Source organism: Streptomyces fragilis (genome assembly GCF_003112515.1).
GTDB lineage: Bacteria > Actinomycetota > Actinomycetes > Streptomycetales > Streptomycetaceae > Streptomyces > Streptomyces fragilis.
In genome coordinates this window covers 742,138-798,659 of record NZ_BEVZ01000004.1, presented here as the reverse complement: position 1 = coordinate 798,659, position 56,522 = coordinate 742,138, and the positions used below count along the sequence as shown (strand labels likewise).

Sequence of the window (56,522 nt, the reverse complement as noted above, 5' to 3'; positions counted from 1 at the left end):
ATCATCGACGCGAAGGTCACCGTCAAGACCTCCTGACCCCAGGGATGCCGTGCGCTGCGCCCCTCGCCCCCGGTGAGGGGCGCAGCGCTGTCACCCGCGTCGGGGCCGGGCCGGTCTCCGGGCCGGTCGACTTCCGGAAGGTGCTCCATCGCACCCCCCGGACCGTTTCTCCGACACATCTACGCGCGTTACTCTGGCGCGCGACATCAAACGCGGTAAGCCTCCCCTGCAGTACGGGTTCGGGAGGCATGGCCAAAAGAGCGCTGCAATGGCAGCGTGACAGCGTGACAGCCGCGGAACGGACAGGCGGGCAGCCATCGGCCCCCGGCTCCGGGCCGTGGCCACCCGGAACGGCAGGGGCGCCGGGCGCAGCTCGCGGCGGACGCCCTTCTCCCCCAGGTTTTTCTTAGAGGAGTGTGCGCCATCGACGCGTCCAGCAGCCCTCCGCAGACCGAGCGGGCCACCGCGGTCGAGCTGGCGGGCATCACCAAGCGGTTCCCCGGCGTCGTCGCCAACCACGACATCCGGCTCCGCGTCCACGAGGGCACCGTCCACGCCCTCGTCGGTGAGAACGGGGCCGGCAAGTCGACCCTGATGAAGATCCTCTACGGCATGCAGAAGCCGGACGAGGGGACCATCACGGTCGGCGGCGAGCAGGTGAGCTTCTCCTCGCCGGCCGACGCCATCGCCCGCGGCATCGGCATGGTGCACCAGCACTTCATGCTGGCCGACAACCTCACCGTGCTCGAGAACGTCGTGCTGGGCAGCGAGAAGCTGCACGGCATCGGCGGCGCGGCCCGTCGCCGCATCGTGGAGATCTCCGAGCGCTACGGCCTGGGCGTGCGCCCCGACGCGCTGGTGGAGGACCTCGGCGTCGCGGACCGTCAGCGCGTGGAGATCCTCAAGGTCCTCTACCGCGGCGCGCGCATCCTCATCCTCGACGAGCCGACCGCCGTGCTGGTCCCGCAGGAGGTCGACGCGCTGTTCGACAACCTGCGCGAGCTCACCTCCGAGGGCCTGTCGGTCATCTTCATCTCGCACAAGCTGGGCGAGGTCCTCTCGGTCGCCGACGACATCACGGTGATCCGCCGCGGCACCACGGTCGGCACCGCCGACCCGAAGTCGACCACGCCGCGCAAGCTCGCCGAGATGATGGTCGGCAGCGAGCTGCCCACCCCGGAGACCGCCGAGTCCACCGTCACGGACCGCCCGGTCCTGACCGTCGACAGCCTCCGGCTGGAGGCCGAGGGCGGCCGCGCCGTCCTGGACGACATCAGCTTCACCATCCACGCGGGCGAGGTCCTCGGCATCGCCGGCGTCGAGGGCAACGGCCAGACCGAGCTGATCGAGGCCCTGATCGGCCTCGCGCACGCCGACTCCGGCACGATCACCCTGGACGGCGAGGAGATCACCTCCTGGGCCACCCGCCGCCGCCGCGAGTCCGGCATCGGCTACATCCCCGAGGACCGCCACCGCCACGGCCTGCTGCTGGACGCCCCGCTGTGGGAGAACCGCATCCTGGGCCACGTCACCGAGAAGCCCAACGCCAACGGCTTCCGGCTGGACCCCAAGGGCGCGCAGGCCGACACCCGGCGCATCGTCGAGCAGTACGACGTGCGCACCCCCGGCATCGACGTCACCGCCGGCTCGCTCTCCGGCGGCAACCAGCAGAAGCTGATCGTCGGCCGCGAGATGAGCCACGCCCCGCGCTTCCTGATCGCCGCCCACCCCACCCGCGGTGTGGACGTCGGCGCGCAGGCCGCGATCTGGGACGTCATCCGCGAGGCGCGCCGCGAGGGCCTGGCGGTGCTGCTGATCTCCGCCGACCTGGACGAGCTGATCGGCCTGTCCGACACCCTGCGCGTGATCTACAACGGCCGTCTGGTCGCCGACGCCGACCCCGCCTCCGTCACCCCGGAGGAGCTGGGCTCCGCGATGACCGGCGCGGCCTCGGGCCACCTGGAACACACGGAGCCCGCGGAATCCGCCGCCCCCGCCGCCCCCGCCGCCCCCGCCGCCCCCAAGGACGAGGCACGATGAAGAAGTTCGACAAGGAGCGGGTGCTCCTGGCCGTGGCGGGGCCGGTCATGGCCCTGGTCGCGGCGATCCTGCTGACCTCGGTGGTGCTGCTGGTCTCCGGCCGCAACCCCATCGAGCCGTACGTCATCATGGCCGAGCAGATCGGCTTCTCCGACGTCCAGGTGCTGATCGTCAACCAGGCGTCGCTGTACTACATCGCCGCCCTGGCCGTCGCCCTCGGCTTCCGGATGAACCTGTTCAACATCGGCGTCGACGGCCAGTACCGCCTCGCCGCCATGGTGACCGCCGTGGTCGGCGCCCACGTGGCGCTGCCGGCGGCCCTGCAGGTCCCCCTGCTGCTGCTGGTCGCGGTGTGCACCGGCGCCTTCTGGGCCGGCATCGCGGGCCTGCTGAAGGTGACCCGCGGCGTCAGCGAGGTCGTCGCGACGATCATGCTGAACTCGATCGCCACCGCGCTGATCCTGTACCTGACCCAGAAGGACACCTGGGGCGTGCAGTCCGGCAACAACATGACGACCGGCGAGATGCACCCCTCCGGCTGGATCCCGGGCATCAGCCTGGGCGCCGACACCGGCGAGCTCTACGGCCTGATCTTCCTCGCCGTGCTCCTGGGCGTCCTGTACTGGCTGGTCCTCAACCGCACCCGCTTCGGCTTCGACCTGCGCGCCTCGGGCGCGTCCCCGGAGGCCGCCGCGGCCTCCGGCGTCGACGCCAAGCGGATGACGCTCACCGCCATGCTGATCTCCGGCGGCGTGGCCGGCCTCTCCGGCCTGCCGCTGCTGCTCGGCGACGCGCACACCTACGGCCTCAGCTTCCCGGCCGGTCTCGGCTTCACCGCGATCGGCATCGCCCTGCTGGGCCGCAACCACCCCGGCGGCATCGCGTTCGCGGCGCTGCTGTGGGCCTTCCTCGACAAGGCGTCCCAGGAGCTCGACTTCTACGACTACGAGAAGGAGATCGCCACGATCATGCAGGGCCTGATCGTGTTCGCGGTCGTCATCTCCTACGAGGTCGTCCGCGTCTGGGGTCTGCGCCGCCAGCAGAAGCGCGTCGGCGAGGAGCTCGCCGCTGCCGCGGCGTCCGCCGCCGGCAAGTCCGTCAAGGGTGACAAGACCGAGAAGGAGGTGGCGGCCCGATGAGTACCGCGACCGTCGCCAAGTCCCGGCCCGCGCAGGCCGCGAAGCCCGGCCGCCGCCGGATGTCGCTGCCCGTGGTGCTGCTGCTGATCGCCGGGGCCCTCGTCCTGGTCTCCGTCGTCCGCCTGATCACCGGCGCGAACGGCATCACGTCCACCGGCCAGATGTCCACCGCGCTGCGCCTGGCCGTGCCGATCGGCCTGGCCGGACTCGGCGGCCTGTGGGCCGAGCGGGCCGGCGTGGTCAACATCGGCCTCGAGGGCATGATGATCCTCGGCACCTGGTTCGGCGCCTGGGCCGGCTACCAGTGGGGCCCGTGGGTCGGTGTGGCCTTCGGCATCCTCGGCGGCTGCATCGGCGGCGTGCTGCACGCCATCGCCACCGTCACCTTCAACGTCAACCACATCGTCTCCGGTGTGGCGCTGAACATCCTGGCGCTGGGCCTGGCCCGGTACCTGTCGAAGTACACCTTCGAGGGCGTGCCGCAGGGCTCCTCCAAGCAGTCCCCGCCGATCGAGTCGCTGGGAACCTTCGACGTCCCGGGGCTGTCCGACCTGCTGGTCACGCTCAACCAGAAGCACTGGTTCGTGATCTCCGACGTGGCGGGTCTGCTCGGCGGCGCCATCACCAACCTGTCGCCGCTGACCGTGGTCGCGGTGGCGCTGGTCCCGCTGAGCTGGTTCGTGCTGTGGCGCACCGCCTTCGGCCTGCGGCTGCGCTCGTGCGGCGAGAACCCGGTGGCCGCCGAGTCGCTGGGCGTGAACGTCTACAAGTACAAGTACATCGCCGTGATCATCTCGGGCGGCTTCGCCGGCATGGGCGGCGCCTTCCTGTCGATCGTGGCGTCCAACGTCTACCTCGACGGGCAGACGGCCGGCCGCGGTTACATCGGTCTGGCCGCGATGATCTTCGGCAACTGGATGCCGGGCGGGCTGGCCCTCGGCGCGGGCCTGTTCGGCTACACCGACAGCCTCAACCTGCGCGGCGGCACCAGCAACGTGCACGCGCTGCTGCTCCTGGTGGCGCTCCTGCTGCTGGCCGGCGCGCTCTACCTGGCCTGGCGCAGGCGCTACCTGCCGGCCCTGATCACCGCGGTGGTCGCCGCGGCGACCTACCTCTGGTACGCGAACACCTCCGAGGTGCCGTCCCAGCTGGTGACCGCCAGCCCGTACATCGTCACCCTCCTGGTGCTCTCGCTGTCCGCGCAGCACCTGAGGATGCCGAAGGCGGACGGCCTGCCGTACCGCAAGGGCCAGGGCGGATGACGGGCACGACGGCCGCGGCGGGCGGCGCGTTCGACTGGGACGCCCTGCGGGCGGTGGCACACGAGGCGATGACCCGCGCCTACGCCCCGTACTCGGGCTACCCGGTCGGCGTCGCCGCCCGCGTGGACGACGGCCGGGTGGTCTCCGGCTGCAACGTGGAGAACGCCTCCTACGGCATCGGCCTGTGCGCGGAGTGCGGGCTGGTGTCGGAGCTGCAGCGCACCGGAGGCGGGCGGCTGACCCACTTCACGTGCGTCGACGGCGAGGGCGCCGTGCTCGTCCCGTGCGGACGGTGCCGGCAGCTCCTCTTCGAGTTCGGCGGCGCCGAGCTCCTGCTGGAGACCCCCGAGGGCGTCCTGCCGCTGTCCGCCATGCTCCCCCAGGCCTTCGGCCCGGGCCACCTCCACCAGGGCCCCGGGGCCTGACCCCCCTCGTCGCCGGGGGCGCGGATCCCCTCCGCGCCCCGGCGACGGGCGGCCGGCCCGCCGGCAAGATCACCGCAACGAAGCGAAGAAGGGGCCGTCCCATGGACGCCATCACCGTCATCCGAGCCAAGCGCGACCGCGCGGAGCTGACCGACGAGCAGATCGACTGGGTCGTCGACGCCTACACCCGCGGCGAGGTCGCCGACTACCAGATGGCCGCCCTCAACATGGCGATCCTCCTCAACGGCATGAACCGCCGCGAGATCGCCCGCTGGACCGCCGCCATGATCGCCTCCGGCGAGCGGATGGACTTCTCCTCCCTCTCCCGCCCCACCGCCGACAAGCACTCCACCGGCGGTGTCGGCGACAAGATCACCCTCCCGCTCGCGCCGCTGGTCGCCGCCTGCGGCGCGGCCGTCCCGCAGCTCTCCGGCCGCGGCCTCGGCCACACCGGCGGCACCCTCGACAAGCTGGAGTCGATTCCCGGCTGGCGAGCCTCGCTGTCCAACGAGGAGATGCTCGCCGTCCTCGACGACGTCGGCGCCGTGATCTGCGCCGCCGGCGAGGGCCTCGCCCCGGCCGACCGCAAGCTCTACGCGCTGCGCGACGTCACCGGCACCGTGGAGGCCATCCCGCTGATCGCCTCCTCGATCATGTCCAAGAAGATCGCCGAGGGAACCGGCGCCCTGGTCCTGGACGTCAAGGTCGGCTCCGGCGCGTTCATGAAGACCCTGGACGACGCCCGTGAGCTGGCCACCACCATGGTCGGCCTGGGCCGCGACCACGGCGTGAACACGGTCGCGCTGCTCACCGACATGTCCACCCCGCTCGGCCTCACCGCCGGCAACGCGCTCGAGGTCCGCGAGTCCGTCGAGGTGCTGGCCGGCGGCGGTCCCTCCGACGTCGTAGAGCTGACCCTCGCCCTGGCCCGCGAGATGCTCGCCGCGGCCGGACTCCCCGACGCCGACCCGGCCAAGGCGCTCGCCGACGGCTCCGCGATGGACGCCTGGCGCCGCATGATCCGCGCCCAGGGCGGCGACCCGGACGCCGCGCTGCCCACCTCCCGCGAGCAGCACGTCGTCACCGCCCCGTCCTCCGGTGTGCTGACCCGCCTGGACGCCTACGCCGTCGGCATCGCCGCCTGGCGCCTGGGCGCGGGCCGCGCCCGCAAGGAGGACCCGGTGCAGGCCGCCGCCGGCGTCGAGCTGCACGCGAAGCCGGGCGACACCGTCACCGCGGGCGCCCCGCTGATGACGCTGCACACCGACACCCCGGAGCGCTTCCCGTACGCCCTGGAGTCCCTGCGGGACGCGTACGACGTCGCCGCCGCGGGCACGGACTTCACCGCCCCGCCGGTGGTCCTGGAGCGCATCGGCTGACGAGGCCGCCGGTGCGGCCCCGCCCGCCTCAACCCGACGAGGCGGGCCGGGGCCGCCACTCCACCATCAGGATGGTGGCGTCGTCGGTCAGCCTGTTGCTGTGGTGGTCGAGGATGTCGTGGATGAGCAGCCGCAGGGTCTCCGCGGGCTGCTGACCGCCGGCCGCGGACCGGATGATGAAGTCGGCGAACCGCTCGAGCCCGAACTCGTCGCCGCCCCGGCGGGCCTCGACGACGCCGTCGGTGTACAGCAGCACCCGGTCGCCGGGCCGCAGGACCGTTTCGTTCACCGTGCGGGTGGTGGCGGGGCCGAGCAGCCCGTGCAGGCCCATGGGCGGCTCCGGCGGGCAGCCCAGCGCCCTGGGGAGCACGCGCTGGCCGCGGATCAGCAGGGGGGCGGGGTGACCGCAGTTGACCCAGCGCAGCACCCCGGTCTCGGCGTCCAGCTGGCACACGACGCCGGTGCAGAACTGGTCGGGGAGCCACCGGGCGAGGGCCTGGTCGACGGATTCCACCATCTCGGGCAGGTCCGCGGGGAACGGCGGGCGTTGCGGCAGCACGCCAGCGCCACCGCCGTGGTCAGGCCGGACGCCAGGTCGTGGCCCATGGAGTCGAAGATGCCCGCGTGCAGGATGTTGCGGGTCAGCGAGTGGTCGAAGGCGTCCCCGCCCAGGTCGTAGGCCGGCTCCAGCACCCCGGTGGAGATCACCGAGGTGGTGCCGATGCTGCGGGGCGGCAGGAAGGCGCGCAGCATCTCGGTGTGCGCGTGCATGGTGCGGGTGCGGGTACGGGCCACGAACCAGTCGCTGTAGGTCCGCTTGGTGGTGACCACCATGGACAGCGTGTGGGCCAGCAGGCGGCACCGGCGCAGCCGCACCGCGTCCATCGTCGACGCCCGCACCCCCAGCACGCCGAGCCGTTCGGCCCCGTCGACCAGGGGCACCCAGACCATCAGGTCGCCGTTGTCGTCCTCGAGCCGCAGCGAGACCGTGCGGTAGGCCCAGCCGGCCTTGCTGTCGTCCACCGGCAGCGGGGCGTCCTGCTCGTCGAGCGGCACCAGGACGCGCTGCTGCAGGTCGACCAGGTAGACGGCCGCTCCGCTCAGGCCCATCGCCCGGGCGCAGCGCTCCACCAGCCCGGGCAGCTGGTAGGGGATGATCGCGTGGACGTCCGCGAGCATCGTCTCCAGCAACCGCTCGTCCAAACCCTGGGCCGCCGGCTGGTCGGGAACGTCCGTCACGACATCGTCTCCCTCCGTCGCCCCCACCCTCACACCCCGCGGGCCACGGCCCCACCGGCCGGGACGCAGACGGAGCAACGGTTCCCCCGGGAGCGGGGCGCCCCGCGCCGATGAGTCCGGCGCCCGCCTCCGGTCTACCCGGACATGAGGGACCCGGAAGTGGTGGTGCTCGTGCCGGACGGGCCTGTCGGAAGGGACGGGGCCGCGCGGCTGTGCGACGCCGCGCGGGAGGGACTGGCCGCGGGCGCGGCCGTGGTGGCCTGCGACGTCCGCGGGGTGCGGCGCCCCTCGCTCGGCACCGTCGACCTGATCGCCCGCCTGATGCTCACCGCCCGGCGGGCCGGGGGCCGCGTGCTGCTGCGCGGCCCCGACCCGGCGCTACTCGCCCTGCTCGGCCTCGTCGGGCTGACCGTCGGCGTCGAGGCGCCCGGCGAGACCGAACAGCGGGAAGAAGCGCTGCGTGTCGAGGAAACAGTGCATCGCGGCGATCCGCCCCTCTGACACCTCCAGCACCTGCACCGCCCACGGGGTGTACCCGCCGCGCTCCGGGTCGGGCTTGTAGTGGGCGTACCCCGGCAGGCCGTTGACCTCCACCGGGAGCAGCTTCGAGCCCGCGCAGCCCGCGCCGGCCGTGGTCATGAATCCGGTCATGTCCGAGGGACCCAGCAGCCACAGGTCGAACGGCGGCATGGTCATGATGGCGTCCTCGTGGAGCAGCGCCGTCAGCGCGGCCATGTCGTAGCCCTCGAAGGCGGCGACGTAGCGCTCCAGGAGCTTCTGCTGCTCCTCGTCCAGCGGGTCGGACACCTCGCCCTGCCGTTCCCCGCCGCGCTCGGCGAGGGTGGCCCGGGCCCGCTGCAGGGCGCTGTTGACCGACGCCACCGAGGTGTCCAGCAGCTCGGCGACCTCGCTCGCCCGCCAGGCCAGCACCTCGCGCAGGATCAGCACCACGCGCTGCTTGGGCGGCAGGTCCTGCAGCGCCGCCATGAAGGCGAGCCGCACCGACTCCTTGGCGACGGCCTGCTCGGCGGGGTCGGTGAGGTCCGGCAGCACCCGGGAGTCCGGGGCCGGCTCCAGCCAGGTGTGGTCGGGGCGCGGGGTCAGCGCGGCCTGCGCCAGCGGCGTGGCGGCGGACAGGTCGACCGGCCTGGCCCGCTTGTTGCCGGCCGACAGCATGTCCAGGCAGACGTTGGTGGCGATCCGGTAGAGCCAGGAGCGGAGGCTGGAGCGCCCCTCGAACTTCTCCCGGCTGCGCCAGGCGCGGATCATCGTGTCCTGCACCGCGTCCTCGGCCTCGAAGGACGAGCCGAGCATGCGGTAGCAGTAGCCGGTGAGCTCCCTGCGGTAGCTCTCCATGGCCGCCTCTGACGCGGCCGCCCCGGTCGCTGTGGATACGTCGGTCATGGCAACCCGCCCCTCGGTACGCCTGTCGCGTGCAGCACTTCGGAAGCTACCGCAGCCCACCGACAACGTCCTGCGGGACCGGGGAAGTCGCAGGTGGGGCGCCCGTGCGGGGGCGAGGCGGCGTCAGGCCGCCGGGGCCGGCCGGCGGGCCGCCAGGGTGCCCAGCAGGGTGATCGCCGCGACACCGGCCACGGCCAGCAGCCCCACGGCCACCGTGCCGCCCCAGCCCGCCGCGTGGAAGGCCACCGCGCCCAGGGTCGAGCCCACGCTGGAGCCGATGTAGTACGCGGACTGGTACAGCGCCGCCGCCTGGGCGCGGCCGTGCTGCGCGGCCTGGCTGACCGCGGAGGAGGCCGCCGAGTGGCCGGCGAAGAACCCGCCGGTCACCAGCACCAGGCCCAGCAGGATCAGGGGCAGCCGGTCGGCGAGCGAGACCAGCAGGCCCCCCGCCGTCAGCGCGCCGGACAGGTACAGCGTGCCCCGGCGGCCGAACCGGGCGACCAGCCGCCCGGAGGCGGACGCGGACACCGTCCCGACCAGGTAGACCAGGAAGACGGAGCCGACCACGCCCTGCGGCAGGGAGAACGGCTCCTCGGTCAGCCGGTAGCCGATCACCGTGTACACGCCGCCGAACACCGTCATGAACAGCGCGCCGATCGCGTACAGCCGCCGCAGCAGCGGGTTCGCCAGGTGGTCGCGCACCGTGCGGGCGACCACGCCGGGCCGCAGCGAGCCGCGGGTGAAGTGCTTCGGCTCCGGCAGCAGCAGGCGGAACGCCACCGCGCAGGCCACCGCCAGCACGCCCAGCACCGCCAGGGCCACCCGCCAGCCCCACTCCTGCGCGACCCAGCCGCTCAGCACCCGGCCGCTCATGCCGCCGACGCTGTTGCCGGCCACGTACAGCCCGACCGCGGTGATCAGTGCCCGCGGCCGCACCTCCTCCGCCAGGTACGCGGTCGCCGAGGCGGGCAGCCCCGCCAGGGCCGCGCCCTGCACCGCGCGCAGCGCCACCAGCACCCCGAGCGAGGGCGCGAAGGGCACCAGCAGTCCGACGCCGACCGCCACGGCGACCGCTCCGGTCATCGTGGCGCGGCGCCCGAACCGTTCGGAGAGCGCGCTCATCGGGATGACGAACAGCGCGAGGCCGCCGGTCGCGGCGGCCACCGTCCAGGACACGTCGCTGACGGTGGAGCCGTAGTCGGCGGAGATCAGGGGGAGGAGTGCCTGCGTGGAGTAGAGGAGGGCGAAGGTCGCGACCCCGGCGAGGAAGAGCGCCAGGCTCATCCGGCGGTAGGCGGGGGTGCCGACGTCGACCCGGGTGTCCGGGGAGGCGGTGGCGGCGGGCGGAGCGGGGACGGGGGTCGCGGCGCCCACGCGGGTGGACGCCCCGGTACTGGCAGCAGGCATGGTTCGACCGTACGAACCGCCCCGCTCATCCGTCCAATGCACGGACTGGCCATAATCGTTCCCGTGGTGCATCAGCAGAGCTCACAGGAGTGGCTGTCACGGACCGGTGACGTGGAAGACATCGTCACGAACCTCGTACCGCGCCTCGCGTACTTCGCGGGCGTGGCCCGCAACGAGCACGTCACGCGGGCCGCGCAGGAGATGCGGGTGCCGCAGTCGACGCTCTCCCGGGCCGTCGCCCGGCTGGAGGAGGACCTCGGGGTCGACCTCTTCGCCCGGCGCGGCCGCACGGTGGCCCTCACACCTGCGGGACGCACCTTCCTGGCCTCCGTGGAGCGGGCGCTGGCCGACCTGGAGCGGGCCGCCGAGGAGGTCCGCGCGGACGCCGACGCGGCGGTCGGCAAGGTCGCCTTCGGGTTCCTGCACACCATGGGCGCGGAGACGGTGCCCGGGCTGATCCACGCCTTCCGCGCCGATCACCCGGGGATCCGGTTCAGCCTCGTGCAGAACTACGGCGAGGCGATGCTGGAGGGCCTGCGCCGCGGGGAGCTCGACCTGTGCCTGACCTCGCCGGTGCCGGACGCCCCCGACCTGGTGGCCCGCCGCCTCGACGAGCAGAAGCTGCGGCTGGTGGTGCCCGCCGACCACCGGCTGGCCTCCCGGCGGCGGATCCGGCTGTCGGAGGCGGCGGAGGAGACCTTCGTGACGCTGGAGACCGGCTACGGGCTGCGGCGCATCACCGACGACCTGTGCGCGCAGGCCGGGTTCCGGCCGCGCGTCGCCTTCGAGGGCGAGGAGGCCGAGACGCTGCGCGGGCTGGTCGCGGCCGGGCTGGGCGTCGCGCTGCTGCCGCCGCCGGCCTTTCCGCGGCCCGGGGTCGCGGAGCTCGCCGTCACCGCGCCGCGGGCGGTCCGCGAGATCGGCGTCGCCTGGCTCGACGGCCACCCCGACACCCCGCCGGTGGCCGCCTTCAAGAAGTTCCTGCTCTCCCGCCGCGGCCACCTGCTGCCCACCTGAGCCCCGGTGGTCACCCCTCGCGCAGGCGGCCGAAGCCGGAGGCGAGGGGCATGCGCAGGCCCAGGGGCGGGGGCGCCGCGAGGGCGTCCCGGACGGCCCGCGGGAGGGGCGACCCGAAGAGCGTGCCGAGCGCGAAGTCGGCGGTGAGCGTGTGGACCTCCCACCGGTAGGCCCGCAGCGCGTGCCCGTCGGTGTGCACCTCGAACCGGCACACCTCCCGGTTCGTCTTCTTGATCCGCTCGGCCAGCCGGAACGACCGCTCCGGCGCACAGCGCGCGTCGTCCGTGCCGTGCACGACCAGCACCTGACGGGACGCCAGCTGCTTGACCGGCTCGGGCCCGGCCGCCGCCCCGTGCCCGCCGTCCGGCGGCAGCCAGGGGGCCAGCGCGACCACCGACCTGACGGCCGGGTGCCCGGCGGCCCGCAGCGCCGCCCGGCCGCCCATGTCCACCCCGACCAGGCACACCGGCACGTCGCCGTACCGCCGCACCGCCTCGTCGGCGGCGAGCCCCGCGTCCTCGGCGAGCGTCGCGTCCTCGCCGTTCCAGCCGCCCAGCCGGTAGCGCACCAGGTGCACCGCCAGCCCGTGCCGCTCCCCGGCGCGGGCGAGCCGCCTCCCCAGGGAGCGCATCGAGAGGTACCCGGCCGCGGGGGACGGCGCGCGGTCGGACTCCTCCTTGCCGCGGGGCAGCAGCAGCACCACCCCGGCGACCGTGCGGGAACCGTCCGGCCGCCGCAGGGGCCGCGCGGCGAACGGCTTGCCGAGCCGGTCCGGTCCGTCCGGGCGGTCCGGGCGGTCCGGTCGGTCCGGGCTGCGGGTGCCTTGGTGTGCCATGCGCCCACACTGGCAGAACACCGCGCCCACGCCACCCTTTCGCGCGGGATCTACGCGCGTAGGGAATTGCGCGTTATGGTTCAGCGATGAAGAGCCAGACCATCCACGCCCCGACCGCGGAGCAGATCCGCCGGGCCCCGAAGGTCGTGCTGCACGACCACCTCGACGGCGGCCTGCGCCCCGGCACGGTCGTCGAACTCGCCCGTGAGAACGGCTACGGGTCGCTGCCGTACGACGACACCGACAAGCTCGGCTCCTGGTTCCGCGAGGCCGCCGACTCCGGTTCCCTGGAGCGGTACCTGGAGACCTTCGCCCACACCGTCGGCGTGATGCAGACCGAGAACGCCCTGCGCCGGGTGGCCGCCGAGTGCGCCGAGGACCTCGCCGCCGACGGCGTGGTCTACGCCGAGGTGCGATACGCACCCGAACAGCACCTGGAGGGCGGGCTGACGCTGGAGCAGGTCGTCGAGGCCGTCAACGCCGGGTTCCGGGAAGGGGAGCGGCGCGCGCGGGAGAACGGCCACCGCATCCGCGTCGGCGCCCTGCTCACCGCCATGCGGCACGCCGCCCGTTCGCTGGAGATCGCCGAACTCGCCAACCGGTACCGGGACTCCGGCGTGGTCGGCTTCGACATCGCGGGCGCCGAGGCCGGGTACCCGCCCACCCGCCACCTGGACGCCTTCGAGTTCCTGAAGCGGGAGAACAACCACTTCACCATCCACGCCGGCGAGGCCTTCGGGCTGCCGTCGATCTGGCAGGCCCTGCAGTGGTGCGGCGCCGACCGGCTCGGTCACGGCGTGCGGATCATCGACGACATCCAGGTCGCCGAGGACGGCTCGGTGGAGCTCGGCCGGCTCGCCGCCTACGTCCGCGACAAGCGGATCCCGCTGGAGCTCTGCCCGACCTCCAACCTGCAGACCGGTGCGGTGGACTCCTACGCGAACCATCCGATCGGCCTGCTGAGGCGGCTGCACTTCCGGGTCACCGTCAACACCGACAACCGCCTGATGTCCGGTACCACCATGAGCCGTGAATTCGAGCACCTTGTCGAGACTTTCGATTATGCACTCGACGACCTGCAGTGGTTCACCGTCAATGCGATGAAATCAGCATTCATTCCTTTCGATGAAAGGGTGGCGATGATCGATGACGTGATCAAGCCGGGCTACGCCACGCTGAAGGCGGAGTGGCTGTTCCGCTGATACGCGTCTGAGCTGCGGTGACGTCGAGATCAGGAGGGCCGGGCGGATCATCCGCCCGGCCCTCCTGTGGTGGAACCGGCGCATTTCGGTGTTTGCGGACCGTGCCGGTCGGTGTTTACGGTCGTGGACCGCTCGGTCCCCCGTCATCGCAATCCAAGGACGCATTCACTATGAAGCAGTCTGCTGCCAAGACCCTCGGTGTCGCCGCCCTCGGCGCCGCCTTCGCGGCGGTCGGCGCGGGTGCCGCCACGGCTGCCCCGGCCCTCCCGGACGCCGGCCCCGCGCTGAGCGGCATGACCGGCGCGGTGCCCGCGGACGGCATCGGGGACGCCCTCCAGGGCCCCCTGGTCCAGGGCCTGCAGGGCGCCGGCGACCAGCTCGGCGGCATCGGCGACGAGCTCGGCGGCATGGGGATGGACGCCGCCATGGGCAGCGCGGAGAAGGTGTCCGGCGCGGCCCAGGACCGCGACGCCGGCGCCCGCGCCAACGGGGGCGAGGAGGCGGCCTCCCCGCTCGGCAAGGTGACGCCGCTGCTCGGCGGCCTCGGCCTCGGCGAGATGAACATGGGCTCCGGCAGCAACCTCAACGGCCTGCCCCTCGGCTGACCCCGCCGCCCCCGCATGCCCGAAGGGGCGCGACCGGTCTCCCGGTCGCGCCCCTTCCGGTCTGCCCGCGCGCTCCCCCTGCCGTTCCGTGCCGCTCCGTGCCGCGGTGTCAGACGACGGTGGAGCGGCGCGCCGCCCGCCTCTCGTCCGGCAGCAGGATCCACAGCGCGACGTACAGCAGGAACTGCGGCCCCGGCAGCAGGCAGGAGACCAGGAAGATCACCCGCATGGTGGTCGCGGAGACGCCGAAGCGCTTGGCCAGCGCGGCGCAGACTCCGGCGATCATGCGGCCGTGGGTGGGGCGAACGAGGCTGCTCATGGCTGCTCCTCCGTAGAGCGTCATCAGAGTGTCGTCTCTGCCGGGAGGCGACCCCCGCGGCCGCCCCCTACGCCATCCACGCTACGTCGGCAAAAGGGGCAAGGCATCGCTCTACGGGGCGATCGGGACCCTGGGAAACCTCGGGGGCAGACCCTGAGCCGCCTCCTGGTCGACACCCTCCGGGGCCGGCCGCGCACGGCGGCCGAGCCGTCGCCGCAGGGCGGCCCGGCCGGCCGGGACCACGGCCAGGTGCGTCACCGTGACGCCGGCGGTGTTCAGGATCAGCGAGTCGACGTCGACCACCTGACCGGGGACGCCGGTCTGCAGCAGTTCGATGCCCAGCGAGATGAGCACCCCGGCCGCGACCGTGCGGGCCAGCGAGAGGAGCGTCGCCGCCCGCAGCCGGCCGTCGGCCAGCGGCAGCAGCACCCCCAGCGGCGCCAGCAGCGCCAGGTCCTCGACGATGCGCCGGGTGGCCGGCCACCAGCCGAGGGCCAGGTCCGCGCGTATCCCCGCCATCGGCCGGACGTTCGCCGGGGTGATCCAGGGGACGTCCAGCGGCCTGAGCGTCAGCCATCCGACGACGGCGAGGTGTGCGGCGAGGAGGAGGACACCTGCCGTGCGAAATCCGGTGGCGACGTTGCCGTCGCCCGAGCGTTGACGCTGCACGTGCCTCTAGACGCCGCCCCGTGCCCCGCGGTTCCGGGACCGCCGCACCCGTGCCGTTGCCCGGCCGCACGTGTGGCCGCGGCCGTCACTGCGCCGGGGCGGCGGTGGCGGAGGGGACCGGAGTGGCGGTCGGATGGTTCCGTACGTCCGGCGGGCACTCGTAGCGGGTCAGGTCGCCCTTCGGGCCGCCGAGGATGACCGAGCCCGCTCCCTGGGTGGCGGCCGACTCGGCGAAGGTGCAGACGATCTGGGCCAGCGCCCCGTCGCGCAGCCGGTCCGGCCGCACGTTCAGACGGAAGGCCTCCGCCGGGTCGCCGCGCCGGTGGCCCTGCACACCGGTGCCGAACGGGACGAGCGTCCGGTAGCCGTCCGCCGCTTCCCCCGGCAGGGGAGGCCGGGCCAGCTCGTCGAGCAGGCCCTGCGCCACCAGCGTCCGCCGCGAGGCCCCCTCGGTGTTCCCCGGCAGCCCCACCGTGCGCTCCACCAACGTCAGCTGGCCCGCGCACAGCAGGTACACCCGCACCGGCACCCGGGCGTCGTTCGACGGCACCGGTGAGGGATCCGAGACGGGGCACGGCTTGCGCGACGGGGCCGGGCCGGAGTCCACCGGGACCTCCGTCGCCCGGATCCCGCACCCGGCGATCAACGCCGCCGGTATCACGCCCAGCAGCAGAGCCCTCGCCGCCCTTCGCCTCACCGACCGCTCCTCTGCCTCTGCCGGGCGGCCGCCTGCTGCTCCACCGCGGCCTGCTCCGCCGCCGCGGACGCGTCCAACGGCAGGCGCAGGGTGAACACCGCGCCGCCCTCGGGGGAGTTGGCGGCGGCGATCTCACCGCCGTGGATGTGCGCGTTCTCCAGCGCGATGGAGAGCCCCAGACCCGAGCCCTCGGAACGCGGGCGGGAGGCGCTCGCCTTGTAGAACCGGTCGAAGACGTGCGGCAGCACCTCCTCGGGGATGCCCGGACCGTGGTCGCGGACCTCGATCACCAGCACCTTGCCCGCCGCCTCCGAGGAGTCCTCCGCGCCCTCGGCGCCGGCGTCCGCGTCCGCGACCTGCTCGGCCCGCTCGCCCACGTCGTGCGCGGAGTGCCCGACGTGAGGGGTGAGCGGCGCGAGCTGGGCGAGGGGCGCCGCAGGGGCGTCCTCCACCCGCACCGACACCCGCACCGGGGAGCCGCCGTGCTTGAGCGCGTTGCCGATCAGGTTGGCGAGCACGACGTCCAGCCGCCGCGGGTCCAGCCGCGCCATGACGCCGCGCTCCGCGTCGAGCTCCACCGCGTCCAGCCAGGCCCGGGCGTCGACGCAGGCGGTGATCTGGTCGGCGATGTCGACGTCGTCGAGGACCAGGCGGGCGGTGCCCGCGTCGAAGCGGGTGACCTCCATCAGGTTCTCCACCAGGTCGCCCAGGCGCCGGGTCTCGCTGACCACCAGCCGCACGGCCGGCTCGATCATCGGGTCGATGCCGCCGGTCTCCGCGTCGAGCTCCTCCTCCAGCACCTCCGTCACCGCGGTGATCGCGGTCAGCGGGGTGCGCAGCTCGTGCGACATGTCGGCGACGAAGCGGCGGGACGCCTCGTCGCGGGCGGTCATCTCCGCCACCCGGTGCTCCAACGCGGCGGCGGTGCGGTTGAACGTCCGTGACAGTTCGGCGAGTTCGTCGGTGCCGGAGACCTGGAGGCGGGTGTCCAGCTTGCCCTCGCCCAGCCGGCGGGCGGCGATGCCCAGCCGGTGCACCGGCCGCAGCACGGTGGTGGCGGCCGCCTGCGCCAGCAGCGCGGAGCCGACCAGCGCCAGCGCGGTGGCGATGCCCAGGGACCAGGCCAGCGAGTTGAGGTCCTTCGCCTCCGGCTCGAGGGACTTCAGCATGTAGCCGGTCGGGCCGTCGGCGATCCGCGCCCCGGCCACCAGGCAGGGGGTGTCGTTCTCGTCCACCGTCCGCTGCCAGTACACGTGGTACGGCGAAGGGTTGGCGGCGGTCAGCTTCTGCTCGCGGTTCACCGCCTCGCGCAGCGAGAGCGGCACGTCCGCCAGGGTGAACTGGTCCAGCTCCGCCGAAGGGGCGGTGATCGGCTGCCCGTCGGGCGAGGTGGACATCAGCAGCACGCTGAAGTTCTGGCTGCTCCGGGACATCTGCTCGGCCGCCTGGCGCAGTTCCTCCCGGCTCGCGTCCGCCGGCAGCACGCCGGCGCGGTCCTCCAGTTCGTCCTTGAAGTCGTGCAGCACCGCGTCCTGGGCGCGGGTCAGCACGGCCTCACGGTTGAGCCAGTACGCGATGCCGGACGCCGTCACCGCCGCGGTCAGCGCGACCAGGCCGAAGACCAGCACCAGCCGCAGCCGCAGGCTGGTGAAGCGCATCGAGCGGGTTCTCGGGGGAGGGGCGTCGCCGCCCCGCGCGGCGGACGGCTCCGGGCCCGGGGACGTGTCCGGGGAGTGCGGCTCGGTCACTGCGGCTGGTCCAGGCGGTAACCGACGCCCCGCACCGTGCGGATCAGCGTCGGGGAGGACGGCACGTCCTCCACCTTGGCGCGCAGCCGCTGCACACAGGCGTCCACCAGGCGCGAGTCGCCCAGGTAGTCGTGCTCCCACACCAGCCGCAGCAACTGCTGGCGGGACAGCGCCTGCCCGGGGCGGCGGCTGAGCTCCAGCAGCAGCCGCAGCTCGGTCGGGGTGAGCTGCAGCTCCTCCCCGTTCTTGGTCACCGTCATCGCGGAGCGGTCGATGACCAGCGAGCCGAACGCCGCCGAGTCGCTCGACTCGCGCTCCCCGCGGCGCAGCACCGCGCGGATCCGGGCGTCCAGGACCCTGCCCTGCACCGGCTTGACCACGTAGTCGTCGGCGCCGGACTCCAGCCCGACCACCACGTCGATGTCGTCGCTGCGCGCGGTCAGCAGGATGATCGGCAGCTGGTCGGTCCGGCGGATGCGCCGGCAGACCTCGAAACCGTCGATTCCGGGAAGCATGACGTCGAGCACGATCAGATCCGGCCGCTGCTCGCGCAGCAACTGGAGACCGTCCTCACCGCTCGCAGCGGTCGCCACGCGGTGCCCCTGGCGGGTCAGGGAGAGCTCCAGGGCCGTACGGATGGCGTCGTCGTCCTCGATCAGCAACAGGGAAGGCACGGGCTCATTCTGGCCCATGGCCCTCACGGAGGGAATTCCGGTTGCCGGAACACCTGTTCGCCCCAGCTCACGGCCGGGACGCCCCGGACGGCGGTCACCGTGCGGGGAGCCTGTGACAGGTCTGTGACAGTCGGCGGACACCGTCATGAAGTGTCCTCGGCAACATCTTTCTCACGGACAGGCACATGACGGGGAGGCGCGGGATGAGCACTCTGCTCAGCAATGGCACTGGTGCAGTGGCCACGCGTCTGCACGACGTGGTGATCCGGGGGGAGCGGTCCGGCGTCGTGGGGGCGCGGGGCTGCGTGCGGGGAACCGGCGGCCGGCACGGCGTTCCGGCGCAGCCGGCGCCGGGCCCCGCGGCGAACGTGCCCGTGACGCCTTCCGTGACGTCCTCCGTGACGCCTTCCGTGCCGGCGCAGCGTACGGCCGCCGATCCGGTCCGGGGGGACCAGGGCGGCCCGCGCGCCACCGGGGGCGGGCTGTCGGAGGCCGAGTTCACCGCCTACGTGCGGGAACGGCGGGCCTCGCTGTACGCCACCGCGTACCACCTGACCGGCGACCGCTTCGAGGCGGAGGACCTGCTGCAGAGCGCGCTGTTCTCCACCTACCGGGCGTGGGACCGGATCAGCGACAAGGCGGCGGTGGGCGGTTACCTGCGGCGCACCATGACCAACCTGCACATCAGTGCCTGGCGCCGCCGCAAGCTCAACGAATACCCGACCGAGGAGCTGCCGGAGACGGCCGGCGACCTGGACTCCATGCGCGGCACCGAGCTGCGCACCGTCCTGTGGCAGGCGCTCTCCCGGCTCCCCGAGCCGCAGCGGACCATGCTGGTCCTGCGGTACTACGAGGGCCGCACCGATCCGGAGATCGCGGACATCCTCGACATCAGCGTCGGCACGGTCAAGTCCAGCATCTGGCGGTCGCTGCGGCGGCTGCGGGAGGACCAGGTCCTGGCACTCGGCCGTGACGAGGAGGAAGCCTTCGGCGAACTGGTCGCCTGAAGGTCAGGAGGGCTCACGGGGGATCGGAGCCCTTGGGGGGACGGGGGAAACACGGGGGAACGGGTCCGGGCGGTTCCGGGGGGAGCCGGCCGGACCGGGGGAGCCTAAGGGGACCCCACGGGGGAGACGAGGGTCTCCGCGGGGGAGCACGGGGGAAAGCGGGGGGCACGGGGGAGAGGGCGGGACCGGAAGCGGGGGCTTTCCGGTCCCGCCCTCTTTCGTGCGGTGCGCTGGGAACAGGGGGCGTGCCGTCGCGCCCGGTGCGGGTCCGCGTTCGCCCGCGGGGCCGCCTCGGCTCAGCCGGCGGTCGCCCGGCTCCCGCCGGCCCGCGCCGTCGCCGCGTTGACCACGGCCGCGACCCGCGCTTCGGCCTCCGGCCGGTCGCAGGGGTACGCCCCCAGCGACGTCTGCCGCGCCACGATGGTCCGTTCCGACCGCATCAGCCGCCAGCCCCGCCGCAGCAGGAACGGCACCGACTTGCGCCCCTCGCGCAGGTCCCGCAGGAACCGCCGCCGGAACGTGGTCACCGACCCCCGGGTCAGGCACAGGGCGTCGCCCAGCAGCCCCAGCTCGCGGCAGCGGGAGACGATCTCCGCGGCGAAGATCCCCTCCGCGACGAACACCGGCGCGCCGGCGATGTCCAGCTCCGTCCGCCCGGTGCGGGCGCTGAGCGAGATGTCGTACACCGGCACCTCGGTCCGCCCCGTCCGGCACAGCGACGCGATCGCGGCCACCGCCGCCTCCGTGTCCCAGGACAGCGGGTGGTCCCAGTCGATGTCCTCGCTCCCGGCCAGCAGAGGCAGCGAGGGGTCGCTGTGCTCCTTGTAGAAGTCGTCGAGCCGCAGCACCGGCAGCCCGGTGGCGGCGGCGAGCAACGACTTCCCGGACCCGGAGGGGCCGCAGAGGAGAACGACACGTGTCGGCGAGGAGAACTGGGTGGTCACGAGGTACCAGTCTGCGCCATCGAACGTGCTTCGAACGAGTCGGCGGCGTCACTTTGGCGCGGACGTCACATCGAGGACCGCGTCCGCGCGCCGAGCACCGACCCGCCCGGCTGTGACGCCCTGTGTGTCTCCTGCGACGTCCGCCCTGCGACGTTTCTCCTGCGACGGCATGCTCCCCTCTTCGTTACCCTTCGGCGACGGACAATGACAGACCGGAGGGGGCGGTTCGATGGATCCGGAGTTGGCCGCGATAGCGGGGACAGCAGGCACGGCTCTGGTCACCTTGATGGCGACCGACGCCTGGGAGCGGGTCAGGGACGGCATTGCCGCGCTGTGGCGCCGCGCCGATCCCGAGCGGGCGGAGGTGATCGACGCCGAACTCGACCTGACGCGAAGGGACCTGCTGGCGGCGGAGGCCGACGGCGACCCCGAGTCCCCCGCTGAGCTGAGCGCGGAGTGGCAGGGCCGCCTCCGGCGTTTCCTGGTGGCCCACCCGGAAGAGGCCGAACCGCTGCGGGCGCTGCTCGCCGAGCTCCGAGCGCCCGCACCGGCCGTGCCGACGGTGACGCAGCACGCCACCGCCTCCGGACAGGCTCGCGTCTACCAGGCCGGACGCGACCAGAGGTTCGGCCGATGACGAACGGCGGCAACGAGGCACGGGCCCTCGGGCAGGGGCGCGTCTACCAGGCCTCGGGCGATCAGCACATCATCGAGCACCATCACCACGGCGCCGAGTGGTCGGGACCCGATTCGGTGCGCCACCCGGCCGTGGGCCGTCCTCCCGTGGTGCTCCGTGACCGCGTCGGGGAGATGGACCGGCTGCGGGCCGCCGTCGAACCGGGCGTCGGCAACCGCGTCTACGTCCTGCACGGGCTGGGCGGCTCGGGAAAGACCGCTGTCGCGTACACCCTGTTCCGTCACGCCACCGAGCAGGCCGGCCGCGTCGGGCTGTGGGTCAACGCCTCCGACCCGGCGTCCCTGAGAGCCGGAATGCTCGCCGTCGCCGCCGACCGCGGCGCCTCCGACGCGGAACTCACCGGGGCGCGTGCGGGACTGCGCCCCGCCGCCGACCTGGTGTGGCAGTACCTCGACCGCTCCGACCAGCCATGGCTGCTCGTCCTCGACAACGCCGACACGCCCGCGATCGTGCGTGACGGCGGCTGGCTGCGCACCAGCCCCGCGGGCACGGTCCTCGTGACCACCCGCAGGTCCGCCGCCCGGTGGTGGCCGGGCGCCGAGCTGCTGCAGTTCGGCGTCCTTCCCCGTGAGGACGCCGCCCGGGTCCTCCAGGACCTCGCGCCGGACGCAGGTGACGCCGAGGAGGCAGCGGAGGTCGCCGACCGCCTCGGGCACCTCCCCCTGGCGCTCACCCTCGCCGGCGGCTTCCTCGCCCACCAGGTCATCGACCCGTGGACGCTCACCGACTACCGCAGCAGACTCGAGGACGACCCGGACCTCCACGCCATCGAACTGCTGGACCAGGGTGCCGACGACAGCTCGGACTCCCGCCACCTGGTCAGCCGCACCTGGCAGCTCTCCCTCGACGCGCTCAGCGCCCAGGGCCTGCCCGAGGCGACGTCCCTGATGCGGCTGCTCGCCTGCTGGGCCGGTGACCCGCTGCCCCTCAAGACCCTGGCGGGCGCCCCGATCGCCCCGCTCCTGAGCCCGTCCCGCGTCGAATCGGCCCTCCGAGGGCTGCTCGACCACTCCCTCACCGAAGTGGTGACGGGAGAGGTGCGGGGCCTGCGGACACACGGCATCATCCTCGACAGCGTCGCCCGGGCCGTTCCGGCCGACCAACGGCAGGGCCTCGCGGAGACGGCGGTCCGGCTGCTCCTGGCGGTCCTGCCGGAGGTGCCCGAACGCGGTCCGCTCGATCCTGTGGTGCTCCAGCTGTCCCCGCACGTTGTCGCGTTGCTGCGGAGGGTGGCGGGCTGGCGGGCGGAGGCGTCCGTCGTCGAGGCGGCGCTCGACTGCGTCCTCCGCGTCGCCGTCGCCGTCCACCGGTCGGGCGACTACGCGTCGGCGTTCTCCCTGGCGGACGAGGCCGTGACCGTCGCCGAGCCGCTCCTGGGCGCCGACAACCTGCGCGTGCTCAGGCTGCGCCGGAGAGCCGGGCGCTCGCTCTTCCGGCTGGGACGTTTCGCGGAAGCCGAGGCCGCTCTCCGTCAGGTCCTGGCGGATTGCGAACGGGTGCTCGGCCCCGACCATCCCGACACGCTGGAGGCGGCCCTGCGGCTGTCGGGCCCCCTCCACAACCTCGAACAGGTGGCGGACGCCTTCTCGCTGGTGCGGCGGGCCGCGGAGGGAAGGGAAAGGCACTTCGGACGCCTCCATCCGCTGACGCTCATCGCGCGTTCCATCTTGTTGGAGGAGGCCGCGGCTCCGCAGGCTGCCGGAGCAGCCGCGAGAAGCGAGGTGATCGCCGGGGGTCCCGCTCTCGTCGCCGACTGCCGGGCCGTGAGCGGGCCGGACCACCAGATGACCCTCGGGTCCGAACTGAACTACGCACTGGCCCTTTTCCGGGCGGACAGACCCGAGGAAGCCCTCCCGTACATCCGTCACGCGGTCGCCGGCTTCGAGCGCATGCACCCCCAGGGGCACCCCTCGACGTTCGCCGCGCGTCAGACCTACAGCAGGGTCCTCGACGCCCTCGGACACCACGACGAAGCGGTCGAACAGTGCGAGGCCGTGGTGGAGGGAAGGAGACGGCTGCTGGGCCCGGCGCACCCCTGGACGCGGACCGCCGAGGACCTGCTCGCCCAGTACCGGAGCCGCACCTCGCCGGAGGGGGAGCGATGACTGCCGTCCCCACGGCCTCCTCGGCGCCGGGGCGCGTACGGAAGACCGTCAACGTGCTGCTGTGCCTGGCCGCCGTCGCGGGCAGCGTCTGGAGCGGCACCGTGATCTGGGAGGTCCTGGCCAATCGCCACCGGATCGACCAGGGCTGCGACGGTCTGGTCCCCGCCGGGAGCGTCCTCGAACTGTCCCCGGCGGGCGGCGACATCACCCACCGGCTGGCCGAGGAGGGCACCGTCGACCTGTCGCAGGGGCTGCCCCAGGACTGCGAGCTGTTCAGCACGGAGGCCGGTGAGGCGATCGGCTCGCGCACCGGGTCGAGGTGGTTCTTCACCGGAGCGGTCGGCGCGCTGGACCGGGCGGAGCAGTCGCCCGAGACACCCGGCAGTTCGGTGCTCAACGACGGCAACCCGTACAAGTCCACCACCCACGCCGACCAGCCCCTCGGCGGAGACGTCGTCGGGCTGGTCACCGACGCGGGCGTCACCGTCTTCCTCTCCTGCCCCGGGGGAGATGTCGACGGTCGGCCCGCCGAGGAGCTGTGGGCGAGGGCGAGCCTCATGACCGGGCGCCCGTTCACCGCCGCAGACCAGCAGATCACCGGGGCCGACCGGGACGTCCTCGCGGAGACGGCCGTGCTCACCGCCAACAACCTGGCCGAGCGGGCCGGCTGCCGGGACCGCCTCCCCGACGCGCCCGAGCACATACCGACCCTGCCCGAGGGAACGAGCCCCGCCTCACGGGCGGAGGGCACCTGCGCCTGGTACGGCGAGGGCGGCCTCGCCCGGCGACCCGGTCTCCCCGACGGGGTCCTCGAGAGCGGCGTCGACGACCGGCTCCACGACGAGCGCTGCGTGCTGTTCCTGAGCCGGCCCCGGGCGACCGAGGCCACCGAGGCCACCGAGCGGGGCGGACGGACGGACGGGCTCGACCGCGACTTCCGCAGGGACGACTGGTTCGTCTCGTTCCACACCTATCAGGGCGGGAGCGCCGAGAACGTCTCCCTCCGCTCCTCGGGCATCTCGGGGGCGGGCGTCCCCGCCGAGCCCGGTACGGCGGGCCGTACCCCTGACGACCCGATGTGGTGGGCGTCCTCCGTCTGCGCCGCAGGCCGCCCCCAGGTCCACACCATGACGTCGTCCCACGCGTACGGACGGGTGGCTCCGCCCCGGGACCTGGAACGGCTCTTCCGGGCCTACGTCGGGGAGGTCGCCTCCCGCCGCGACTGCGCCTCCGTCGAGTTCCCGCCGTCCACGGACTTCGCTCCGCCGGACGGGGAGGACTGACCCTCACCCCGGCGCCGGGCCAACCCCCGCCGCCGGGCGAACCGAGCGGACATCGAACACCCAGCGGGCCACTTTGGCGGCACGCGGCCGCTCCACTACGCTTCGTGGTCCCCCGGTCACCGAAGAGAACAGGGCCAGAGCACCATGGGACGTCACGCCGCACCGAAGCACCCCCAGCACCGCAAGCACCCCCACGCCGGCGCCGCCCGCGCGGCGGTGGTCCTGGCGGGCGCCGGGCTGGCCCTCGGCGGAGGGGCCGCGGCGGCCTCCGCGGCGCCGGTGCCGGCGGTGCCGAACGCCGACCAGGTGGAACCCAAGGTGGCGCTGAGCGTGATCGACCTGAAGACCGGGATGGAGACGCTGAAGAACACCGTCGGGTACACGGTCGGGCCGGTCGGGGCGCTGAAGCCCAACCCGCTGGCCGGGACCGGGGTGGACCCCACGGACAACGGGGTGGGCACCCAGGTCGCGGACTTCCAGCCGGTCACGACGAAGACGCTGACCGCCCCGCTCACGCAGGCCGAGACGATCAACGCCCTGCCCGCGGTGGGTCAGGTCACCGGGATGCTCGGAGGCCTCGCTCCCGCCCCGGCGGCCTGAGCGGCCCGGTCGGTGAGGACCGGGGACGGCCGGGGCGGAAGGGGCGATGCCGGATGCGGGGTGTGGGGGAGTCGCCCCGCACCCGGTGTGCGGCTGTGCCCCCTCCCCTCCTCCGGGGGGCGCGCCGCGGTCGGTGACCCGAGCGCGACGCCGGTCAGTAGGACGAGCCGGAGGCGCCCAGCGAACCGGTGGTGTGCCACACGGTCTTGGTCTCCAGGAAGGCCGTCAGGCGGTCGGTGCCCGGCGTCGCCGCGAAGTCCTCGCCGGTGCGCGGACGCAGCACCCGCTTGAGGTTGTCCGCGGCCGCGACCTCCAGCCCGGTCGCGAGCTCCGCGTCCGCGCCGGTCAGGTCGAGGGCGTTGACGTCCATGTGGGAGGCCAGCGTCGGGGCGATCTCCGCCGTGCGGCCGGAGAGGACGTTGACCACGCCGCCGGGGACGTCGGAGGTGGCCAGCACCTCGCCGAAGGAGAGGGCGGGCAGCGGGGACCGCTCGCTCGCGACCACGACCGCCGTGTTGCCGGTGGCGATCACGGGCGCGACCACGGACACCAGGCCGAGGAGCGAGGACTCCTGCGGGGCCAGCACCGCGACCACGCCGGTGGGCTCCGGGGTGGAGAGGTTGAAGAAGGGGCCCGCGACCGGGTTGGCGCCGCCGGCGATCTGGGCGATCTTGTCGGTCCAGCCCGCGTACCAGACCAGACGGTCCACGCTCAGGTCGACCAGCGCGGCCGCCTTGGCCTTGGACAGGCCCTCCGCCTCGGCCACCTCACGGGTGAACTGGCTGCGGCGGCCCTCCAGCATCTCCGCGACGCGATAGAGGACCTGGCCCCGGTTGTACGCCGTGGCGCCCGCCCAGCCGCCGAACGCCTTGCGCGCGGCGACCACCGCGTCGCGGGCGTCCTTGCGGGACGAGAGCGGGGCGTTGGCCAGCCAGTTACCGTCCTTGGAGCCCGTCACCTCGTACACCCGGCCGCTCTCGGAACGCGGGAACCTGCCCCCCACGTACAGCTTGTAGGTCTTGAAAACGCTCAGACGCTCGGACATCGGACGATCAGACATCGAGGTAGGCCTCCAGCCCGTGGCGACCGCCCTCGCGGCCGTAACCCGACTCCTTGTAGCCGCCGAACGGCGAGGTGGGGTCGAACTTGTTGAACGTGTTGGACCAGACGACGCCCGCGCGCAGCTTGTTCGCCACGGCGAGGATGCGGGAGCCCTTGTCGGTCCAGATGCCCGCGGAGAGGCCGTAGGCGGTGTTGTTGGCCTTGGCGACGGCCTCGTCCGGGGTGCGGAAGGTGAGCACCGACAGGACCGGGCCGAAGATCTCGTCGCGGGCGACGGTGTGCGCCTGGGTGACGCCGCTGAAGACGGTCGGCGCGAACCAGTAACCCGCGGACGGGATCTCGCACGGGGCGGTCCAGCGCTCGGCGCCCTCCGCCTCGCCCTGGTCGGCGAGGGAGGAGATCCGGGCGAGCTGCTCGGCGGAGTTGATCGCGCCGATGTCGGTGTTCTTGTCCAGCGGGTCGCCGAGGCGGAGGGTGGAGATGCGCCGCTTGAGGGCGTCCAGCACCTCGTCGTGCACCGACTCCTGCACCAGCAGGCGGCTGCCGGCGCAGCAGACCTGGCCCTGGTTGAAGAAGATGCCGTTGACGATGCCCTCGACCGCCTGGTCGACCGGCGCGTCGTCGAAGACGATGTTGGCGCCCTTGCCGCCGAGCTCCAGGGTGAGCTTCTTGCGGGTGCCGGCCACCGTGCGGGCGATCGCCTTGCCGACCGCGGTGGAGCCGGTGAAGGCCACCTTGTTCACGTCCGGGTGGGCGACCAGCGCGGCGCCGGTGTCGCCGTAGCCGGGGAGGATGTTGACGACGCCCTTGGGCAGCCCGGCCTGGCGGCAGATGTCCGCGAAGAACAGGGCGGAGAGCGGGGTCGTCTCGGCGGGCTTCAGCACCACCGTGTTGCCGGTGGCGAGCGCCGGGGCGATCTTCCACGCCAGCATGAGGAGGGGGAAGTTCCAGGGGATGACCTGCGCGGCCACGCCCAGCGGCTTCGGCGCGGGGCCGTAGCCCGCGTGCTCGAGCTTGTCGGCCCAGCCCGCGTAGTAGAAGAAGTGCGCGGCGACCAGCGGGAGGTCGGCGTCGCGGGTCTCCTTGATCGGCTTGCCGTTGTCCAGGGTCTCCAGGACGGCCAGCTCGCGGGAGCGCTCCTGGACGATCCGCGCGATGCGGAACAGGTACTTGGCGCGCTCGCTGCCGGGCAGCGCGGACCAGCCCTCGAAGGCGCGGCGGGCGGCCGCGACCGCGCGGTCCACGTCGGCCTCGCCGGCCCGGGCCATCTCGGAGAGGACCTCCTCGGTGGAGGGGGAGACCGTCTTGAAGACGCGGCCGTCGGCGGCCTCGGTGAACTCGCCGTCGACGAACAGCCCGTAGGACGGGGCGATGTCCACCACCGAGCGGGACTCGGGCGCCGGTGCGTACTCGAAAGTCATGGTGATCAGTCCACCGTCACGTAGTCGGGGCCGGAGTAGCGGCCGGTGGCCAGCTTCTGCCGCTGCATCAGCAGGTCGTTGAGGAGGGAGGAGGCGCCGAAGCGGAACCAGTGGTTGTCCAGCCAGTCCGGGCCCGCCGTCTCGTTGACGATGACCAGGAACTTGACCGCGTCCTTGGCGGTGCGGATGCCGCCGGCCGGCTTCACGCCGATCTGGACGCCGGTGCGGTCCCGGAACTCGCGCACGGCCTGCAGCATCAGCAGGGTGTTCGCGGGCGTCGCGTTGACCGCCACCTTGCCGGTGGAGGTCTTGATGAAGTCGGCCCCGGCGAGCATCGCGAGCCAGCTGGCGCGGCGGATGTTGTCGTACGTGGACAGCTCGCCGGTCTCGAAGATGACCTTGAGGCGGGCGGCGCCGCCGCAGGCCTCCTTCACGGCGGTGATCTCCTCGTACACCTTGAGGTAGTGCCCGGCCAGGAAGGCGCCGCGGTCGATGACCATGTCGACCTCGTCGGCGCCCGCGGCCACGGCGGCGCGCACGTCGGCCAGCTTGACCTCCAGGGGCGCCCGGCCCGCGGGGAAGGCGGTGGCGACGGAGGCGACCTTCACCGAGGAGCCGGCGACGGCCGCCTTGGCGACCTCGACCAGGTCCGGGTAGACGCAGACCGCGGCGGTGGAGGGCGCCGTGCGGTCGGTCGGGTCCGGCAGGACGGCCTTGGCGCCGAGCGCGCGGACCTTGCCGGGGGTGTCGGCGCCCTCGAGCGTGGTCAGGTCGACCATGGAGATCGCCAGGTCGAGGGCGTACGCCTTGGCCGTCGTCTTGATGGACCGGGTGCCCAGGGCCGCGGCCCGGGCCTCCAGGCCGACCGGGTCCACGCCGGGGAGCCCGTGCAGGAAGCGGCGCAGCGACGCGTCGGACGCGGCGACGTCGGTCAGTGCGTGGGTCGGGGAGGGTGTTGTCGACATGGTCACCAGGCGAGCATATCTACGCGTGTAGCGGCTGCCCAGTCCTCAAGGTCTCCATCCGGTTCCGGATCGGTCGCGGGGCGGGGGAGAACGGTCGTGGTCAGGCACAATCAACAGCATGAACACGAGCCCCACGGCCCCCACCAGTCCCGACACGGTCTACCGGTCCCCGATGGCTCTGGCCGGCGGTGTGCTGACGCTGCTCGTCGTCGGCGGACTGGCCGTCGACGCGTTCCTGCACGGCTCCGCGCGGGCCGTCTGGACGGCGGTGGGCGTGTTGCTGCTGGTGGTGCCGGTGGTCGTCGCCTTCACCTTCCGCCCCGCGGTGCTCGCCAACGAGGAGCGGCTGCGGGTGCGCAACCCGCTGCGGATGGTCACGCTGCCGTGGGGGCAGGTCGCCGGGTTCCGGTCCGGGCTCTCGCACGAGGTGCTCACCGAGGACGGGCGGAAGTTCGAGCTGTGGGCGCTGCCGGTGTCCCTGCGGGACCGGCGCAAGACGCTGCGGAAGGCGGAACGGGCCGGTGAGCGGGGCCGGAGCGCCGCGCCGGCCGGTCTCGGGTCCCCGGGCGCCGCGGGCCCCGGAGGGGTCGTCGACGAGCCGCCGCGGCGGGGGACCGACCAGATCGTGGGGGAGCTCCGCGAGCGCTGGGAGCGTCAGGTGAAGGTCTCCACCGCCCAGGGCGAGGTCACCGTGCGGTGGGCGTACGAGCTGATCGCCCCGGTGCTCGCGGGCCTGATCGTCCTGCTGGTCCTCCGGTTCACGGGCTGACCGGCCGACCGGCCGCACCGGTCGGGGCCCAGGTGGGTGTGCTGTACAGGTGAGTCCCGGACGCGCTGCTCCAGCAGCGCGTCCGGGACTCACCTGCATACGGCGCCCACCTGCCCCGGACCTGTGGGGTCAGAGGCCGGCGGCCTCGGAGAGGTCGGTGCGGAGGGCGGTCAGGGCCTCGGCGGCGCGGGCGCGGGCGGCGGGGAGACCGGCGTGGCCGGCGACCGGGACCACGACCTCCAGGTAGCACTTCAGCTTCGGCTCGGTGCCGCTGGGCCGCACGATCACCCGCGCCCCGTCGAGCGTGTAGCGCAGGCCGTCCGTCGGCGGCAGCGTCTCGGTGCCCGCGGACAGGTCCTCCGCCCGGGTGACGGCGAGCCCGGCCAGGCGGGTGGGAGGGTTCTCCCGCAGCCGCCGCATCGCGCCGGCGATGACGGACAGGTCCGCGACCCGCACCGACAGCTGGTCGGTCGCGTGCAGACCGTGCTCCACGGCGAGGTCGTCGAGCAGGTCGAGCAGGGTGCGCCCTCGCTCCTTCAGCTCGGACGCCAGCTCGGTGATCACCAGCGCGGCGGTGACGCCGTCCTTGTCCCGCACGCCGTCCGGGTCGACGCAGTAGCCGAGCGCTTCCTCGTAGCCGTAACGCAGGCCCTCCACCCGGGCGATCCACTTGAAGCCGGTGAGGGTCTCCTCGTGGCCGACGCCGGCCGCCCCGGCGATGCGGCCGAGCAGCGAGGAGGACACGATCGACTCGGCGAAGGTGCCGCGCGCGCCCCGGGACACCAGGTGCGCGGCGAGCAGCGCGCCGACCTCGTCGCCCCGCAGCATCCGCCAGTCGCCGGAGCCGTCCGGCACCGCGACCGCGCACCGGTCGGCGTCGGGGTCGTTGGCGATCACCAGGTCGGGCGCCGGGTCGGCCTTGCGCGCGGTGGCGAAGGCGAGGTCCATCGCCCCCGGCTCCTCCGGGTTGGGGAAGGCCACGGTCGGGAAGTCCGGGTCCGGCTCCGCCTGCTCGGCGACCAGCACCGGCTCGGGGAACCCGGCGCGGGCGAAGGCCGCCAGCACCACGTCCTTGCCGACGCCGTGCATGGCCGTGTACACGGTCCGCGCGCTCCGCGCGGAACCCGGCGCGAGCACCGCGTCGGTGCGGGCCAGGTAGGCGTCCAGGACGGAGTCGTCGAGGACCTCCCAGCCGGATTCCGGCTGCGGCACGTCGTCCAGCGACGCCACCGCCGCGATCTCGGCGGCGATGTCCACGTCGGCCGGCGGGACGATCTGCGAGCCGTCGCCCAGGTAGACCTTGTAGCCGTTGTCCCGCGGCGGGTTGTGGCTCGCGGTGACCTCGACGCCGGCCACGGCGCCCAGGTGGCGGATCGCGAACGCCAGCACCGGCGTCGGCAGCGGCCGCGGGAGCACGGCGGCGCGCAGGCCGGCGCCGGTCATCACGGCGGCGGTGTCCCGCGCGAAGTCGGCGGACTTGTGGCGGGCGTCGTACCCGATGACGACCAGTCCGTCGCCCTGGCCGCGGCCGCGCAGGTAGGCGGCCAGTCCGGCGGCCGCGCGGATCACCACCGAGCGGTTCATCCGCATCGGGCCCGCGCCCAGCTCGCCGCGCAGGCCGGCGGTGCCGAACTGGAGGGTGCCGGCGAAGCGCTCGGCGAGCGCGGCCTCGTCGCCCGCCTCGAGCAGGGCGCTCAGTTCCGCCCGGGTGTCCGGGTCCGGGTCCTCGGCGAGCCAGGCCTGCGCCCGGGCGATCAGGGTGTCCTGCACGGTGGGTTCATCCTCCGGTTCGGTGTTCGGTTCGCGGTTCGGCGGGTTCCCCCGCACGGGGTTCCCGTTCCTGGTCCGTGAACCCGGTCCTCCCCGGGGCGGGTCGCCTCCCGGGGGCGGACCTCCCCGGAACGGGAAGCCCGCCGGGGCGGAGCCGCACCACGTGCGGTCCCACCCCGGTGCGCGCGGGGCGCGGCAGCGGCAGAGGTCAGAGGCGCGGCAGCAGCCCGGCGAGGAGCTCGCCCATGCGGGCGGCGCTGTCGCGGCCGGACTGCAGGACCTCCTCGTGGTTGAGCGGCTCGCCCGTCATGCCGGCCGCCAGGTTGGTGACCAGGGAGACGCCCAGCACCTCGGCGCCGGCCTCGCGGGCCGCGATCGCCTCGAGGGTGGTGGACATGCCGACCAGGTCCGCGCCGATGGTGCGGGCCATCCGGATCTCGGCGGGCGTCTCGTAGTGCGGGCCGGGGAACTGCGCGTAGACGCCCTCCTCCAGGCTCGGGTCGACCTCCCGGCACAGCTCGCGCAGGCGCGCGGAGTACAGGTCGGTGAGGTCCACGAAGTTCGCGCCGACGATCGGGGAGGTGGCCGTCAGGTTGATGTGGTCGGAGATCAGCACCGGCTGGCCGGGGCGCATGCCCTCGCGCAGGCCGCCGCAGCCGTTGGTGAGGACCACCGTGCGGCAGCCCGCGGCGGCCGCGGTGCGCACGCCGTGCACCACGGAGGCGACGCCGCGGCCCTCGTAGTAGTGGGTGCGGCCGAGGAAGACCAGGACCCGGCGCTCGCCGAGCAGGTACGACCTCACGCGCCCACCGTGGCCTGCGACCGCCGGGGGCGGGAAGCCGGGGAGCTCGGTGACCTCCAGATCGGTCTCCGGAGTGCCGAGGGCGTCGACGGCCGGGGCCCAGCCCGAGCCCAGCACCAGGGCGACGTCGTGGGTCCCGGCGCCCGTGAGCTGCCGGAGGCGGTCGGCTGCCGCCGCGGCGGCCGCGTAGGGGTCGTCCCGAAGAAGAGAAGCGTTCACCCGCCCGACCCTATCCCGTCCAGCCCTACGCGCGTAGACCCGAGATGATCCGCGGCCCGATCGTTGCCGTGTCGTTTCCGTCCCCGCACAGCGGGCCCGGCACCCCCGCGAGGCGGCGTCGGCGGACCCCGGGCGGTGCGATCTTGAAGGGTGCGGGACAATGGAGCACGTGACTCGGATCGTGATCATTGGTGGCGGACCCGGCGGATACGAGGCGGCCCTGGTCGCCGCGCAGCTCGGCGCGGAGGTGACCGTCGTCGACGCGGACGGTCTGGGCGGTGCGTCGGTGCTGACCGACTGCGTGCCGTCCAAGACGCTCATCGCGACGGCCGAGGTGATGACCACCTTCGACTCGTCGTACGAGGAGCTGGGGATCATCGTCGCCGACGACACCCCCCACATCGACTCCCCCGCGCGCGTGGTGGGCGTGGACCTGGGCAAGGTGAACCGCCGCGTGAAGCGGCTGGCGCTGGCCCAGTCGCACGACATCACCGCCTCCGTCACCCGGGCCGGCGCCCGGGTGCTGCGGGGCCGCGGCCGGCTGGAGGGCCTGCAGGCCGCCGACGGCTCGCGCAAGGTGGTCGTGCGGGCGGTGGACGGCAGCGAGGAGACGCTGACCGCGGACGCCGTGCTGATCGCCACCGGCGGCCACCCCCGCGAGGTGCCGGACGCGCGGCCGGACGGCGAGCGCATCCTGAACTGGACCCAGGTGTACGACCTCGACGAGCTCCCCGAGGAGCTCATCGTGGTCGGTTCCGGCGTCACCGGCGCCGAGTTCGCCGGCGCCTACCAGGCGCTGGGTTCCCGCGTCACGCTGGTCTCCTCCCGCGACCGGGTGCTGCCGGGCGAGGACCCGGACGCCGCCGCGGTGCTGGAGGACGTCTTCCGCCGGCGCGGCATGAACGTGATGTCCCGCTCGCGCGCCGCGTCCGCCAAGCGGGTGGGCGACCGGGTGGAGGTCACCCTCTCGGACGGCCGGGTGATCAGCGGCACGCACTGCCTGATGGCGGTCGGCGCGATCCCCAACACCCACGACATGGGTCTGGAGGAGGCCGGCGTCCGGCTGAAGGACTCCGGCCACATCTGGACCGACAAGGTCTCCCGGACCACGGCGCCCGGCGTCTACGCGGCCGGCGACGTCACCGGCGTGTTCGCGCTGGCCTCGGTGGCGGCCATGCAGGGCCGGATCGCGATGTACCACTTCCTGGGCGACGCGGTGGCCCCGCTCAACCTGAAGGCCGTCTCCTCCAACGTCTTCACCGACCCGGAGATCGCCACCGTCGGCTACACCCAGGCCGACGTGGACGCCGGCAAGATCGACGCCCGGGTGGTGAAGCTGCCGCTGCTGCGCAACCCGCGCGCCAAGATGCAGGGCATCCGGGACGGCTTCGTGAAGATCTTCGCGCGGCCCGGCACCGGGATCGTGGTGGGCGGCGTGGTGGTCGCCCCGCGCGCCTCGGAACTCATCCACCCGATCTCCATCGCGGTGGACAACAACCTCACCGTGGAGCAGATCGCCAACGCGTTCACGGTGTATCCCTCGCTGTCCGGCTCCATCGCCGAGGTGGCGCGCCAGCTGCACACCCGCAAGTCCTGACGACCCCCGCACCACCGCAGGCGCCGGTCCCCAACTCGGGGCCGGCGCTTGGTGTTTCCGCCACCGGCGCGGAGCCGGCCGACTTCGCCGGTCACGGTCGGCCGCCGCCCATGCGTGTGGCATAGTCGCCCGCGCGCCGGCTTATACCACTCCGGATCCCCGAGTGCGTACATCTTCTGCAATTCGCCGCAAACTGCTGAAACCCGGCGGTCGTCGGGGTTACTGTCAGTTTCGTGTTCGCTGCAGAACGTCGCCAATTGATCCTCGAAATGGTGCGCGCCAACGGAGCGGTGTCGCTCCGTGAGCTCGCCCGCGTCGTCCAGACCTCCGAAGTGACCGTACGGCGGGACGTGCGCGCGCTGGAGGCAGAAGGACTCCTCGACCGCCGGCACGGCGGTGCGGTACTGCCCGGCGGGTTCACGCGGGAGTCGGGCTTTCCGCAGAAATCCCATCTCGCCACCGCCGAGAAGACCGCCATCGCCGACCTCGCCGCGGGTTTCGTCGAGGAGGGCGAGGCCATCGTGGTCGGGGCGGGCACCACCACGCAGGAGCTGGCCCGCCGGCTCGCGCGGGTGCCCGGTCTGACGGTGGTCACCAACTCGCTGCTGGTCGCGCAGGCGCTCGCCCACGCCAACCGGGTGGAGGTCGTGATGACCGGCGGCACCCTGCGGGGCTCCAACTACGCGCTGGTCGGCAGCGGGGCGGAGCAGTCCCTGCAGGGGCTGCGGGTCTCCAAGGCCTTCCTGTCGGGCAGCGGCCTGACCGCCGAGCGGGGCCTGTCCACCTCCAACATGCTCTCCGCCTCCGTCGACCGTGCGCTGGTGCAGGCCGCCTCCGAGGTGGTGGTCCTGGCGGACCACTCCAAGCTGGGCACCGACACGATGTTCCAGACGGTCCCGACCGAGCTGATCACCCGTCTGGTGACGGACGAGCCGCCGGGTCACGACGACCGCTCCGCCACCGAGCTGCAGGCGCTGGCCGACCAGGGGGTCCAGATCGCGGTGGCCGGGACGCCGGGGTCGGAGCGGGCCGAACCGCCCGGGAGCGGCCGTCAGCGGCGGGAGGTCCCGCTGCCGGGGCCCCGGCGCGGTCACGCTCCCGGGGGGCCGCAGCTGCGCGCCGCCTCGGTCCTCGGCGAGGGCGGCCAGCAGGAGAGGACGGCCGCGCGCGTGGCCGACATGCGCCGCCGCTGACCGGGCCACGGCTCCGCACGGGCCTCTCTCCCGCGGGGCGCCCCGGGGCACGGCCGCGAGCGGGGCGGCGGCCGGGAGAACGACGCCGCCCGCGCCGGTGAGGGCGCGGGCGGCGGGGTGGACGGGACCCGGGGGGTCAGTCCTTGATCTCGCAGATCGGGGCGCCGGAGCTGATGGAGGCGCCGATCTCGGCGGTCAGGCCCTTCACGGTGCCGGAACGGTGCGCGTTGAGGGGCTGTTCCATCTTCATGGCCTCGAGGACGACGATCAGGTCGCCCTCCTTGACCTCCTGGCCCTCCTCGACCGCGACCTTGACGATCGTGCCCTGCATGGGCGAGGCGAGGGTGTCGCCGGAGGCGGCCGGGCCCGACTTCTTCGCGGCGCGCCGCTTCGGCTTGGCGCCGGCGGCCAGCCCCGTGCGGGCCAGGGACATGCCGAGCGAGGAGGGCAGCGAGACCTCCAGCCGCTTGCCGCCGACCTCGACCACGACCGTCTCACGGTCGCCGTCGTCGTCGCCCTCGGCGTCGGCCGGGGCCGCGAACGGCGGGATCTCGTTGACGAACTCGCTCTCGATCCACCGGGTGTAGATGGTGAACGGGTCATCGGAGCCGGTGAGCTCGGGGGCGAACGCCGGGTCGCGGACCACCGCGCGGTGGAACGGGATGGCGGTGGCCATGCCCTCGACCTTGAACTCGTCCAGGGCGCGCGCGGCCCGCTGCAGGGCCTCCTTGCGGGTGCGGCCGGTGACGATCAGCTTGGCGAGCAGGGAGTCCCAGGCCGGGCCGATGACGCTGCCGGACTCGACGCCCGCGTCCAGGCGGACACCCGGGCCGGACGGCGCCTCGAAGACGGTGACGGTGCCCGGCGCGGGCAGGAAGCCCCGCCCCGGGTCCTCGCCGTTGATGCGGAACTCGAAGGAGTGACCCCGCAGCTCGGGGTCGCCGTAGCCCAGCTCCTCGCCGTCGGCGATGCGGAACATCTCGCGCACCAGGTCGATGCCGGCGACCTCCTCGGTCACCGGGTGCTCCACCTGGAGGCGGGTGTTGACCTCGAGGAAGGAGATGGTGCCGTCCGCGCCGACCAGGAACTCGACGGTGCCCGCGCCGGCGTAGCCGGCCTCCTTGAGGATGGCCTTGGACGCCGCGTACAGCTCCTCCACCTGCGCCTCGGAGAGGAACGGCGCGGGGGCCTCCTCCACCAGCTTCTGGTGGCGGCGCTGCAGGGAGCAGTCACGGGTGGAGACCACGACGACGTTGCCGTGCTTGTCGGCGAGGCACTGGGTCTCGACGTGACGCGGCTTGTCCAGGTAACGCTCGACGAAGCACTCGCCCCGGCCGAAGGCCGCGACGGCCTCGCGGACGGCGGAGTCGTAGAGCTCCGGCACCTCCTCCAGCGTGCGGGCGACCTTCAGGCCGCGGCCGCCGCCGCCGAACGCCGCCTTGATGGCGATGGGCAGGCCGTGCTCCTTGGCGAACGCCACCACCTCGTCGGCCCCGGACACCGGGTCCGGGGTGCCGGCGACCAGCGGGGCGCCCGCGCGCTGCGCGATGTGACGGGCCGCCACCTTGTCGCCGAGGTCGCGGATGGCCTGCGGCGGCGGACCGATCCAGTTCAGCCCGGCATCGATCACCGCCTGCGCGAACTCCGCGTTCTCGGACAGGAAGCCGTAGCCGGGGTGGATCGCGTCCGCGCCCGAGTCCGCGGCGGCCTTGAGCACCTTGGCGATGTCCAGGTAGCTGGTCGCCGGGGTGTCACCGCCGAGGGCGAACGCCTCGTCCGCGGCCCGCACATGCAGGGCGTCCCGGTCGGGGTCGGCATACACGGCCACGCTCGCGATACCGGCATCCCGGCATGCCCGGGCGACGCGGACTGCGATTTCGCCACGGTTGGCGATGAGCACCTTGCGCACGATTGAGGCTCCCTCCTTGAAACAAGCCGAGTTTAGGGACTGCCGACACGTCACTACGACCCGTACACAGTGGTGAGCTTGCCCACACGGAGTGTGAAACGAGGGCCTGGCGGCGGGTGCCGAAGCGTGAAATCCCTTGTAGCACCGGGCGGTGCGAGACTCCCCCGGGAAACCCTAGCCCGGCGATGTGGCCCAGGTCTCTGTAAAGCCACGCCGCCGCGGGCCGTGTTTCTTTGTGGGGTCCCTACGAACACCCCGCCGAATCTTTGCGGTGGTCGGAACTCTTGTCGCTTCTCTTACCCGTGAGTAACGTTCACGCCACCTTGGGAGATACCCCGGGTAATACGCCGGGCGGGTCATTGAGGGCCTCGCGGAGGGCGCTTCCACGCCCCGGGGAACGGCGGAGACAGCGGAAGTGGGTGGGGCCGGTGGTGCGCAGGACGGTGGGCTTCGTCCTGGCGGTGGCGATGTTCGCCGAGGCGGCCGGGGTGGCGTGGCTCAACTGGTTCTTGGCCATGATGGTGGAGAACCAGCGGATGTCGCTGGCGGGCCTCGACCCGGTCATGGTGGCGCGCTCGTCACGCGTCGGGGCGGTGCTGTTCGCCCTGTTCTTCGTGGGCTGCGGCGTGCTGGTCCTGGTCTCCGCGGTCCGCAACCGCGCGCCGGGACGGCTCGGCACGGGGCTGCTGGTGACGGTGGCCGTGGTGCACGGCGTCCTCGGCGCGGCGGCGTTCGCGCTGGTGGGGGTGAAGGCGTTCGCGGCCCTCGCGGCGGTGCTGGTGCTGATCCTGCTGTTCCTGTCCTCGCCGGGACGGCCGCGGGCCACCGGTCCCGACGGCGCCGCCGGCCCCGGGGCCGAGCAGCCGCCCGCGGCGCCGTCCGGGGCGACCCCGGCCGTCGCGGGCTGACCCCGCCGCGGGGCTGAGGCGAGGCGGGCGGCGGCGGGCCCGGGGGGCCGCGCCGCCGGTGCGCTTCGCCGCGCCGCCGCGGCTGCCGCGTCCCTGCCGCGCCGCCGCGGGGCCCGCGCGCCGGTCCGGGCCGGGCCCGCCAGGTGTCCGCGACGTGCCCGCACGTTCAAGTGGGCCGCCACTTCCGCCCGACCCGGCGTTGAGCCGGGCGAGCGCCGCTCCACCGAGGGCCTACGCGGCGTCGAGCCGCGTCGAGCGCCGTTCCACCGAGGGCGTACCCGGCGTCGAGCCGGGCGAGCGCCGCTTCACCGAGGGCCCACCTGGCGTCGAGCCGCGTCGAGCGCCGTTCCACCGAGGGCGTACCCGGCGTCGAGCCGGGCGAGCGTCGCTCCACCGAGGGCCCACCTGGCGTCGAGCCGCGTCGAGCGCCGCTCCATCGTGACTCCACCCCGGCGTCGAGCCGGGCGAGCGTCGCTCCACCGAGGGCCCACCTGGCGTCGAGCCGCGTCGAGCACCGCTCCGTCGCGGCCCCGGCCGCCGTCGAGCCGGGGTGCGGCGGGCACCGGAGCCGGCCGCCGCACCGGCGTCCCGCACCGCGCGTGGCCGGCCCCGCCGGAGCGCCTGTTCGAGCCGCACCCGACCGTGGAACGACTCACCGTCAAGCCGGAGCGCGGCGTCGAGGTCCCGCCGGGTTCGCCGCCCCCGAGCCCCCGCACCCGCGGAACCGTGGTGTGCGAGCTCGGCTCCGCCGTCACCCCAGCCGTCGTCGAGCCGGAGCGGGCCGTCGGGCGGCCGAGGTCCGGGGGACCGGCGCAGGCACTGCGGGGCCCACCGGTGACGGGTCGTGGCCTACTCGCCCGGCCAGTTCGGGCGGCGCTTCTCGTTGAACGCGGCGACCCCCTCCGCGCGGTCGCCGGAGAACGCCACCGTGCGCCACGCGTTGTCCTCGAGGTCGAGGCCGGAGGGGAGGTCCTTGCCCCAGCCGAGCCGCATCGCCCGCTTGGCGGCGCGCAGGCCCACGGGGGAGTTCGCGGCGATCCGCGAGGCGAGGGCCAGGGACTCCTCGCGGTCCGTGCCCTCCTCGACGAGCAGGTCGACCAGGCCCAGTTCACGGGCCTCGGCCGCCTCCACCCGCCGCGCGGTGAAGATGAGCTCGGCGGCCCGCGCCGCCCCCACCCGGCGCGGCAGCAGCTGCGTGCCGCCGCCACCGGGGATGACGCCCACCGACACCTCCGGCAGCCCCACCACCGCCGTGCGGTCCGCGACGATCAGGTCGCAGGAGAGCGCGATCTCGAAGCCGCCGCCCAGCGCGAACCCGTGCACCGAGGCGATCGTCGGCATCGGCAGCTCCAGCACGCCGGTGTACGCCGCCCGGTTGACGGGCCGCTGCAGCCGCAGCTGCGCGTCGCTGAAACCGTTCCGCTCCTTGAGGTCCGCGCCCACGCAGAACGCCCGCTCGTGACTGGAGGTCAGCACGACGACCCGGGCGTCCGGGTCCGCCGAGAGCGCGTCGCAGGCGGCGGTCAAGGAGCGGGCCATCTCCGTGGAGACCGCGTTCATCGCCCGCGGGCGGTCCAGCACCAGCTCGGCGACGTACCCGTGGCGGACCACCCGCACGAACTCCCCGTACCGCTCGCCGTCCTCGTGCTCCGGACGCTCCGGCTGCTCCGCGCGCTCCGCTGGTGCCTGGTGCTCGCTCATGGTGGACGACCTCCCGGTTTCGACGACTGCACTGTTGTCGCCGGGGATCATCTCAGGGCGTCAGGGACGGCCGGCCCGCCGGGTGAGCAGCCACGGCTCGACCACGCCGAGGCCACGCACCGGCCGCTGCCACATGGGCTGCAGGGCGAACCGGTACTTCTGCTCCTCGTCCTCCTTGACCTGCTCCTCGGCAGCCGGAGCGTCCTGGGTGCGGCGCAGCTCCTGGGCCAAGTCGCTGTCGACCAGGACGGCGTCCTTCGGGGCTATGGAGGTCAGGCGGGAGGCCAGGTTCACCGTCGTGCCGAAGACATCACCCATCCGGGTGGTGACGGTGCCGAAGGCCATGCCGACGCGCAGCTCGGGCATGGTCTCGTCGTGGGAGAGGGTCTCGATCAGGCGCAGCGCGATGTCGGCGGCGACACCCGCGTCGTCGGCGACGTACAGGACCTCGTCGCCGAGGGTCTTCACCAGCCGGCCGCCGTGCGCGGCGACCAGGTCGGCGGCGGTGGTCTCGAACGCCTCCACCAGCTCGCCCAGCTCCTCCTCCTCGAGGCGGCGGGTCAGCCGGGTGAAGCCGACCAGGTCGGCGAAGGCGACGCACAGGCGGCGGTCGACCATCTCCTCGTCGTCCGCCGTCTGGATGACGCGCCCGGTCGCCGCCGCGAGCTGGCGGCGCCAGACGTAGACCAGGAACTCCTGCAGCTCGGGCAGGAGCAGCTCGATGAGGGGGTAGGTCACCTCGGTGCGGGTCATGCCCGGCTCGGGGGGCTCGGTGAGGCCCTCCAGGAAGGAATCGATCTGCCATTCCGCCAGACGGGCGGTGGTCTGACCGGTCGAGCGGGCGACCTGGACCGCCATGGCCTCGCTGAGCAGGCCCGCCTCGACGAGACCGGCGAGGCGGCGCAGGGCGAGCACGTCGGCCTCGGTGAGGGCCTTGGCCTGGCCGATGTCGGCGAAGCCCATGGCACGCCAGAAACGGGAGGCCAGCTCCATGGAGACGCCCGCGCTGCGAGCGGCCTGGAAGGGGCTGTAGCGGCGCTCGGCGCCGAGGATCAGGGACTCCAGGCGCAGGGCCAGGGGGTCCTCGTCGGACGTGCCCGTGGTGTTCTGCGCGGCCGTGCGGTCGGCGGCGGTGGGCTCCTCGCCGTGGCCGGAGCCGTGGCCGGAGAACGGGCGCTCGTCGCCGGCTCTGCCGGGCCGGGTGTCGCCGTCGGAGGACCCGGCGGCGCCGTCACCCTCCGGGGCCCCGCCCGGTGCGCCGCCCTCGGAGCCGCCGACGGAGCCCTCGGAACCGGAGCCGCCCGCGGCCTCGGCGTCGGCGGGCCGGGGGCCGGGGGAGGCGTCGGCGGCGTGGCCGGGGCCGGGCCGAGGGTCGCCGTCCGGTCCGGGATGTCCGCCGGTGCCGGAGCCCGCGTCGTCGACGGTCACGCCTGTTGCCCTTCCGATCTGCCGAGGTCAGGTTTGGACCGGCCTCAACTCTACGGCAGGTGTGCCGCAGCTCACTCCCGGATCGCACCGCCGGAGTGGTGCGTTCCCGGCGCGCCGCCCCGCGGCTCTCACCACCCTGCGCGCCGCCCCCGTGTCACGCCGGGCGGAGGTGGACGATGTCGCCGGCGGAGACGGGGTGGCGGGCACCGTCGGCGGCGGTGATGACGAGGCGGCCGTCGCCGTCGAGCGCGGTGGCCTCGCCCACCAGGTCGTCGCCGCCCGGCAGCAGGGCGCGCACCTGCCGCCCGAGGGTCGCGCAGCCCGCCGCGTACGTCTCGAGGAGCCCGCTCATCTCGGGGTCACCGCCGACCACCCGCCAGCGGGTGTACCACTGCTCCAGGGAACGCAGGACGCCCCGCAGCAGCGGGTCGCGGTCGGTGACCGCGGCGCCCGCCAGGGCGAGGGAGCCCGCCGTCGGGACGGGCAGCTCGTCCGCGCGGAGCGTGACGTTGAGGCCGACTCCCACGACCACGCCCTCGGTGCCGGCGCGTTCCGCGAGGATCCCGCCGGCCTTGCGTTCCTGCCCGTCGACCGTGACCAGCAGGTCGTTGGGCCACTTCAGGGCCGTGTCGAGACCGGCCGCGCGGGCCAGTCCGGTCGCCACCGCGACGCCGGTCAGCAGCGGCAGCCATCCCCAGCGGGTCACCGGGACGTCGTTGGGGGCCAGCAGGACGGAGAAGAAGAGCCCCGAGCGGGCGGGCGCCGACCACACCCGGTCCAGCCGCCCCCGCGCCGCGGACTGCTCCTCGGCCACCAGCACCGCGCCCTCCTCGGCCCGGCCCGCGCGCGCCGCCCGGACCAGGTCGGTGTTGGTGGAGCCGGTGACCGCGACGACGTCGAGGGCGGTCCACAGGGATTCCTCCCGCACCAGCGCCCGCCGCAGCGCGGAGGCGTTCAGGGGCGGGCGGTCGAGGTCCGACCAGCGGCCGGCGGCCGGGCCCCCGTCGCCAGGGGAGGAAGGGCGTTCTGAGCGATCACGCGGCGTCATGCAACCCAGCGTAGGTGTGGGATACGCCGCACTGCCGGACGGGCGGTCCGCCATTACGCTACGGCTGAGTAACCATCCCTCCCGCCGACATTTCCCCCAACGCCGAACACCGGCGTCAACCCCACCACCAGCAGGGAGCCGCACCCCCGATGGCCGAGCCGGAAGAGCTGCAGCAGGGCGACATTCACACCACCGCGGGCAAGCTGGCGGATCTCCGGAGCCGCATCGAGCAGGCCACGCACGCCGGTTCGGGCAAGGCGGTGGAGAAGCAGCACGCCAAGGGCAAGCTGACCGCCCGTGAGCGGATCGAACTCCTCATGGACGAGGGCTCGTTCGTGGAGCTCGACGAGTTCGCCCGGCACCGTTCCACCAACTTCGGCCTGGAGCGGAACCGGCCGTACGGCGACGGCGTGGTCACCGGCTACGGCACCGTCGACGGCCGTCCGGTCGCGGTGTTCTCCCAGGACTTCACCGTCTTCGGCGGCGCCCTCGGCGAGGTCTACGGGCAGAAGATCGCCAAGGTGATGGACTTCGCGCTGAAGACCGGCTGCCCGGTCATCGGCATCAACGACTCCGGTGGCGCCCGCATCCAGGAGGGCGTGGCCTCGCTCGGCGCGTACGGCGAGATCTTCCGCCGCAACACCCACGCCTCGGGCGTGATCCCGCAGATCAGCCTGGTCGTCGGGCCCTGCGCGGGCGGCGCGGTGTACTCGCCCGCCATCACCGACTTCACCGTGATGGTCGACCGGACCTCGCACATGTTCATCACCGGCCCGGACGTCATCAAGACGGTCACCGGCGAGGACGTCGGCTTCGAGGAACTGGGCGGCGCGCACACCCACAACTCCCTCTCCGGCGTGGCCCATCACATGGCCGGCGACGAGAAGGACGCGGTCGAGTACGTCAAGCAGCTGCTGTCGTACCTGCCCTCGAACAACCTGAGCGAGCCGCCGTCCTTCCCGGAGGAGGCCGACCTCACGGTCACCGACGAGGACCTGGAGCTGGACCGGCTGATCCCGGACAGCGCCAACCAGCCGTACGACATGCACACGGTGCTCGAACGCATCCTCGACGACGGGGAGTTCTTCGAGACGCAGCCGCTGTTCGCGCCCAACATCCTCACCGGCTTCGGCCGCGTGGAGGGCCGCCCGGTGGGCGTGGTCGCCAACCAGCCGATGCAGTTCGCGGGCTGCCTGGACATCAAGGCCAGCGAGAAGGCGGCGCGGTTCGTCCGGACGTGTGACGCCTTCAACGTGCCGGTGCTGACGTTCGTGGACGTGCCCGGCTTCCTGCCGGGCGTCGGCCAGGAGCACGACGGCATCATCCGCCGGGGCGCCAAGCTGATCTACGCCTACGCGGAGGCGACCGTCCCGCTGATCACCGTGATCACGCGGAAGGCGTTCGGCGGCGCGTACGACGTGATGGGTTCCAAGCACCTGGGCGCCGACCTGAACCTGGCGTGGCCGACGGCGCAGATCGCGGTGATGGGCGCGCAGGGCGCGGTCAACATCCTGCACCGCAGGACGCTCGCCGAGGCGGAGGCCGCGGGCGAGGACCTGGAGGCGGTGCGGGCGCGGCTGATCCAGGAGTACGAGGACACGCTGCTGAACCCGTACATCGCCGCGGAGAGCGGCTACGTGGACGCGGTGGTCGCGCCGTCGCAGACCCGCTCGCAGATCGTCCGCGGGCTGCGTCATCTGCGCACCAAGCGGGAATCACTTCCGCCGAAGAAGCACGGCAACATCCCGCTCTAGGAAGGGTCCTGGCTATGACGATCAAGGTCGTGCGCGGCAACCCGACACCCGAGGAGCTGGCCGCCGCACTGGCGGTGGTCCGAGCCCGCGCCGCGGTGGCCGCCGCGGTGCCGGGGGAGGGGGCCGACGGAATCCGGGACTCCTGGTCCGACCCGGCCGCCCTGGCCACGCGCCGGCTCCCGCAGCCCGGCCCGGGCGCCTGGGCCCGCACCTACTGGCCCGCCTGACCGGCACCCCGACCCTGGTCCCCCGACCCTGGACGCGGGGGCGGCGGCACGGGCGCGACGGCGCGCAGGGGCCGGTGCAACGGCACGCAGGGCGCAACGGCACGCAGGGGCCGCGGAACGGCACGCAGGGGCCGGCGGACGACCGCCGGCCCCTGCGGGGTTCCCCGGTCCCTGTGGCGTGCCCTGGCCCTGCGGGGTTCCCCGGCCCCTGCGGCGTGCCCCGGCCCTGCGGCGTGCCCTGGCCCTCGCGGCCTTCCCCGGCGCCTCGTGGCGACGCGGCGCCCCGCGGCTGACCCGGCCCTCCGTCGTGGGCGCCCCGCGGGTGACCTGGGGGGACGTGTGAGACGGGCGACACCGGGCGCGGCCTGAGTACGCGTACTCAGGCGGCGGGCGGGACGGGGCCGCATGCTCGGTGGTGTGCTCTGGTCCGACCCCGATCCCGAGTCCGGGCCGCCCGAGGACCTGCGCAGGACGCAGGTCATGCTCCGGCGGCTCGGCGTGCTGATGGCCCTCGCGATGATCCTCGCCATGGCGGTCCTCGGCGTCGATACGCTGCCCCTATGACCGATCAGATCGACGACCAGCCCGCCGGCCCCGCCGCCGGCCGGCCCCGGCGCCGCCTCGTCCTGGCGTCCCAGTCCCCCGCCCGGCTCGGACTGCTCCGGCAGGCCGGGTTCGCCCCCGAGGTGATCGTCAGCGGCGTGGACGAGGACGCCGTGACCGCCCCCACCCCCGCCGAGCTGGCCCTGGCGCTGGCCGAGGCCAAGGCCTCCGTGGTCGCCGCCCGCCCCGACGCGGCCGGCGCCCTGGTGATCGGCTGCGACTCCGTGCTCGACCTGGACGGCGAGCCGCTCGGCAAGCCGGCCGACGCCGCCGAGGCCACGGCCCGCTGGAAGGCGATGCGCGGGCGCGCCGGCGTCCTGCAGACCGGCCACTGCGTCTACGACACCACCACCGGCCGGTACACCTCCGGCACGGCCTCCACCGTGGTGCGCTTCGGCGACCCCACCGACGAGGAGATCGACGCGTACGTCGCCACCGGGGAGCCGCTGCACGTGGCGGGCGCGTTCACCCTGGACGGGCGGTCCGCGCCGTTCGTCGAGGGCATCGACGGCGACCACGGCAACGTCATCGGCCTCAGCCTCCCCCTCCTGCGGCGCCTGCTCGGCAAGCTCGACGTCAGCGTCACCGAGCTCTGGGTCTGAGAGCCGCCCGGCCGCCCGAACCGCCCTCCTCGGTCACGGAACGTGACAGCCGTTCGCCCTCCGACGTCACGTTTGCCCCGAAACATCCCTAGCCTGAACGCATGGCAGAGGAGAGCCGCCTGCGCGCGGTAGTCACGCTGGCCCAGGGCATGGCCGCCGCCAGGACGCCCCAGGAGTCCTGGCGGGCCGCCGCCTTGGGCGCGAGTCACGCGCTGGGCGGCAGCTTCGCCGCGCTGTCGGTGTGGGAGCGCGAGATGGGCCGGCTCCGCGTCCTGGTCAACGTGGGCGAGCGTGCGCCGGACGAGGAGGAGTTCCCCCGCTCCGAGTCCTACCCGGTGCACCAGTTCCCGGAGATCACCGAGTTCCTGCACGAGCGCTGGGCCAACGGCGGGGAGCCGGACGCCTGGGTGGAGACCGTGGACGGCGGCCCGGCCAAGGGGTCCCCCGAGGACCGCGCCGGCTACTGCCACCGGCGGGTGGCCGCGCTGCGCCGCCGGGGCCGCGGCTGCTGCGTGATCGCGCCGATCGTGCTGCACGGCCGTGCCTGGGGCGAACTGTACGTGGCCCGCCCGCTGGGCGCGCCGGTCTTCGGCCGCTCCGACGCCGACTTCGCCACCGTCCTGGCCGCCGTGGTCGCGGCCGGGCTCGCCCAGATGAAGCGCCTGGAGGAGGCCGAGCGGCTCGCCTTCACCGACGCCCTGACCGGCCTCGCCAACCGCCGCGCCGTCGACGCCCGGCTGGACGAGGCCGTCGAACGCCACCGGAAGGACGGCGCCGTCGTCAGCCTGGTGGTCTGCGACCTCAACGGGCTCAAACAGGTCAACGACACCCTCGGCCACGCGGCCGGCGACCGCCTCCTGGAACGCTTCGGCTCGGTGCTGTCGCTGTGCGGCGCGATGCTGCCCGACGCGCTGGCCGCCCGCCTCGGCGGGGACGAGTTCTGCCTGATCGCGGTGGGCCCGTCCACCGCGGAGGTGGTGCGCGCCGCCGAGGAGCTGTGCCGGCGCGCCCGGGAGCTCGAACTGGGCGAGGGCGTGGCCTGCGGGATCGCGACCACGGAGGAGCCGGTCGGCCCCGTCACCTCGGCGCGGCGGCTGTTCCGGCTGGCCGACGCCGCCCAGTACCGCGCCAAGGCCGGGCGCACCGCCGGGCCCGTGGTCGCGGGCGTCGAAGGGCCGCAGGACCCGGTCCTGCGGCTGGCCGACGCGCCACCGCCCGAGGGCGGCGGGGAGCGGCGCGCGCTGCGCGGACGGGACCTGCCGCCGCCCGGCGCGGACGGCCCCCTCGGAGACCTGCGGCCGGGTGTGGTCCAACCCACCCATGACAGCGACGAATTCAAGCTCTAGGCTCCTGAATATGGATATGCACACCGGTTCGACGGAAACTGTGGTGGTGGGCACCTCCGGCCTCACGCCGGAGCAGGTGCTCGCCGTGGCGCGGCACGGCGCACGGGTCACGCTCTCGGACGAGGCGGTGCGGGAACTGACCGCGTCCCGCGAGGTCGTCGAGGCCCTCGCCGCCAAGCCGGACCCCGTCTACGGCGTGAGCACCGGCTTCGGCGCGCTGGCGACCCGGCACATCGGCCCGGACCTGCGCACCCGGCTGCAGCGCAACATCGTCCGCTCGCACGCCGCCGGCATGGGCCCGCGGGTCGAGCGCGAGGTGGTGCGCGCGCTGATGTTCCTGCGGCTCAAGACCCTCTGCTCCGGCCGCACCGGCGTGCGCCCCGAGGTCGCGCAGGCCATGGCCGACCTGCTGAACGCCGGCATCACCCCCGTGGTGCACGAGTACGGCTCCCTCGGCTGCTCCGGCGACCTGGCCCCCCTCTCGCACTGCGCGCTCGCCCTGATGGGCGAGGGCGAGGCCGAAGGCCCCGACGGCGAGCTCCGCCCGGTCCGCAAGCTGCTCGCGGCGCACGGGCTGCACCCCGTCGAGCTCAAGGAGAAGGAGGGCCTGGCCCTCCTCAACGGCACCGACGGCATGCTCGGCATGCTGCTGATGGCCCTGGCCGACCTGCGTCTGCTCTACACCTCCGCGGACGTGACCGCCGCGATGACGCTGGAGGCGCTGCTGGGCACCGACGGGGTCCTGGCGCCCGAGCTGCACGCCATCCGCCCGCACCCGGGCCAGGCGGACTCCGCCGCCAACATGCTGGCGGTGCTGCACGGCTCGGAGATGACCGGACAGCACCAGGGCGACGAGCCGCGGGTGCAGGACGCCTACTCGGTGCGCTGCGCGCCGCAGGTGGCGGGCGCGGGCCGGGACACCCTCGGCCACGCCGAGCTGGTGGCCGGGCGGGAGCTGGCGGCGGCCGTCGACAACCCGGTGGTGCTGCCCGGGGGCACCTCCCAGGCCTTCGGCGCCGAGGGAGGCCGCGTGGAGTCCAACGGCAACTTCCACGGCGCGCCGGTGGCCTACGTCCTCGACTTCCTCGCGATCGCCGCGGCCGACCTGGCGTCCATCGCCGAGCGCCGCACCGACCGGCTGCTGGACAAGGCCCGCTCGCACGGGCTGCCCGCGTTCCTCGCCGACGACCCGGGCGTCGACTCCGGGCTGATGATCGCCCAGTACACCCAGGCCGCCCTGGTCAGCGAGCTCAAGCGGCTCGCCGTCCCCGCCTCGGTGGACTCCATCCCCTCCTCCGCCATGCAGGAGGACCACGTCTCCATGGGCTGGTCGGCGGCGCGCAAGCTGCGGCACGTGGTCGACAACCTGGCCCGGGTCGTCGCCGTCGAGCTGGTCGCCGCCTCCCGCGCGCTGGAGCTGCGCCGCACCGCCACGGGTCTTGCCGCCGCGCCCGCCACCTGGGCCGTCGTCGAGGCCGCCCGCGCGGCCGGCGTCGCGGGCCCCGGCCCGGACCGCTACCTCGCCCCCGACCTCGCGGCGGCCGAGGCCTTCGTCCGCGAGGGCGGCGTCGTCCGCGCCGCCGAGGCGGTCACCGGCCCGCTGCGCTGACGGCGCCCCCGCCGCCGGGCCGGTCCCCGTGCCGGCCCGGCGGCCGCCTCGGTGCCGGCCCAGCCACCTGGCGGCCTTCTCCGCGCCCACGAGGGGGTGTTCACCGTCGGACCATGAGGTCTCCCTCACAAGCGGTCAAGGGCGTTCCGCATGGGCCCGGGGGCCGGCCGTCACAGGCCCATGCGCTCCCGCCGCACCGAGTACGCCACGAACGCCGCCCCGATGCCGAGGAACGCGGTGCCGCCCATGATGTACGGCGTCGTGTCGAAGGCGCCGGTGTCGGCGAGCTCGATGCCGTCGGTCCGGGCGTGGACCGTCGCCGGGGTGGTGTCGGAGACGGTGGTCATGGTGCGCACCCCGAAGGCGCCCTCCGCGCCCGCGACGGCGGGAGCGGCGGCGGCGGACCGCGGTTCCGGTTCTTCCGGCGTCATCGTCGCGTTGGCGGACGGGACGAAGGAGAGGGCACCCAGCAGGGCGCCGGCGGCAGCGGCGGTCAGCAATGAGCGGCGCGTCGTGGACACGGATATCGATCCCCTTGTGGCGCTGGCGAATTGACCGTGTGAACCGATGCTAGTGAAAGGCGCGGGTCGCGGGAAACCCGAGGGCGCGGACCGCCGTACTCTCCCTGCCATGAATGCAACCGAAAACAGCCGCTTTGTCCGTCTCGACGTCCAGCTGATCGTGGAGGTCGACGACCCGCGGGCGCTCCGGCGCACCGCACAGGACCGGATCGCCGCGGACGGAACGCTGCCGGACGGCGAGCGGGACCGGATCGGGTCCGTGGTGACGCACGACACGGCGGAGGCCCTGGCCTACCTCGTCGACCCGTTCGACCTGGTGGCGGCGCTGCCGGGGATCGAACTGACCCAGACCTCGTGGAGCGCGGAGCACGTGGACGGGAATCCGGATTCGCTCGACGGCGACCTCTACGGCGATGATGGCGACCACGAGGAGGACTTCCCCGGCGATCGGGCCGGCGGCCCCGCCGGAGGCGGGGACGTGACGGTTCGCATCGGCATCGGCTGACCCCTGGCGGGGAAGGCGACCCCTACGGAACGATGCCTTCCGGTCCTCCGCGGACCGTTCCGGCGGTCCGCGGCGTGGCGCATTGCACAATTCACCGCGAGACGGAACCGGAACGGCCCGTCCAGGCGTTGAGAATGCTGACGGGAGGTGTGCCCGCACCGGGTCGCGGCACGGGCGGCGCCTCCCACGGGGTCGGGTGACCAGTGATGATGGAGATACGTGTGAAGACGGTCGGTGAGCGGCGGCGGCGCAGGGGTCTGGCGGTCGCGTCCGCACTTCTGGGCGGCGTGATGGTCCTGTCCGGTTGTGGAGGGGACGAGAAGCCCGCCCGTCCGGACGCCCAGGAGAGGGCCGACGAGGCGGCCGCGAAGGAGACGTCGGTCGCCGAGATCTCCATCACGCCCAAGGACGGCACGGACAACGCGTCGATCAACAACGCGGGGCACGTCTCGGTCAAGAAGGGCACGCTGACCGAGGTCGAGGTGAAGACCAAGGACGGCCAGGCGGTCGAGGGCGAGATGTCCGACGACAAGACCTCCTGGAAGCCCTCCGGGCAGCTCGAGCGGGCCACCACCTACAAGGTCTCGGTGACGGCCGAGGACTCCAAGGGCCGCGCCTCCCACGAGAACGCCACCTTCACCACCGTCTCGCCCTCCAACAGCTTCATAGGCAACTTCTCGCCGGAGGACGGCTCCACCGTCGGCGTCGGCATGCCCGTGTCGATCAGGTTCGACAAGGAGATCACCGACAAGAAGGCCGTCCAGCAGGGGGTCGACGTCTCGGTGAGCAGCGGCCAGGAGGTCGCCTGCCACTGGTTCAGCACCACCCGGATGGACTGCCGCCCCCAGGAGTACTGGAAGGAGGGGGCGACGGTCACCATGAAGCTCGCGCTGGACGGCGTCGAGGGCGCGCCGAACGTCTACGGCGTCCAGCAGAAGACCGTCACCTTCCACATCGGCCGCAACCAGGTCTCGATCGTCGACGCCGAGACCAAGCAGATGAAGGTCACGCGCAACGGCAAGACCATCCGCACCATCCCCATCTCCGCCGGCGCCCCCGACAACAAGACGTACGAGGGCCAGATGGTGATCTCCGAGAAGTTCAAGGAGACCCGGATGAACGGCGCGACGGTCGGCTTCACCGACGACGACGGCAAGGGCGAGTACGACATCAAGGACGTCCCGCACGCCATGCGGCTGACCACGTCCGGCACCTTCATCCACGGCAACTACTGGGGCCAGGGCGTCTTCGGCAACGCCAACACCAGCCACGGCTGCGTGGGCCTGGAGGACGCCAAGGGCGCGAACGACCCGAACAAGCCGGGCGCCTGGTTCTTCGAGAACTCGATGATCGGTGACGTGGTGGTCGTCCAGAACACCGGCGACAAGACGGTCGCCCCGGACAACGGCTTCAACGGCTGGAACATGCCGTGGGACCAGTGGGTGGCCGGCTCCGCCGTCTGACCCCGGCGCCGGTGACCCCCTGACCTCGTCGACCGTGACGCCGCGCCGCCCCTGAGGCGGCGCGGGAGGCGCCCGGCGGCGTGCACGACGCACGCCGCCGGGCGCCTCCGCCGTTTTTTGCGCCTGCGCCGTTCCGTGCGTGTGTCGTTGACGTCTCCGCCCCAACGCGCCCTCTCGGGGTTCTCTCACACAACGCACAGGGGTCTACCAGCCCGCGCCCCTAGCGTGCCGCGCATGTTCCTCACCTACTTGCGCCGCGAACTGCGCCGCCGCAGAAAGGCGTCGCTGGTCGTCGCCTCCGGCCTGGCGCTCGGCATCGCCCTCGTCATCGTCGTCAACGCCGTGTCGTCCGGCATGGGCAGGGCCCAGGCCCAGGTCCTGGAGTCGCTCTACGGCCTCGGCACCGACATGACCGTCACCAAGGCCCCCGAGCCGCCCGCCGAGGGAGAGGACGGCAGCTCCCGGCCGCGCTTCCGGTTCGACGCCCGTGGCGGTGAGGACGGCGAGGACGGCGGGAGCGGTGACGACGCGCAGCGGAGCAGCGACCGGGTCATGGTCCAGGGCTTCCAGACGCTGAAGTCCGCCACCGTCACCCAGGTCGCGAAGGCGGACGGCGTCGCCGCCGCCGTCGGCGGGCTCAGCCTCAACGTGGTCAAGGTCGACGGGGAGTTCACCCCGGGCCAGTTCCAGCAGCGCGAGGGCGGCGGTGGCCGGCCCGGCGGCACGGCCGGCGGCGAGGTGCAGGGCGGCGGCGCCGACTTCTCCATCGACAGCTTCAGCGTCTACGGCACCGACGTCACCCGGCCCGCACTCGGCCCGCTGACCTCCTCCGAGATCATCGACGGGCGCGGCTTCGAGACGTCCGAGACCTCGGCGAAGGTGGCCGTGGTGGACAGCGCCTACGCCAAGGAGCAGAAGCTCGCCACCGGCGACAAGGTGACCGTCAGCGGCACCGCGTTCACCGTCGTGGGCCTCGCCACGGCGACCAGCGGCGACGCCGCCGCCGACGTCTACCTCCCGCTCGCCCGGGCCCAGGCGCTCGCCGACGCCAAGGGGAAGATCACCACCGTCTACGTCCAGGCGGACGACGCGCAGCAGCTGGACACGGTCAAGAGCGCGGTGCTCGAGGCCGTGCCGGACGCCACCGTGACCACCTCCGAGGACCTCGCCGACACGGTGTCCGGGTCCCTGTCGACCGCATCCGGGCTGGCCGTCACCGTCGGCCGGTGGCTGTCCGTCGTGGTCCTCGCCGCCGCGTTCCTGGTGGCCGGTCTGCTGACCTCCTCCGCCGTCGCCCGCCGGGTCCGCGAGTTCGGCACCCTCAAGGCGCTGGGCTGGCGCTCGCGCCGGGTCACCGGGCAGGTGGTCGGCGAGGCCGTGGTGACCGGACTCCTCGGCGGCGCGCTGGGCATCGCGATCGGCCTCGCCGGCGCGTGGGCGATCACCGCCTTCGGGCCCTCGCTGACCGCGCAGCTGGGCGGCTCCGCCGGGTCCGGCGCGGGTGGCGCCGGCGGCCCGGGCGGCGGCATGGGCGGCATGGGTGGCGGCCCCGGCGGCGGGATGCGGCAGGCGGCCTCCCGGTCCCTCGACGTGGCCCTCACCGCGCCCGTGAACCTCTCCATGATCGCGCTGGCGGTCGGTCTGGCCGTCGCGGGCGGCCTGGTCGCGGGCGCCTTCGGAGGGTGGCGCGCCTCCCGGCTGCGCCCCGCCGACGCCCTCTCCCGCGTCGCCTGACGGCCCCGCCCCGGCCGTCCGGCACCCGACCCGCCCCTTCCAGCCCTTCCTTCCGCCCTTTCAGCAGGAGCAACGACACCATGTACGAACTCACCGGCGTCACCCGCCGCTACACCCGCGGCAAGGGAGTCGTGGACGCGCTGGCCGGCGTCGACCTCACCATCGCCGACGGCGACCGCCTGGTCATCCAGGGCCCCACGGGCGGCGGCAAGTCGACCCTCCTCCAGATGCTCGGCGGCCTCGACCGCCCGACCGCCGGCAGCGTCGTGCTGGACGGAGTGGACCTCGCGAAGCTCTCCGAGGCGCGGCTGACCCGGATCCGCAGCGAGAAGATCGGCTTCGTCTTCCAGGGCTTCAACCTCATCCCGACCCTCACCGCGCAGGAGAACGTCGAGACGGCGCTGGTGCCGCTCGGCGTGAAGCGGAAGGAACGGCGCGATCGGGCCGCCGAGGCCCTCGCCTCGGTGGGGCTGGGGGAGCGGCTCGGGCACGTGCCGGGCGAGCTCTCGGGCGGCCAGCAGCAGCGGGTGGCCATCGCGCGCGCCCTGGTCAAGCAGCCCAGGGTGCTGCTCGCCGACGAGCCGACGGGCAACCTGGACGAGTCCACCCGGGACGAGATCATGGCCGTCCTCGAGACGCAGTGGAAGGAGCACGGGCTGACCTTCGTCATGGTCACCCACGACTCCCACCTGGCCAGGCAGGCCCCCCGCGTGGTGACCCTTCGCAAGGGTTCCGTCGCGACCTGAGGCCGACGCCCCGGGCACCCGTCACGCCCCCTCTTCCCGGCTTCGGCCCGCCCCGCGTTCCGGGTGTTCCCGGCTTCGGCCCGCCCCGCGTTCCGGGTGTTCCCGGCTTCGGCCCCGCCCCGCGTTCCGGCTGTTTCCGATCCGCCATGCGGAATGAACCGGATCGCGGGGCAGTTGTGCACCAAGGACGTCCGCGCCACCGCGCACGGGCGTCCGCGCGCGCCCACGACGCACGCGCAAGCAACCCAGCACCCCGAAGAAACCGGAGAACCACCCGGCATGACTTCTGTCGCCGCCTACGCCGCCCCCGCCGCCAAGGCTCCGCTGGAGCGCACCACCGTCGAGCGCAGGGAGGTCGGTGAGCACGACGTCCTGATCGACATCAAGTACGCCGGTATCTGCCACTCCGACATCCACACCGTCCGCGAGGAGTGGGGCAAGACCCACTTCCCCCTCACCCCCGGGCACGAGATCGCCGGTGTGGTCACCGAGGTCGGCTCCGGCGTGACCCGTTTCAAGGTCGGCGACCGCGTCGGCGTCGGCTGCATGGTGGACTCCTGCCGTGAGTGCGAGAACTGCCGGGGCGGAGTCGAGCAGCACTGCCTCAAGGGCAACGTCGGCACCTACGGCTCCCGCGGCCGGGACGGCGAGATCACCCAGGGCGGCTACTCCACCCACATCGTCGTCGACGAGAACTACACCCTCCGCATCCCCGACGGCCTCTCGCTCGACGTCGCCGCCCCGCTGCTCTGCGCCGGCATCACCACGTACTCCCCGCTGAAGAACTACGGCGCGGGCCCCGGCAAGAAGGTCGCCGTGGTCGGCCTGGGCGGCCTCGGCCACATGGCCGTCAAGATCGCCCACGCCATGGGCGCCGAGGTGACGGTGCTGTCGCAGTCGCTGCGCAAGAAGGAGGACGGCCTCAAGCTCGGCGCCGACCACTACTACGCGACGGCCGACCCCCGCACCTTCGAGGAGCTGCGCGGAAACTTCGACCTGATCGTCTCCACGGTCTCCGCCAACGTCGACTTCAACGCGTACCTGGGACTGCTGAAGACCGGCGGCACGCTGGTCAACGTCGGCGCCCCGGAGAACCCGATCTCCCTCCAGCTGTTCGCCCTCATCGGCGGCAACAAGAACCTGGCCGGCTCCATGATCGGCGGCATCGCCGAGACCCAGGAGATGCTGGACTTCTGCGCCGAGCACGGGCTGGGCGCCGAGATCGAGCTGATCTCCGCCGACCGGATCAACGAGGCCTACGAGCGCGTCGTCGCCTCCGACGTGCGCTACCGCTTCGTCATCGACACGGCCACGATCTGACGAAACGTCCCTGCGGGGACGCGACGCGAAGGGCCCCGGCGGATGACGCCGGGGCCCTTCCCCGTCTCTCCTGCGTCTTCCGCCCCCGGGCTCAGCCCCGTCGGGCGGCCTGCCAGGCGACCAGCTCCGCGGGACGGTTGCTGATCACGGCGTCGACCCCGAGGGCGTCCAGCGTCTTCCACTGCGCCGGCTCGTCCACCGTCCACACCATCGTGGCGACGCCCGACCGGTGCAGGTCGCCCACCACGGACGGCCGCGCGGTCAGCGCCGACGCCTTCGGGTTGTACGCGGTGAGCCCCAGGTCGCGGGCGACCGCCACCGGGTCGGCGTCCAGCGTGGACGTCAGGTAGCCGCGGGGCAGCGTGGGCGCCAGCTCACGGGCCCACCTCAGGTGCTGCTTGCTGAAGCTCTGCACGAAGACCCGGTCCGGCGAGAGGACCCCGGCCGCCCGGAGCGCGTCGAACATCCGGGCCACCTGGTCCTTGGACGCCGCCCGCTTGATCTCCAGCAGCAGCTTCCCGCCCCGCGCCTTCAGGTCGGCGCCCTGCGCCCGCAGCGTCGGCACGCGCTCGCCCTTGTACGCCGAGGAGAACCACGACCCCGCGTCCAGCTTGTCCAGCTGCGCGGAGGTCAGGGCGGTGAGGTCCCCGGTCCCGTTCGTGGTGCGGTCCACCGTGCCGTCGTGCATGACGTACGGGACGCCGTCCTTGCTGATCTGCGCGTCCGTCTCGATGAGGTCCGCGCCCGCCCGGCGCGCCAGCTCCTGCGCCGCCAGCGTGTTCTCCGGCGCCGAGGCCGACGCCCCGCGGTGCGCCACGGCCAGCGCGGGTTCGCCCGGGCCGCGCAGGTAGGGGTTGAGGGAGGGCAGGGCGGTGACCCTCACGTCGTCGAACGCGACGGTCGCGCCGTCCACCAGCAACGCCTGGCGGCCGTCGGCGGAGCGCCGCAGCTTGTCGGTGCTCAGCACCTTCCGTCCGTCGAGGTACCAGGTCGCCTTCATGCCGTGGACGTCCACCCGCACCCGCACGTCCTTGCCGGTGCCGGCCGCGGCGGGGGCGGCGGCGGTGTCGGTGACGTTCCAGGTGTTCGACGTCGTCCGCTGGGCGAACTCCACGCCGTTGGCGGCGGTGGAGCGGGAGCGCAGGGTGGCGATCCACCACGGGGTGGCCCCGCTCGACGGCAGGTCGAGGCCGAGCGCGAACCAGCGGGAGGTGTTGTCCACCGCCTGGAACCGGGCGGTGGCCTCGAAGCGGTAGTCGGTCAGCGGGGTGCCGAAGGTGATCCGGGCGCGGGTGCCGCCGTCGCCGACGAGGCGGCCGTTCCTCACCTTCCAGGCACCGCTGACCGGCTTCCAGCCGGAGGGCAGGGCGGTGCCGCCGAAGGTCTGACTGACCACCGTGGAGCCGGGAGCGGGGGCTGCGGTTGCCGCGGCTGCCGCCGGGGCTGCGGTTGCTGCGGTCGCTGCGGTTGCTGCGACGATCGGGGAGCCGGCCGCGGTGTCGTGCTGTGCGGCGACCGCCGACGGAGCGGAGGCCCCGGCGGTGAGCGCGACGCTGATCGCCAGTACGGTCGTGGGCCTGAGGGTTCGGCTACGCGTGTCCCTGGTTTCCCTGGTCATGTTCACGACGCTAGGGAGCGCTGGGTAACGCGCCGGTACCGCCAAGTGACCGTTCGTGGACGGTCGGATGGCGGGCGGACGCCGGGATTCCACCGGCGTGACACGGGGGGGCGGCGGGGACCCGGGGAGTGCGCCGGGTGCCGCGGGGCGGACCCTGGGGACCCATGTCCCCAGGCGTGAGCGGACCCTGGGGACCCCGGACCAGGCCTGGGCGGCCCCCACGGGGCCATGGACGAGGCCCGGGCGGACCTGAGGGCAGGCGGGGCCGGGTCACCGGAAGGCCAAGGGGCGATGTGGGAGGCACGCATGGGTGCGGAACGGGCGGCGGATCAGGCCGTGGGGGTCGTCGCGGCGGAGGCCGCGCGGGAACTGGACCGGGCGGTCGTGGTCGCCGGGGACGAGGTCTCCGACCCCCTGCGGGCGGCGCTCACCGAGGCCCTGGGCCGCCCCGTCACCCGTGGCCCCGCCTCCGCCGACGCCCCCGTGATCCGGGTGGGCGCCCGGCGGCCCGCCTTCACGGAGGGCGGCGAACGCGTCGTCTGGTTCCACAGCGTCAACGCCGGCGTGGACGCGCTGCTGAAGGGCGGTGCGGACCAGAGGGCCTGGCCCGCCGACGTCCTGCTGACCCGCACGGTCGGGCGGATGGGCGACCGCATGGCCCAGTACGTCCTCGGCTGGGCCCTGTCCGAGTGCCAGCGCGTCCCCGACTTCCTCGCCGCCCACGACCGCGCCGACTGGTCCCGCCGCGACACCGAACTCGCCGCCGGCCAACTGGCCCTCGTCTACGGCGCGGGCCGCATCGGCTCACGCGTCGCCCACTACCTGCGCGGCGCGGGCATCCGCGTGGTGGAGGCGGGCCGCGCGACGGTCCCCGACGCGGACGCCCTCCTCCCCGACGCCCGCTGGGTCGTCGACGTCCTCCCCCTCACCTCCGCCACCCGCGGCTTCTTCGGCCCACGCCGCCTCGACGCGATGCGCGGCGCGA

At 73.6% G+C, this 56,522-nt stretch carries 50 protein-coding genes and 2 pseudogenes (2 of these 52 only partly in view); 31 read left to right on the top strand and 21 right to left on the bottom strand.

Annotated elements, in window-relative coordinates:
- The 6 genes from Sfr03f_RS16790 to Sfr03f_RS16765 form a co-directional block, all read left to right on the top strand.
- On the top strand, positions 1-36 hold the final stretch of the coding sequence (locus Sfr03f_RS16790) for a BMP family lipoprotein (protein ID WP_108954689.1). Its footprint begins 996 nt before the window's first position; the window shows 36 of its 1,032 coding nt (coding positions 997-1,032); its start codon lies off the left edge, out of view; its stop codon occupies positions 34-36.
- A gap of 378 nt (positions 37-414) precedes the next feature.
- Positions 415-2,040 carry an ABC transporter ATP-binding protein gene (locus Sfr03f_RS16785; RefSeq protein WP_174721599.1) on the top strand — a complete coding sequence of 542 codons (1,626 nt, stop codon included), beginning with the start codon at positions 415-417 and terminating at the stop codon, positions 2,038-2,040.
- Positions 2,037-3,179, top strand: a complete 1,143-nt coding sequence (locus Sfr03f_RS16780; RefSeq protein ID WP_108954688.1) for an ABC transporter permease — start codon at positions 2,037-2,039, stop codon at positions 3,177-3,179. The genes Sfr03f_RS16785 and Sfr03f_RS16780 overlap by 4 nt, the downstream gene beginning before the upstream one ends.
- On the top strand, positions 3,176-4,441 hold the full coding sequence (locus Sfr03f_RS16775) for an ABC transporter permease (protein ID WP_108954687.1): 1,266 nt from the start codon (positions 3,176-3,178) through the stop codon (positions 4,439-4,441). Before Sfr03f_RS16780 ends, Sfr03f_RS16775 begins: the two co-directional genes overlap by 4 nt.
- On the top strand, positions 4,438-4,866 hold the full coding sequence (locus Sfr03f_RS16770; RefSeq protein WP_108954686.1) for a cytidine deaminase: 429 nt from the start codon (positions 4,438-4,440) through the stop codon (positions 4,864-4,866). Before Sfr03f_RS16775 ends, Sfr03f_RS16770 begins: the two co-directional genes overlap by 4 nt.
- A gap of 101 nt (positions 4,867-4,967) precedes the next feature.
- The gene (locus Sfr03f_RS16765; protein ID WP_108954685.1) at positions 4,968-6,245 is read left to right on the top strand and encodes a thymidine phosphorylase; all 1,278 of its coding nucleotides are present in this window, start codon (positions 4,968-4,970) and stop codon (positions 6,243-6,245) included.
- Between the two features lie 28 nt (positions 6,246-6,273).
- Here the strand turns inward: Sfr03f_RS16765 and Sfr03f_RS16760 are convergent.
- Positions 6,274-7,424, bottom strand: a pseudogene (locus Sfr03f_RS16760) (PP2C family protein-serine/threonine phosphatase).
- Between the two features lie 204 nt (positions 7,425-7,628).
- Here Sfr03f_RS16760 and Sfr03f_RS31265 point away from each other — a divergent pair.
- Positions 7,629-7,835 (top strand): annotated as a pseudogene (locus Sfr03f_RS31265) (hypothetical protein); the annotation flags it as partial.
- Positions 7,836-7,862: 27 nt separating this feature from the next.
- Here Sfr03f_RS31265 and Sfr03f_RS16750 read toward each other — a convergent pair.
- On the bottom strand, positions 7,863-8,888 hold the full coding sequence (locus Sfr03f_RS16750; RefSeq protein ID WP_108954683.1) for a sigma-70 family RNA polymerase sigma factor: 1,026 nt from the start codon (positions 8,886-8,888) through the stop codon (positions 7,863-7,865).
- A gap of 123 nt (positions 8,889-9,011) precedes the next feature.
- Positions 9,012-10,295 (bottom strand): MFS transporter, encoded by a 1,284-nt coding sequence (locus Sfr03f_RS16745; protein ID WP_108954682.1) that lies wholly within the window; start codon positions 10,293-10,295, stop codon positions 9,012-9,014.
- Positions 10,296-10,358: 63 nt separating this feature from the next.
- Here Sfr03f_RS16745 and Sfr03f_RS16740 point away from each other — a divergent pair, with 63 nt between their 5' ends.
- Positions 10,359-11,312 (top strand): LysR family transcriptional regulator, encoded by a 954-nt coding sequence (locus Sfr03f_RS16740; protein ID WP_108955037.1) that lies wholly within the window; start codon positions 10,359-10,361, stop codon positions 11,310-11,312.
- Between the two features lie 10 nt (positions 11,313-11,322).
- Here the strand turns inward: Sfr03f_RS16740 and Sfr03f_RS16735 are convergent, their stop codons facing one another.
- A complete protein-coding gene (locus Sfr03f_RS16735; protein ID WP_245967593.1) occupies positions 11,323-12,147 on the bottom strand; it encodes an alpha/beta hydrolase in 825 nt (274 codons plus the stop codon).
- A gap of 86 nt (positions 12,148-12,233) precedes the next feature.
- Between Sfr03f_RS16735 and Sfr03f_RS16730 the strand changes: the two genes are divergently transcribed.
- Together Sfr03f_RS16730 and Sfr03f_RS16725 are read left to right on the top strand one after the other, a co-directional pair.
- Entirely contained in the window at positions 12,234-13,349 is a 1,116-nt protein-coding gene (locus Sfr03f_RS16730) for an adenosine deaminase (protein WP_108954681.1), read from the top strand.
- A 170-nt stretch (positions 13,350-13,519) separates the two neighbouring features.
- Positions 13,520-13,954, top strand: a complete 435-nt coding sequence (locus tag Sfr03f_RS16725; RefSeq protein WP_108954680.1) for an ATP-binding protein — start codon at positions 13,520-13,522, stop codon at positions 13,952-13,954.
- 109 nt (positions 13,955-14,063) lie between these two features.
- Here Sfr03f_RS16725 and Sfr03f_RS16720 read toward each other — a convergent pair whose 3' ends face one another.
- The 5 genes from Sfr03f_RS16720 to afsQ1 form a co-directional block, all read right to left on the bottom strand.
- Complete coding sequence (locus tag Sfr03f_RS16720; protein ID WP_108954679.1) at positions 14,064-14,273, bottom strand: PspC domain-containing protein; 210 nt, start codon at positions 14,271-14,273, stop codon at positions 14,064-14,066.
- A 111-nt stretch (positions 14,274-14,384) separates the two neighbouring features.
- The gene (locus tag Sfr03f_RS16715) at positions 14,385-14,942 is read right to left on the bottom strand and encodes a VanZ family protein (RefSeq protein WP_108954678.1); all 558 of its coding nucleotides are present in this window, start codon (positions 14,940-14,942) and stop codon (positions 14,385-14,387) included.
- Positions 14,943-15,027: 85 nt separating this feature from the next.
- Positions 15,028-15,639 carry a hypothetical protein gene (locus Sfr03f_RS16710; RefSeq protein ID WP_174721598.1) on the bottom strand — a complete coding sequence of 204 codons (612 nt, stop codon included), beginning with the start codon at positions 15,637-15,639 and terminating at the stop codon, positions 15,028-15,030.
- Entirely contained in the window at positions 15,636-17,387 is a 1,752-nt protein-coding gene (locus Sfr03f_RS16705) for an ATP-binding protein (protein ID WP_435841914.1), read from the bottom strand. Before Sfr03f_RS16705 ends, Sfr03f_RS16710 begins: the two co-directional genes overlap by 4 nt.
- On the bottom strand, positions 17,384-18,061 hold the full coding sequence (gene afsQ1, locus Sfr03f_RS16700; protein WP_159105658.1) for a two-component system response regulator AfsQ1: 678 nt from the start codon (positions 18,059-18,061) through the stop codon (positions 17,384-17,386). Before afsQ1 ends, Sfr03f_RS16705 begins: the two co-directional genes overlap by 4 nt.
- A 203-nt stretch (positions 18,062-18,264) precedes the next feature.
- Here afsQ1 and Sfr03f_RS16695 point away from each other — a divergent pair, with 203 nt between their 5' ends.
- A complete protein-coding gene (locus Sfr03f_RS16695; protein WP_108954676.1) occupies positions 18,265-19,068 on the top strand; it encodes a SigE family RNA polymerase sigma factor in 804 nt (267 codons plus the stop codon).
- 296 nt (positions 19,069-19,364) lie between these two features.
- On the opposite strand, the gene Sfr03f_RS16690 is transcribed toward Sfr03f_RS16695, so the two are convergent.
- Positions 19,365-20,012, bottom strand: coding sequence for a uridine kinase family protein (locus Sfr03f_RS16690; protein ID WP_108954675.1), 648 nt, complete (start codon positions 20,010-20,012; stop codon positions 19,365-19,367).
- Between the two features lie 229 nt (positions 20,013-20,241).
- Here Sfr03f_RS16690 and Sfr03f_RS16685 point away from each other — a divergent pair, with 229 nt between their 5' ends.
- From Sfr03f_RS16685 to Sfr03f_RS16670, 4 genes are all read left to right on the top strand, one after another.
- A complete protein-coding gene (locus Sfr03f_RS16685) occupies positions 20,242-20,649 on the top strand; it encodes a hypothetical protein (RefSeq protein WP_108954674.1) in 408 nt (135 codons plus the stop codon).
- A complete protein-coding gene (locus Sfr03f_RS16680) occupies positions 20,646-22,814 on the top strand; it encodes a tetratricopeptide repeat protein (RefSeq protein WP_108954673.1) in 2,169 nt (722 codons plus the stop codon). Before Sfr03f_RS16685 ends, Sfr03f_RS16680 begins: the two co-directional genes overlap by 4 nt.
- A complete protein-coding gene (locus tag Sfr03f_RS16675) occupies positions 22,811-24,097 on the top strand; it encodes a hypothetical protein (RefSeq protein WP_108954672.1) in 1,287 nt (428 codons plus the stop codon). The genes Sfr03f_RS16680 and Sfr03f_RS16675 overlap by 4 nt, the downstream gene beginning before the upstream one ends.
- 144 nt (positions 24,098-24,241) lie before the next feature.
- Entirely contained in the window at positions 24,242-24,697 is a 456-nt protein-coding gene (locus Sfr03f_RS16670) for a hypothetical protein (protein WP_108954671.1), read from the top strand.
- Between the two features lie 154 nt (positions 24,698-24,851).
- Here the strand turns inward: Sfr03f_RS16670 and Sfr03f_RS16665 are convergent, their stop codons facing one another.
- From Sfr03f_RS16665 to deoC, 3 genes are read right to left on the bottom strand one after another with little or no spacing between them, the layout of a single operon-like run.
- Positions 24,852-25,742 carry an aldehyde dehydrogenase family protein gene (locus Sfr03f_RS16665; protein ID WP_245967591.1) on the bottom strand — a complete coding sequence of 297 codons (891 nt, stop codon included), beginning with the start codon at positions 25,740-25,742 and terminating at the stop codon, positions 24,852-24,854.
- Positions 25,743-25,749: 7 nt separating this feature from the next.
- Positions 25,750-27,186: an aldehyde dehydrogenase family protein gene (locus Sfr03f_RS16660; protein ID WP_108954669.1), complete on the bottom strand. Its 1,437-nt coding sequence runs from the start codon at positions 27,184-27,186 to the stop codon at positions 25,750-25,752.
- Entirely contained in the window at positions 27,186-28,145 is a 960-nt protein-coding gene (gene deoC / locus Sfr03f_RS16655; protein ID WP_174721611.1) for a deoxyribose-phosphate aldolase, read from the bottom strand. The genes Sfr03f_RS16660 and deoC overlap by 1 nt, the downstream gene beginning before the upstream one ends.
- A 118-nt stretch (positions 28,146-28,263) precedes the next feature.
- On the opposite strand from deoC, the gene Sfr03f_RS16650 reads away from it, so the two are divergent.
- Positions 28,264-28,914: a PH domain-containing protein gene (locus tag Sfr03f_RS16650; protein WP_108954667.1), complete on the top strand. Its 651-nt coding sequence runs from the start codon at positions 28,264-28,266 to the stop codon at positions 28,912-28,914.
- Positions 28,915-29,043: 129 nt separating this feature from the next.
- Here Sfr03f_RS16650 and Sfr03f_RS16645 read toward each other — a convergent pair whose 3' ends face one another.
- Positions 29,044-30,684, bottom strand: a complete 1,641-nt coding sequence (locus tag Sfr03f_RS16645) for a phospho-sugar mutase (protein ID WP_108955033.1) — start codon at positions 30,682-30,684, stop codon at positions 29,044-29,046.
- Between the two features lie 208 nt (positions 30,685-30,892).
- Positions 30,893-31,705, bottom strand: coding sequence for a purine-nucleoside phosphorylase (locus Sfr03f_RS16640; protein WP_108954666.1), 813 nt, complete (start codon positions 31,703-31,705; stop codon positions 30,893-30,895).
- Between the two features lie 160 nt (positions 31,706-31,865).
- Here Sfr03f_RS16640 and Sfr03f_RS16635 point away from each other — a divergent pair, with 160 nt between their 5' ends.
- The gene (locus Sfr03f_RS16635; RefSeq protein WP_108954665.1) at positions 31,866-33,302 is read left to right on the top strand and encodes an NAD(P)H-quinone dehydrogenase; all 1,437 of its coding nucleotides are present in this window, start codon (positions 31,866-31,868) and stop codon (positions 33,300-33,302) included.
- Positions 33,303-33,535: 233 nt separating this feature from the next.
- Positions 33,536-34,495: a DeoR/GlpR family DNA-binding transcription regulator gene (locus Sfr03f_RS16630; protein ID WP_108954664.1), complete on the top strand. Its 960-nt coding sequence runs from the start codon at positions 33,536-33,538 to the stop codon at positions 34,493-34,495.
- A gap of 136 nt (positions 34,496-34,631) precedes the next feature.
- Here the strand turns inward: Sfr03f_RS16630 and Sfr03f_RS16625 are convergent, their stop codons facing one another.
- Positions 34,632-36,404: an acetyl/propionyl/methylcrotonyl-CoA carboxylase subunit alpha gene (locus Sfr03f_RS16625; RefSeq protein ID WP_108954663.1), complete on the bottom strand. Its 1,773-nt coding sequence runs from the start codon at positions 36,402-36,404 to the stop codon at positions 34,632-34,634.
- Between the two features lie 428 nt (positions 36,405-36,832).
- Between Sfr03f_RS16625 and Sfr03f_RS16620 the strand changes: the two genes are divergently transcribed.
- Complete coding sequence (locus Sfr03f_RS16620; protein WP_245967590.1) at positions 36,833-37,312, top strand: hypothetical protein; 480 nt, start codon at positions 36,833-36,835, stop codon at positions 37,310-37,312.
- An 849-nt stretch (positions 37,313-38,161) separates the two neighbouring features.
- Here Sfr03f_RS16620 and Sfr03f_RS16615 read toward each other — a convergent pair.
- The 3 genes from Sfr03f_RS16615 to Sfr03f_RS16605 form a co-directional block, all read right to left on the bottom strand.
- Positions 38,162-39,013, bottom strand: coding sequence for an enoyl-CoA hydratase/isomerase family protein (locus tag Sfr03f_RS16615; protein WP_108954662.1), 852 nt, complete (start codon positions 39,011-39,013; stop codon positions 38,162-38,164).
- A gap of 60 nt (positions 39,014-39,073) precedes the next feature.
- Positions 39,074-40,441 (bottom strand): adenylate/guanylate cyclase domain-containing protein, encoded by a 1,368-nt coding sequence (locus tag Sfr03f_RS16610; RefSeq protein WP_245967589.1) that lies wholly within the window; start codon positions 40,439-40,441, stop codon positions 39,074-39,076.
- A 154-nt stretch (positions 40,442-40,595) separates the two neighbouring features.
- A complete protein-coding gene (locus tag Sfr03f_RS16605) occupies positions 40,596-41,489 on the bottom strand; it encodes a biotin--[acetyl-CoA-carboxylase] ligase (RefSeq protein WP_108954661.1) in 894 nt (297 codons plus the stop codon).
- Positions 41,490-41,638: 149 nt separating this feature from the next.
- Here Sfr03f_RS16605 and Sfr03f_RS16600 point away from each other — a divergent pair, with 149 nt between their 5' ends.
- The 6 genes from Sfr03f_RS16600 to hutH all read left to right on the top strand — a co-directional run bounded on the left by Sfr03f_RS16600 (position 41,639) and on the right by hutH (position 47,630).
- Positions 41,639-43,243, top strand: a complete 1,605-nt coding sequence (locus Sfr03f_RS16600) for an acyl-CoA carboxylase subunit beta (RefSeq protein ID WP_108954660.1) — start codon at positions 41,639-41,641, stop codon at positions 43,241-43,243.
- A 14-nt stretch (positions 43,244-43,257) separates the two neighbouring features.
- The gene (locus tag Sfr03f_RS16595; protein ID WP_108954659.1) at positions 43,258-43,470 is read left to right on the top strand and encodes an acyl-CoA carboxylase epsilon subunit; all 213 of its coding nucleotides are present in this window, start codon (positions 43,258-43,260) and stop codon (positions 43,468-43,470) included.
- 417 nt (positions 43,471-43,887) lie between these two features.
- Entirely contained in the window at positions 43,888-44,034 is a 147-nt protein-coding gene (mmpB, locus tag Sfr03f_RS30660; protein WP_170145097.1) for a morphogenic membrane protein MmpB, read from the top strand.
- Positions 44,031-44,675, top strand: coding sequence for a Maf family protein (locus tag Sfr03f_RS16590; RefSeq protein ID WP_108954658.1), 645 nt, complete (start codon positions 44,031-44,033; stop codon positions 44,673-44,675). The genes mmpB and Sfr03f_RS16590 overlap by 4 nt, the downstream gene beginning before the upstream one ends.
- Positions 44,676-44,776: 101 nt before the next feature.
- A complete protein-coding gene (locus Sfr03f_RS16585) occupies positions 44,777-46,021 on the top strand; it encodes a GGDEF domain-containing protein (protein WP_108954657.1) in 1,245 nt (414 codons plus the stop codon).
- A 10-nt stretch (positions 46,022-46,031) separates the two neighbouring features.
- Positions 46,032-47,630, top strand: a complete 1,599-nt coding sequence (hutH, locus tag Sfr03f_RS16580; RefSeq protein WP_174721597.1) for a histidine ammonia-lyase — start codon at positions 46,032-46,034, stop codon at positions 47,628-47,630.
- A 170-nt stretch (positions 47,631-47,800) separates the two neighbouring features.
- Here hutH and Sfr03f_RS16575 read toward each other — a convergent pair whose 3' ends face one another.
- Entirely contained in the window at positions 47,801-48,151 is a 351-nt protein-coding gene (locus tag Sfr03f_RS16575; RefSeq protein WP_245967588.1) for a hypothetical protein, read from the bottom strand.
- 109 nt (positions 48,152-48,260) lie between these two features.
- Here Sfr03f_RS16575 and Sfr03f_RS16570 point away from each other — a divergent pair, with 109 nt between their 5' ends.
- From Sfr03f_RS16570 to Sfr03f_RS16550, 5 genes are all read left to right on the top strand, one after another.
- The gene (locus tag Sfr03f_RS16570) at positions 48,261-48,656 is read left to right on the top strand and encodes a hypothetical protein (protein WP_245967587.1); all 396 of its coding nucleotides are present in this window, start codon (positions 48,261-48,263) and stop codon (positions 48,654-48,656) included.
- Between the two features lie 209 nt (positions 48,657-48,865).
- Positions 48,866-50,119: a L,D-transpeptidase gene (locus Sfr03f_RS16565; RefSeq protein ID WP_108955030.1), complete on the top strand. Its 1,254-nt coding sequence runs from the start codon at positions 48,866-48,868 to the stop codon at positions 50,117-50,119.
- 234 nt (positions 50,120-50,353) lie between these two features.
- A complete protein-coding gene (locus Sfr03f_RS16560; protein ID WP_108954654.1) occupies positions 50,354-51,853 on the top strand; it encodes an ABC transporter permease in 1,500 nt (499 codons plus the stop codon).
- Positions 51,854-51,933: 80 nt separating this feature from the next.
- On the top strand, positions 51,934-52,599 hold the full coding sequence (locus tag Sfr03f_RS16555) for an ABC transporter ATP-binding protein (protein WP_108954653.1): 666 nt from the start codon (positions 51,934-51,936) through the stop codon (positions 52,597-52,599).
- 279 nt (positions 52,600-52,878) lie between these two features.
- Positions 52,879-53,919 carry an NAD(P)-dependent alcohol dehydrogenase gene (locus Sfr03f_RS16550; RefSeq protein WP_108954652.1) on the top strand — a complete coding sequence of 347 codons (1,041 nt, stop codon included), beginning with the start codon at positions 52,879-52,881 and terminating at the stop codon, positions 53,917-53,919.
- A 91-nt stretch (positions 53,920-54,010) separates the two neighbouring features.
- Here Sfr03f_RS16550 and Sfr03f_RS31260 read toward each other — a convergent pair whose 3' ends face one another.
- Positions 54,011-55,537 carry a glycerophosphodiester phosphodiesterase family protein gene (locus Sfr03f_RS31260; protein ID WP_245967586.1) on the bottom strand — a complete coding sequence of 509 codons (1,527 nt, stop codon included), beginning with the start codon at positions 55,535-55,537 and terminating at the stop codon, positions 54,011-54,013.
- Between the two features lie 306 nt (positions 55,538-55,843).
- Between Sfr03f_RS31260 and Sfr03f_RS16535 the strand changes: the two genes are divergently transcribed.
- Positions 55,844-56,522 carry the 5' portion of an NAD(P)-dependent oxidoreductase gene (locus tag Sfr03f_RS16535; protein WP_108955028.1) on the top strand. It continues 278 nt past the right edge of the window, so the window shows 679 of its 957 coding nt (coding positions 1-679); its start codon is at positions 55,844-55,846; its stop codon lies beyond the right edge, outside the window.

Bases quoted from the DNA above. Each gene is read 5' to 3' on its own strand.
- Sfr03f_RS16780 (WP_108954688.1), top strand. From the start codon at position 2,037: ATGAAGAAGTTCGACAAGGAGCGGGTGCTCCTGGCCGTGGCGGGGCCG.
- Sfr03f_RS16775 (WP_108954687.1), top strand. From the start codon at position 3,176: ATGAGTACCGCGACCGTCGCCAAGTCCCGGCCCGCGCAGGCCGCGAAG.
- Sfr03f_RS16770 (WP_108954686.1), top strand. From the start codon at position 4,438: ATGACGGGCACGACGGCCGCGGCGGGCGGCGCGTTCGACTGGGACGCC.
- Sfr03f_RS16765 (WP_108954685.1), top strand. From the start codon at position 4,968: ATGGACGCCATCACCGTCATCCGAGCCAAGCGCGACCGCGCGGAGCTG.
- Sfr03f_RS16750 (WP_108954683.1), bottom strand. From the start codon at position 8,888: ATGACCGACGTATCCACAGCGACCGGGGCGGCCGCGTCAGAGGCGGCC.
- Sfr03f_RS16745 (WP_108954682.1), bottom strand. From the start codon at position 10,295: ATGCCTGCTGCCAGTACCGGGGCGTCCACCCGCGTGGGCGCCGCGACC.
- Sfr03f_RS16735 (WP_245967593.1), bottom strand. From the start codon at position 12,147: ATGGCACACCAAGGCACCCGCAGCCCGGACCGACCGGACCGCCCGGAC.
- Sfr03f_RS16730 (WP_108954681.1), top strand. From the start codon at position 12,234: ATGAAGAGCCAGACCATCCACGCCCCGACCGCGGAGCAGATCCGCCGG.
- Sfr03f_RS16725 (WP_108954680.1), top strand. From the start codon at position 13,520: ATGAAGCAGTCTGCTGCCAAGACCCTCGGTGTCGCCGCCCTCGGCGCC.
- Sfr03f_RS16720 (WP_108954679.1), bottom strand. From the start codon at position 14,273: ATGAGCAGCCTCGTTCGCCCCACCCACGGCCGCATGATCGCCGGAGTC.
- Sfr03f_RS16695 (WP_108954676.1), top strand. From the start codon at position 18,265: ATGAGCACTCTGCTCAGCAATGGCACTGGTGCAGTGGCCACGCGTCTG.
- Sfr03f_RS16685 (WP_108954674.1), top strand. From the start codon at position 20,242: ATGGATCCGGAGTTGGCCGCGATAGCGGGGACAGCAGGCACGGCTCTG.
- Sfr03f_RS16680 (WP_108954673.1), top strand. From the start codon at position 20,646: ATGACGAACGGCGGCAACGAGGCACGGGCCCTCGGGCAGGGGCGCGTC.
- Sfr03f_RS16675 (WP_108954672.1), top strand. From the start codon at position 22,811: ATGACTGCCGTCCCCACGGCCTCCTCGGCGCCGGGGCGCGTACGGAAG.
- Sfr03f_RS16670 (WP_108954671.1), top strand. From the start codon at position 24,242: ATGGGACGTCACGCCGCACCGAAGCACCCCCAGCACCGCAAGCACCCC.
- Sfr03f_RS16665 (WP_245967591.1), bottom strand. From the start codon at position 25,742: ATGTCCGAGCGTCTGAGCGTTTTCAAGACCTACAAGCTGTACGTGGGG.
- deoC (WP_174721611.1), bottom strand. From the start codon at position 28,145: ATGTCGACAACACCCTCCCCGACCCACGCACTGACCGACGTCGCCGCG.
- Sfr03f_RS16650 (WP_108954667.1), top strand. From the start codon at position 28,264: ATGAACACGAGCCCCACGGCCCCCACCAGTCCCGACACGGTCTACCGG.
- Sfr03f_RS16635 (WP_108954665.1), top strand. From the start codon at position 31,866: ATGGAGCACGTGACTCGGATCGTGATCATTGGTGGCGGACCCGGCGGA.
- Sfr03f_RS16615 (WP_108954662.1), bottom strand. From the start codon at position 39,013: ATGAGCGAGCACCAGGCACCAGCGGAGCGCGCGGAGCAGCCGGAGCGT.
- Sfr03f_RS16605 (WP_108954661.1), bottom strand. From the start codon at position 41,489: ATGACGCCGCGTGATCGCTCAGAACGCCCTTCCTCCCCTGGCGACGGG.
- Sfr03f_RS16600 (WP_108954660.1), top strand. From the start codon at position 41,639: ATGGCCGAGCCGGAAGAGCTGCAGCAGGGCGACATTCACACCACCGCG.
- Sfr03f_RS16595 (WP_108954659.1), top strand. From the start codon at position 43,258: ATGACGATCAAGGTCGTGCGCGGCAACCCGACACCCGAGGAGCTGGCC.
- Sfr03f_RS16590 (WP_108954658.1), top strand. From the start codon at position 44,031: ATGACCGATCAGATCGACGACCAGCCCGCCGGCCCCGCCGCCGGCCGG.
- Sfr03f_RS16585 (WP_108954657.1), top strand. From the start codon at position 44,777: ATGGCAGAGGAGAGCCGCCTGCGCGCGGTAGTCACGCTGGCCCAGGGC.
- hutH (WP_174721597.1), top strand. From the start codon at position 46,032: ATGGATATGCACACCGGTTCGACGGAAACTGTGGTGGTGGGCACCTCC.
- Sfr03f_RS16570 (WP_245967587.1), top strand. From the start codon at position 48,261: ATGAATGCAACCGAAAACAGCCGCTTTGTCCGTCTCGACGTCCAGCTG.
- Sfr03f_RS16565 (WP_108955030.1), top strand. From the start codon at position 48,866: ATGGAGATACGTGTGAAGACGGTCGGTGAGCGGCGGCGGCGCAGGGGT.
- Sfr03f_RS16560 (WP_108954654.1), top strand. From the start codon at position 50,354: ATGTTCCTCACCTACTTGCGCCGCGAACTGCGCCGCCGCAGAAAGGCG.
- Sfr03f_RS16555 (WP_108954653.1), top strand. From the start codon at position 51,934: ATGTACGAACTCACCGGCGTCACCCGCCGCTACACCCGCGGCAAGGGA.
- Sfr03f_RS16550 (WP_108954652.1), top strand. From the start codon at position 52,879: ATGACTTCTGTCGCCGCCTACGCCGCCCCCGCCGCCAAGGCTCCGCTG.
- Sfr03f_RS31260 (WP_245967586.1), bottom strand. From the start codon at position 55,537: ATGACCAGGGAAACCAGGGACACGCGTAGCCGAACCCTCAGGCCCACG.